This window comes from Stenotrophomonas maltophilia complex sp. Om-AH-Sm3 (assembly GCF_059337855.1).
In genome coordinates, this window is the sequence record NZ_JBYBLQ010000009.1 from 54,368 (window position 1) to 109,365 (window position 54,998).

57 protein-coding genes and 2 tRNA genes (2 of these 59 running past the window's edge) are annotated in these 54,998 nt (G+C 62.9%); 26 read left to right on the forward strand and 33 right to left on the reverse strand.

What is annotated here, in order from left to right; translation table 11 throughout:
- On the reverse strand, positions 1-1,167 hold the 5' portion of the coding sequence (locus tag AC10QF_RS12470) for a TonB-dependent receptor (protein ID WP_494542293.1). Its footprint begins 972 nt before the window's first position; 1,167 of the gene's 2,139 nt are visible here — the first part of the coding sequence; it begins with the start codon at positions 1,165-1,167; its stop codon lies off the left edge, out of view.
- 129 nt (positions 1,168-1,296) lie between these two features.
- Complete coding sequence (locus AC10QF_RS12475; protein ID WP_494542294.1) at positions 1,297-1,692, reverse strand: DUF2946 family protein; 396 nt, start codon at positions 1,690-1,692, stop codon at positions 1,297-1,299.
- A gap of 241 nt (positions 1,693-1,933) precedes the next feature.
- Here AC10QF_RS12475 and AC10QF_RS12480 point away from each other — a divergent pair, with 241 nt between their 5' ends.
- Positions 1,934-2,509 (forward strand): hypothetical protein, encoded by a 576-nt coding sequence (locus AC10QF_RS12480; RefSeq protein WP_111175638.1) that lies wholly within the window; start codon positions 1,934-1,936, stop codon positions 2,507-2,509.
- A gap of 46 nt (positions 2,510-2,555) precedes the next feature.
- On the opposite strand, the gene AC10QF_RS12485 is transcribed toward AC10QF_RS12480, so the two are convergent.
- Positions 2,556-2,936 (reverse strand): tautomerase family protein, encoded by a 381-nt coding sequence (locus AC10QF_RS12485; RefSeq protein WP_005415517.1) that lies wholly within the window; start codon positions 2,934-2,936, stop codon positions 2,556-2,558.
- 566 nt (positions 2,937-3,502) lie between these two features.
- On the opposite strand from AC10QF_RS12485, the gene AC10QF_RS12490 reads away from it, so the two are divergent.
- From AC10QF_RS12490 to AC10QF_RS12500, 3 genes are all read left to right on the forward strand, one after another.
- Positions 3,503-3,910, forward strand: a complete 408-nt coding sequence (locus AC10QF_RS12490; protein ID WP_494542295.1) for a hypothetical protein — start codon at positions 3,503-3,505, stop codon at positions 3,908-3,910.
- A 52-nt stretch (positions 3,911-3,962) separates the two neighbouring features.
- On the forward strand, positions 3,963-4,526 hold the full coding sequence (locus AC10QF_RS12495; protein ID WP_111175646.1) for a hypothetical protein: 564 nt from the start codon (positions 3,963-3,965) through the stop codon (positions 4,524-4,526).
- 252 nt (positions 4,527-4,778) lie between these two features.
- Positions 4,779-5,957, forward strand: a complete 1,179-nt coding sequence (locus AC10QF_RS12500; RefSeq protein ID WP_494542296.1) for a site-specific integrase — start codon at positions 4,779-4,781, stop codon at positions 5,955-5,957.
- On the opposite strand, the gene AC10QF_RS12505 is transcribed toward AC10QF_RS12500, so the two are convergent.
- The gene (locus AC10QF_RS12505; RefSeq protein ID WP_494542297.1) at positions 5,954-6,373 is read right to left on the reverse strand and encodes an Arc family DNA-binding protein; all 420 of its coding nucleotides are present in this window, start codon (positions 6,371-6,373) and stop codon (positions 5,954-5,956) included. The two genes, AC10QF_RS12500 and AC10QF_RS12505, sit on opposite strands and share 4 nt — an antisense overlap.
- Before the next feature lie 113 nt (positions 6,374-6,486).
- Here AC10QF_RS12505 and AC10QF_RS12510 point away from each other — a divergent pair, with 113 nt between their 5' ends.
- The 5 genes from AC10QF_RS12510 (at position 6,487) to AC10QF_RS12530 (ending at position 8,509) form a co-directional block, all read left to right on the forward strand.
- Complete coding sequence (locus AC10QF_RS12510) at positions 6,487-6,705, forward strand: helix-turn-helix domain-containing protein (protein WP_494542298.1); 219 nt, start codon at positions 6,487-6,489, stop codon at positions 6,703-6,705.
- Positions 6,706-6,810: 105 nt separating this feature from the next.
- Entirely contained in the window at positions 6,811-7,170 is a 360-nt protein-coding gene (locus AC10QF_RS12515) for a hypothetical protein (protein ID WP_494542299.1), read from the forward strand.
- The gene (locus tag AC10QF_RS12520; RefSeq protein ID WP_494542300.1) at positions 7,167-7,370 is read left to right on the forward strand and encodes a hypothetical protein; all 204 of its coding nucleotides are present in this window, start codon (positions 7,167-7,169) and stop codon (positions 7,368-7,370) included. Before AC10QF_RS12515 ends, AC10QF_RS12520 begins: the two co-directional genes overlap by 4 nt.
- Positions 7,367-7,759: a hypothetical protein gene (locus AC10QF_RS12525; protein ID WP_494542301.1), complete on the forward strand. Its 393-nt coding sequence runs from the start codon at positions 7,367-7,369 to the stop codon at positions 7,757-7,759. The genes AC10QF_RS12520 and AC10QF_RS12525 overlap by 4 nt, the downstream gene beginning before the upstream one ends.
- A 258-nt stretch (positions 7,760-8,017) precedes the next feature.
- Positions 8,018-8,509, forward strand: a complete 492-nt coding sequence (locus AC10QF_RS12530; protein ID WP_494542302.1) for a hypothetical protein — start codon at positions 8,018-8,020, stop codon at positions 8,507-8,509.
- 598 nt (positions 8,510-9,107) lie between these two features.
- Here AC10QF_RS12530 and AC10QF_RS12535 read toward each other — a convergent pair.
- Together AC10QF_RS12535 and AC10QF_RS12540 are read right to left on the reverse strand one after the other, a co-directional pair.
- The gene (locus tag AC10QF_RS12535; RefSeq protein WP_494542303.1) at positions 9,108-10,292 is read right to left on the reverse strand and encodes a hypothetical protein; all 1,185 of its coding nucleotides are present in this window, start codon (positions 10,290-10,292) and stop codon (positions 9,108-9,110) included.
- A gap of 219 nt (positions 10,293-10,511) precedes the next feature.
- Positions 10,512-11,195, reverse strand: a complete 684-nt coding sequence (locus AC10QF_RS12540; protein WP_494542304.1) for a DUF4145 domain-containing protein — start codon at positions 11,193-11,195, stop codon at positions 10,512-10,514.
- A gap of 553 nt (positions 11,196-11,748) precedes the next feature.
- Between AC10QF_RS12540 and AC10QF_RS12545 the strand changes: the two genes are divergently transcribed.
- From AC10QF_RS12545 to AC10QF_RS12555, 3 genes are read left to right on the forward strand one after another with little or no spacing between them, the layout of a single operon-like run.
- Positions 11,749-11,943, forward strand: coding sequence for a hypothetical protein (locus AC10QF_RS12545; protein WP_494542305.1), 195 nt, complete (start codon positions 11,749-11,751; stop codon positions 11,941-11,943).
- Complete coding sequence (locus AC10QF_RS12550) at positions 11,936-12,349, forward strand: hypothetical protein (RefSeq protein WP_494542306.1); 414 nt, start codon at positions 11,936-11,938, stop codon at positions 12,347-12,349. The genes AC10QF_RS12545 and AC10QF_RS12550 overlap by 8 nt, the downstream gene beginning before the upstream one ends.
- A gap of 10 nt (positions 12,350-12,359) precedes the next feature.
- On the forward strand, positions 12,360-12,812 hold the full coding sequence (locus AC10QF_RS12555; RefSeq protein ID WP_494542307.1) for a hypothetical protein: 453 nt from the start codon (positions 12,360-12,362) through the stop codon (positions 12,810-12,812).
- A 177-nt stretch (positions 12,813-12,989) separates the two neighbouring features.
- Here AC10QF_RS12555 and AC10QF_RS12560 read toward each other — a convergent pair whose 3' ends face one another.
- The 17 genes from AC10QF_RS12560 to AC10QF_RS12640 all read right to left on the reverse strand — a co-directional run bounded on the left by AC10QF_RS12560 (position 12,990) and on the right by AC10QF_RS12640 (position 27,009).
- On the reverse strand, positions 12,990-13,859 hold the full coding sequence (locus AC10QF_RS12560) for a hypothetical protein (protein WP_494542308.1): 870 nt from the start codon (positions 13,857-13,859) through the stop codon (positions 12,990-12,992).
- Positions 13,837-14,508 (reverse strand): hypothetical protein, encoded by a 672-nt coding sequence (locus tag AC10QF_RS12565; RefSeq protein ID WP_494542309.1) that lies wholly within the window; start codon positions 14,506-14,508, stop codon positions 13,837-13,839. Before AC10QF_RS12565 ends, AC10QF_RS12560 begins: the two co-directional genes overlap by 23 nt.
- Positions 14,471-15,352: a TIGR04255 family protein gene (locus AC10QF_RS12570; RefSeq protein WP_494542310.1), complete on the reverse strand. Its 882-nt coding sequence runs from the start codon at positions 15,350-15,352 to the stop codon at positions 14,471-14,473. Before AC10QF_RS12570 ends, AC10QF_RS12565 begins: the two co-directional genes overlap by 38 nt.
- A 246-nt stretch (positions 15,353-15,598) precedes the next feature.
- Positions 15,599-15,673: transfer RNA gene (locus AC10QF_RS12575), tRNA-Val, on the reverse strand.
- Between the two features lie 133 nt (positions 15,674-15,806).
- Entirely contained in the window at positions 15,807-16,160 is a 354-nt protein-coding gene (locus tag AC10QF_RS12580) for a PilZ domain-containing protein (RefSeq protein WP_005412452.1), read from the reverse strand.
- Positions 16,157-17,113, reverse strand: a complete 957-nt coding sequence (locus tag AC10QF_RS12585) for a DNA polymerase III subunit delta' (RefSeq protein ID WP_053501106.1) — start codon at positions 17,111-17,113, stop codon at positions 16,157-16,159. The genes AC10QF_RS12580 and AC10QF_RS12585 overlap by 4 nt, the downstream gene beginning before the upstream one ends.
- On the reverse strand, positions 17,110-17,775 hold the full coding sequence (gene tmk, locus AC10QF_RS12590) for a dTMP kinase (RefSeq protein ID WP_069138960.1): 666 nt from the start codon (positions 17,773-17,775) through the stop codon (positions 17,110-17,112). The genes AC10QF_RS12585 and tmk overlap by 4 nt, the downstream gene beginning before the upstream one ends.
- On the reverse strand, positions 17,772-18,833 hold the full coding sequence (mltG, locus tag AC10QF_RS12595) for an endolytic transglycosylase MltG (RefSeq protein WP_065177973.1): 1,062 nt from the start codon (positions 18,831-18,833) through the stop codon (positions 17,772-17,774). Before mltG ends, tmk begins: the two co-directional genes overlap by 4 nt.
- Positions 18,834-18,962: 129 nt before the next feature.
- Entirely contained in the window at positions 18,963-20,327 is a 1,365-nt protein-coding gene (locus tag AC10QF_RS12600; protein WP_069138958.1) for an aminodeoxychorismate synthase component I, read from the reverse strand.
- Between the two features lie 214 nt (positions 20,328-20,541).
- Complete coding sequence (gene fabF, locus AC10QF_RS12605; protein WP_005415510.1) at positions 20,542-21,804, reverse strand: beta-ketoacyl-ACP synthase II; 1,263 nt, start codon at positions 21,802-21,804, stop codon at positions 20,542-20,544.
- A 142-nt stretch (positions 21,805-21,946) separates the two neighbouring features.
- Positions 21,947-22,186, reverse strand: coding sequence for an acyl carrier protein (acpP, locus tag AC10QF_RS12610; RefSeq protein ID WP_005415509.1), 240 nt, complete (start codon positions 22,184-22,186; stop codon positions 21,947-21,949).
- A gap of 152 nt (positions 22,187-22,338) precedes the next feature.
- Entirely contained in the window at positions 22,339-23,082 is a 744-nt protein-coding gene (gene fabG, locus AC10QF_RS12615; protein ID WP_005408312.1) for a 3-oxoacyl-ACP reductase FabG, read from the reverse strand.
- Positions 23,083-23,164: 82 nt separating this feature from the next.
- Complete coding sequence (gene fabD, locus AC10QF_RS12620) at positions 23,165-24,109, reverse strand: ACP S-malonyltransferase (protein ID WP_005415507.1); 945 nt, start codon at positions 24,107-24,109, stop codon at positions 23,165-23,167.
- Between the two features lie 160 nt (positions 24,110-24,269).
- Positions 24,270-25,052: a BUD32 family EKC/KEOPS complex subunit gene (locus tag AC10QF_RS12625; protein ID WP_494542311.1), complete on the reverse strand. Its 783-nt coding sequence runs from the start codon at positions 25,050-25,052 to the stop codon at positions 24,270-24,272.
- A 76-nt stretch (positions 25,053-25,128) separates the two neighbouring features.
- On the reverse strand, positions 25,129-26,106 hold the full coding sequence (locus tag AC10QF_RS12630) for a beta-ketoacyl-ACP synthase III (protein WP_014036188.1): 978 nt from the start codon (positions 26,104-26,106) through the stop codon (positions 25,129-25,131).
- Between the two features lie 91 nt (positions 26,107-26,197).
- Positions 26,198-26,392 carry a 50S ribosomal protein L32 gene (gene rpmF / locus AC10QF_RS12635; protein WP_005408308.1) on the reverse strand — a complete coding sequence of 65 codons (195 nt, stop codon included), beginning with the start codon at positions 26,390-26,392 and terminating at the stop codon, positions 26,198-26,200.
- Positions 26,393-26,499: 107 nt separating this feature from the next.
- Positions 26,500-27,009: a YceD family protein gene (locus AC10QF_RS12640; RefSeq protein WP_494542312.1), complete on the reverse strand. Its 510-nt coding sequence runs from the start codon at positions 27,007-27,009 to the stop codon at positions 26,500-26,502.
- Positions 27,010-27,122: 113 nt separating this feature from the next.
- Here AC10QF_RS12640 and AC10QF_RS12645 point away from each other — a divergent pair, with 113 nt between their 5' ends.
- On the forward strand, positions 27,123-27,692 hold the full coding sequence (locus AC10QF_RS12645; RefSeq protein WP_494542313.1) for a Maf family protein: 570 nt from the start codon (positions 27,123-27,125) through the stop codon (positions 27,690-27,692).
- Positions 27,693-27,794: 102 nt separating this feature from the next.
- On the opposite strand, the gene AC10QF_RS12650 is transcribed toward AC10QF_RS12645, so the two are convergent.
- Positions 27,795-29,630 (reverse strand): glycosyltransferase family 39 protein, encoded by a 1,836-nt coding sequence (locus AC10QF_RS12650; protein WP_494542314.1) that lies wholly within the window; start codon positions 29,628-29,630, stop codon positions 27,795-27,797.
- 42 nt (positions 29,631-29,672) lie between these two features.
- Between AC10QF_RS12650 and AC10QF_RS12655 the strand changes: the two genes are divergently transcribed.
- Genes AC10QF_RS12655 through AC10QF_RS12670 form a run of 4 tightly spaced genes read left to right on the forward strand, consistent with a single transcriptional unit; the run spans position 29,673 to position 34,039 of the window.
- Positions 29,673-30,626, forward strand: a complete 954-nt coding sequence (locus tag AC10QF_RS12655; RefSeq protein ID WP_005415501.1) for an AAA family ATPase — start codon at positions 29,673-29,675, stop codon at positions 30,624-30,626.
- Positions 30,627-30,649: 23 nt separating this feature from the next.
- Positions 30,650-31,573 carry a DUF58 domain-containing protein gene (locus tag AC10QF_RS12660; RefSeq protein WP_164260920.1) on the forward strand — a complete coding sequence of 308 codons (924 nt, stop codon included), beginning with the start codon at positions 30,650-30,652 and terminating at the stop codon, positions 31,571-31,573.
- Positions 31,566-33,515: a transglutaminase TgpA family protein gene (locus tag AC10QF_RS12665; RefSeq protein WP_494542315.1), complete on the forward strand. Its 1,950-nt coding sequence runs from the start codon at positions 31,566-31,568 to the stop codon at positions 33,513-33,515. Before AC10QF_RS12660 ends, AC10QF_RS12665 begins: the two co-directional genes overlap by 8 nt.
- Positions 33,512-34,039: a Slp family lipoprotein gene (locus tag AC10QF_RS12670; RefSeq protein ID WP_049417063.1), complete on the forward strand. Its 528-nt coding sequence runs from the start codon at positions 33,512-33,514 to the stop codon at positions 34,037-34,039. Before AC10QF_RS12665 ends, AC10QF_RS12670 begins: the two co-directional genes overlap by 4 nt.
- Positions 34,040-34,115: 76 nt before the next feature.
- Here the strand turns inward: AC10QF_RS12670 and AC10QF_RS12675 are convergent, their stop codons facing one another.
- From AC10QF_RS12675 to dnaX, 4 genes are all read right to left on the reverse strand, one after another.
- Positions 34,116-34,475 carry a histidine triad nucleotide-binding protein gene (locus tag AC10QF_RS12675; RefSeq protein ID WP_005415497.1) on the reverse strand — a complete coding sequence of 120 codons (360 nt, stop codon included), beginning with the start codon at positions 34,473-34,475 and terminating at the stop codon, positions 34,116-34,118.
- A 67-nt stretch (positions 34,476-34,542) separates the two neighbouring features.
- Complete coding sequence (gene recR, locus AC10QF_RS12680; RefSeq protein WP_005415496.1) at positions 34,543-35,142, reverse strand: recombination mediator RecR; 600 nt, start codon at positions 35,140-35,142, stop codon at positions 34,543-34,545.
- A 111-nt stretch (positions 35,143-35,253) separates the two neighbouring features.
- The gene (locus AC10QF_RS12685; protein ID WP_494542316.1) at positions 35,254-35,574 is read right to left on the reverse strand and encodes a YbaB/EbfC family nucleoid-associated protein; all 321 of its coding nucleotides are present in this window, start codon (positions 35,572-35,574) and stop codon (positions 35,254-35,256) included.
- 6 nt (positions 35,575-35,580) lie between these two features.
- On the reverse strand, positions 35,581-37,629 hold the full coding sequence (dnaX, locus tag AC10QF_RS12690) for a DNA polymerase III subunit gamma/tau (protein ID WP_069138953.1): 2,049 nt from the start codon (positions 37,627-37,629) through the stop codon (positions 35,581-35,583).
- Between the two features lie 144 nt (positions 37,630-37,773).
- Between dnaX and AC10QF_RS12695 the strand changes: the two genes are divergently transcribed.
- The 7 genes from AC10QF_RS12695 (at position 37,774) to AC10QF_RS12725 (ending at position 45,436) form a co-directional block, all read left to right on the forward strand.
- A tRNA-Ser gene (locus AC10QF_RS12695) sits at positions 37,774-37,866 on the forward strand.
- Between the two features lie 84 nt (positions 37,867-37,950).
- Positions 37,951-39,453, forward strand: a complete 1,503-nt coding sequence (locus tag AC10QF_RS12700; RefSeq protein ID WP_494542317.1) for a DUF6538 domain-containing protein — start codon at positions 37,951-37,953, stop codon at positions 39,451-39,453.
- A gap of 29 nt (positions 39,454-39,482) precedes the next feature.
- A complete protein-coding gene (locus tag AC10QF_RS12705) occupies positions 39,483-41,111 on the forward strand; it encodes a restriction endonuclease (protein ID WP_494542318.1) in 1,629 nt (542 codons plus the stop codon).
- A gap of 10 nt (positions 41,112-41,121) precedes the next feature.
- On the forward strand, positions 41,122-41,910 hold the full coding sequence (locus AC10QF_RS12710) for an NYN domain-containing protein (RefSeq protein WP_494542319.1): 789 nt from the start codon (positions 41,122-41,124) through the stop codon (positions 41,908-41,910).
- 165 nt (positions 41,911-42,075) lie between these two features.
- A complete protein-coding gene (locus AC10QF_RS12715) occupies positions 42,076-43,644 on the forward strand; it encodes a recombinase family protein (RefSeq protein ID WP_494542320.1) in 1,569 nt (522 codons plus the stop codon).
- Positions 43,641-44,537 carry a plasmid partitioning protein RepB C-terminal domain-containing protein gene (locus AC10QF_RS12720; protein WP_494542321.1) on the forward strand — a complete coding sequence of 299 codons (897 nt, stop codon included), beginning with the start codon at positions 43,641-43,643 and terminating at the stop codon, positions 44,535-44,537. The genes AC10QF_RS12715 and AC10QF_RS12720 overlap by 4 nt, the downstream gene beginning before the upstream one ends.
- Positions 44,534-45,436 (forward strand): plasmid partitioning protein RepB C-terminal domain-containing protein, encoded by a 903-nt coding sequence (locus AC10QF_RS12725; RefSeq protein ID WP_494542322.1) that lies wholly within the window; start codon positions 44,534-44,536, stop codon positions 45,434-45,436. The genes AC10QF_RS12720 and AC10QF_RS12725 overlap by 4 nt, the downstream gene beginning before the upstream one ends.
- 174 nt (positions 45,437-45,610) lie before the next feature.
- Here AC10QF_RS12725 and AC10QF_RS12730 read toward each other — a convergent pair whose 3' ends face one another.
- The 3 genes from AC10QF_RS12730 to AC10QF_RS12740 form a co-directional block, all read right to left on the reverse strand.
- Positions 45,611-47,113: a pre-peptidase C-terminal domain-containing protein gene (locus AC10QF_RS12730; protein ID WP_494542323.1), complete on the reverse strand. Its 1,503-nt coding sequence runs from the start codon at positions 47,111-47,113 to the stop codon at positions 45,611-45,613.
- Between the two features lie 35 nt (positions 47,114-47,148).
- Positions 47,149-47,664, reverse strand: coding sequence for a hypothetical protein (locus tag AC10QF_RS12735; RefSeq protein ID WP_494542324.1), 516 nt, complete (start codon positions 47,662-47,664; stop codon positions 47,149-47,151).
- Between the two features lie 679 nt (positions 47,665-48,343).
- Entirely contained in the window at positions 48,344-49,924 is a 1,581-nt protein-coding gene (locus AC10QF_RS12740; protein WP_494542325.1) for a MobA/MobL family protein, read from the reverse strand.
- 262 nt (positions 49,925-50,186) lie between these two features.
- Between AC10QF_RS12740 and traD the strand changes: the two genes are divergently transcribed.
- Complete coding sequence (gene traD / locus AC10QF_RS12745; protein ID WP_099560358.1) at positions 50,187-50,519, forward strand: conjugal transfer protein TraD; 333 nt, start codon at positions 50,187-50,189, stop codon at positions 50,517-50,519.
- Between the two features lie 63 nt (positions 50,520-50,582).
- Here traD and AC10QF_RS12750 read toward each other — a convergent pair whose 3' ends face one another.
- A complete protein-coding gene (locus AC10QF_RS12750; protein ID WP_494542326.1) occupies positions 50,583-51,872 on the reverse strand; it encodes a hypothetical protein in 1,290 nt (429 codons plus the stop codon).
- A 4-nt stretch (positions 51,873-51,876) separates the two neighbouring features.
- Positions 51,877-54,120 (reverse strand): AAA family ATPase, encoded by a 2,244-nt coding sequence (locus AC10QF_RS12755; RefSeq protein ID WP_099842935.1) that lies wholly within the window; start codon positions 54,118-54,120, stop codon positions 51,877-51,879.
- Between the two features lie 468 nt (positions 54,121-54,588).
- On the opposite strand from AC10QF_RS12755, the gene AC10QF_RS12760 reads away from it, so the two are divergent.
- On the forward strand, positions 54,589-54,998 hold the start of the coding sequence (locus AC10QF_RS12760; RefSeq protein ID WP_494542327.1) for a site-specific integrase. 991 nt of this gene lie beyond the right edge of the window; 410 of the gene's 1,401 nt are visible here — the first part of the coding sequence; it begins with the start codon at positions 54,589-54,591; its stop codon lies beyond the right edge, outside the window.

Below are 54,998 nucleotides of genomic sequence, written 5' to 3' on the forward strand. Positions count from 1 at the left end.
GGTGTTGTTGGTGTGCTTGAAGTGCGCGCGGTTGGCGTCCAGGCCCACCGCGAAGCTGTTCGCCCTACCGCCCACATTGCCCTGCACGCGCAGCGTCGAGGTCAGCCCGGTCTGGTCCTGGTTGTGGGTGATCTGGGTGTTGCCCGAGCGATCGATCAGGCCGGTGCGCGGGTTGTAGACATAGGCCTCGGCGTTGCGCCAATCGCGCTGGCTGTCGATCTGGTAGAGGCGCGTGCGCCATTCGACGCTTGCGTTTGGCGTCCACAGCGCATCGAGCTGGGTCCAGCGGTCGCGGTAGCGGATCTCGCTGTCGTCCACGTTGTAGTTGCGGTGGCGCAGCGCCTCAAGCTGGCGGCCCTCGACCAGCGGCGTGCCGAAGTAGCGCATGGGTTGCTGGTAGCCCTGCGCATGGGTGAGCGTCAGCTGCAGGTCCGCACGTGGCTGCCACAGCAACGCACCGGAGAATGTCGCGTCGCTGTTGCGCCCACGATCAACCCAGCCACCGCTGTAGTTGCCGCTCACATCAACCCGATAGGCCAGCTCAGGCGTCAGCGCGCCACCACTGCCGAAGCCCAGCCGCGCGGTGTCCTCGCTGCCCACGGTTACGCTGATCTCGTTCTCGATGGCGCCGCGCGTGGGCTTCTTCGGCACGATGTTGATCACGCCGCCGATCGCCCCGTCGCCATGGATCACCGAGGCCGGGCCGCGCAGCACTTCGATGCGCTCGATCGACCAGGTATCGAACGGGAACGTGATGCCCACGCCGCCGTACTGGCGCAGCCCATCGTACAGCCGCATTACCGAGGCACCGTCGGTGAAGCCGCGGCTGGACAGCGCACTCAGGCCATTGCCCGGATGCGGCATCGCACTGATCGCACCCGCTCGGCTGATCGCATCGTTGAGGTTGCTGTCGCCGCGCTGCTCCAGTTGCTCGCGCGAAATCACCGTCAGGCTGGCCGGCGTCTGCAGCACGCTCAGGCCCAATGCAGAGCCTGCGCTGGCAGTGGAGGACAGCTCGCCGCTGCGGGTATCGACCACGCGCACGGTCTCCAGTGTGGTCGGGGGCGCCGCGTCGGCGGCAAGCAGGGGCGCAGCATGCAGGAGCAGCGCGCACAGGACAGGCAGCGTCGCCCGGCGCAGGCACGCGGGGTTGGGGTTCGTTTTCATTTTTTCACGGCATGCAAGGCCACCCCGCAATGGCAGGGCAGCAATCAGAAAGGGACAGACACGCGCGTGCGGGCACCGGCCGTGGCCGGCAACCTCATGGAAGAACGTTCAATGCAGCGCGCGTGCGGCTCAGGCAGCCATCAGTGCCGGCGGCCCACGCGCGCCCAATGTGCCGCTGATCCGTTGTGGCAACGCCCGCACCGCACTGCGCAGCGCGCGGCACACCGGTGCCATCGGCGCCAACAGCAGCACTGCCGCCACCAACAGGGTGATCAACCGCGCTGCAATCAGGCAGTAATCACAATCCACGCCCATCTCATGATCGGCATGCGGATCGGCGGGCGGCTTCTTTGCGGTCTCGCCGTGCGGCATCGCCATCGCGTGATGGTCGTGGTGTCCTTCCATCGCGTGCTGCACATGCTCTGCGTGTATTGCGTGGTCCATGGCTGCCACCGGCGCAGCGGCAGCCACGTGACCATGCGCCAGCCAGCGGCTCACCAGCGGGGCGAGCAGCACCAGCAGCATGGCAAGCCAAGCCAGGGCCTGGAACCGGCGGTGGAGGACAGAATGACGCACCCGGCCATTCTACGGGCCTGTACCCAACCTTGGACCCCGTTCAGGGTTTACCCCCTGCGACACGGTGACGCAGGAGCTCGCCTCGCGCGGCGACATGTGAATGCACCACACCGCGGTCCCTGCGCTTGCGGGCTCTGCCTCGCCAACGTTAGGGTTCAATTGGCCACGGCAAGGAGCCAGAGGAATCTGCATGACCGCCCGCATCACACACCGGCATCGCATCAGCCTGCTCGGCCTGACCGCGCTGCTTGCTGCCTGCGCCGACAAGGGGCCGCCCCCACCGCCAGAGCCGCTGGAACTCTCACAGCCCATCGCCGTGGACGCGCCCGGCCAGCAGGTGCAGTTCGAGTTCGAAACCACGGCGCGCAATTTTGCCAGCTACCGCACTTATGCGGTGGAACTGGATCTGCAGCACGTCTCCCCATCGCCAGATGCTGCTTCTCCGCGCGACCTGCACATTCCTTTACGCGTTGGACTTCAGCAATGGTCCGGCGGCACTTGGCAGCCGCTGGCAAGCCCCGACGCGTATCAGATCGCACAGTCGCAATCTGGCCAGCCACTGCCAGACTGGCACCGCGGTAAGGGTCTGAACTACGCCCAGATCCAACGGGGCAGCGATGGCGCATACCGATTGCATGTCGCGTTGCTGCCGTTGCAGGCGCATGGCCGGTATCGGGTCCAGGTCAGCACGGTTGAAGACATCGCACCACTTCGTGGCGCAAGCGCCAGGATGCTGATTCACGAATCGCGTCCGCTCGCCAAGTAGCGCAGCGCCTTGGCACTCCCTAAAGAAACAGCGCAGCGCACCTGCATCAACTTACGTACTGCGCCTGACCGTTCCCGAACGACCAGTTCTCCTTCTTCACCTCCACCAGATTGATGAACACATCCTCGCGGCGGATGCCCACCGCCGCATGCAGTCCATCGGCGATGCCGGCGTACAACGCCTTTTTCTGCTCGAGCGTGCGCCCTTCGTTCCAGGTGATCTGGATGCAGATGAAGTCGTCGGTGCGATCCACGCCCAGGTAGCCGGGATCGTAGATCAGCGTGCCGGGCGCGTGTTCCTGGAAGATCTGGAAGCGATCGTTTTCCGGCACCCCCACCGCGCGCATGGCCTGGTAGATGGTTTCGCCGACGCGTTGCAGGTAGTCGGCGGATTTGCCTTTGCGAAGATCGATGCGGGCGAGCGGCATGGTGGCACTCCAGAGTGGATGGGTACGACGACAGGCTGAGACTACGCCTGCCCGGGGCGGCGGGACAGCGCAGGGATGGAACCCTCTGGTTCCATGCGTGGCATGGTCCCGCCTCCGCCGCGCGGGGTGACGCGATTGCCGTGGCGGCATCCCTCCGGAGTCGTCATGTGCACGGTCGGCAGGGGCGGCGATGTGCGCCATCAGTGATGGGCCGCACTACTCGCAGGTGTCGGACGACACACATCGGGAAACGTCTGGCCTGCCTAGGGACAGTTGAGAATTTTCCTTACAGACCGATGTGATTGCCCGGCTTGAAGATCGCCGCGCCGAGGCAAGACGCCTTGGCCGGGATTGGCGTCTCGAATAAACGAATGAACACCCATCGCTGCGGTTTAGGTCGCAGCAGAGAGAATGCACCGATTGCCTTCAATGGCGGCCGGTGCGTGGGGATCGACAGATCCGCCAGGCCTTCTTCTCGATGGGAGTTCGTTTGCCTTGGTACGCCAACCCGCACCGTCCGCCACCTTCACTCCGGAAGGTGGCCTTACGCCACTGAGGGTTTCGCCATGACCAACCGCACCGCCGTCCATCCCCGCCTGCACGCGCTTATCGGCGACGTCGCAGCCGACGTGCCCGGGGACCTCGCACGCGAGATCGAGTGCGCACTGAACGCGCAGAATTTGCCCGCGCAGCTGCCCACTTTCTTCGCCCGTCTCAATGCAATCAACCATGCTGACGGCGATGACGGACAGCCGTGCATCAGCCTCACCCTCGGCGCCAGCAATCACGCTTCATTGCGCCGCTCACTATCTGGGCTCGGCGCATTGCTCGATCTGCTGCAGGCCGCCGACCATGCGCGCAACGAAGGCGGCCCGGACGAACAGCTGGGCGCCTTCCATATCGACGGACTGATCGTGGCCGCCCGACAACTGGTGCGCGAGGCACATCATTGCCTCTCCGGCGGCGACGCCTGACCGGCCCGGATACGCTCCCGCTACAATCGCGCAGGGAGCGCAGGAGACCGCAATGGACGCCGAACACCTGGAATACTTCAAGGCCGCACTGGAAGGCCGCGCAACCGTGGGCTGGAACGTCTGGTTCGCCGCCAACCAGCACGCGCTGGCACAACAGCTGAGCCGCCCTGCACTGCTGCGCTTGAAGTTCAGCACACTGGATGAAGCCGAACGCCTGCTGGCCGAGGCCGGCATCGTGCCCCGCAGCACAGCGGGCAAGCGCTACGAAATGTACTGCGCGCAGTTCTCGCCGGACGTGGTGGACGCGAACGGTCGCCCGCTACCGGCCCTCTGGCGCGCGGCGCACGGCGGTGCCATCGGCCTGCTGGCCGACGGTGAGCAGGAGGCCGGCCAGGCGAAGCTGCTCGCGGAGTTCCGCCGCGTCCGCAAGCGCGGGCTGCAGCAGGCCCATGAATGGTTGGCCGATCTGTGCTTTGAGGGCGAGTTGGAACTGACCAGCGGCAATGCCGAGGTGGGCCGTAGCCTGTTGGCGGTGGTGGTGCAGGCGGGTAGCGGCCATGACCTGCTGGATGCCACGGCGATGATCGCGCGCGAGCTGCTGGAGCGGCACGGCTGAAAGGGCGTGTGCTTACAGCTGATCCTGCTGGATCGCTGGTAACAAAAAAGCCCCCATTTCTGGAGGCTTCTTTCGTTCTGCAACATGGTGGGCGGTACAGGGATCGAACCTGTGACCCTTGCCGTGTGAAGGATGGCGAAGGCCATTGCGGCGCAACGCGTCCGACAGAAACCCTTTGTTTTGTAGTGTCATTGAGTCCCGCTGGATTTGGCCGCACACTCGGTTTTGCTGTTACCGTGCAGTTACGAGCCCATGAAGCAATCCAAACGCCTCAATCCCAGCGTCGTTGAATCGGCCAAGCCCGAGGATGCGCCCTATCGCCTGTGGGACACGGTGGTTCCGCAGCTGCACGTTCGGGTGCAGCCATCGGGCGTGAAAAGCTGGAACGTCCAATGGAGCCGGACTAGCACCCGCGCGCTGGGCAAGTGGCCTGCCGTTACTGTGGAAGCCGCCCGCACCCGCGCGCGCGCTGTGCTTGCCGAGACAGACCAGCACGGCGCCCCCCTGGCGGTCATCGCCCCCAAGAGCCAACTCACCGTGGCCGACGCCTGCCGCGACTATGTGAACGCCCTGGAGAAGGACGGACGCAAAACTGCATCGGTTGACGCAAAGCGCCGGTTTGAGCGCTGCCTCTACGGCGACAAGCTGGGCAAGGTGCGCCTCAAGGATCTCCACCAAGATCACATCGAAGCCTGGCGCGATCGCGTGGAGAAAGGCGACCTTCCGCCGCTGCCAGTGAAGCGCGGCCGGCCACCGGTGGCGAAGCCCTTGGCACGCTCCAGCATCAACCGCATCCGTACAACGCTGGTGGCCGCACTGAACCACGCCGTGGCCCGCCGCAAGGTAGCCCCTGATCTCGCCTTCGAGTGGAACGCGGTGAAGCCGCTCAAGGACGCCGGGCAGCGCCGGGGGCTGTACCTGGAACGGGAGCAGCGCCGCGCGCTGCTGGAGGCCGCTGAGGGGCCCGTGCGCGACCTGATCGAGTGCGTGGCGCTGACGGGCTGCAGGCCGGGCGATCCGTCGCTATGCCGTCGCTCGGACTATGACGGCCGCACCGCCAGCGTGAGGTTCCACAGCAAGGACCACGACCGCAAGATTCCACTCTCCCCCGCTGCCACTGCGCTGTTCGACCGCCTAGCTAAGGGGAAGCTGCCCAAGGCGCACCTGTTCACGCAGGACGGGAAGAAGGTATGGACGCCCACGGACTGGAGCGAGCTTGTTAGGCATGCCGCAGCGCGCGCTGGGCTACCTGCCGGCGTGACGCTCTACACGCTGCGCCACTGCTGGATCACCGACGCAATCGTGGGCGGCATGGACCTGCTCACAGTGGCGAAGCTCGCCGGCACGTCGCTGGCGATGATCGAGAAGCACTACGGCCACCTGGTGCAGGGCGCGGCGCGCGAAAAGCTCGCGCAAGTTCAGTTCCTCTAATCCTTCGAATCGCCTTTATCGAGGATGGCAGCCATCTTCGCCTGCACCCCCTCCAGAATGCTCGGCAGTTCCTCCACAGCCGTTCGCCGCGCCTTAAGAGCAATCTCGTCGCCGGCATCAGCCAGTGCGAATATGCGCTCCCTGACCAAGTCATCGTCAAAGAGGCCGGACAGCAGGTGGCTCACCGCGTGGACCATCCGCGGGTTGTGTTTGAGCAACTCGGCCGAAAGCTGAAAGTTGAGCAACTGGCTGCGTAGTAAGCCGTCAGTCATCGCTGCGGCCTGAAAGCTGCCCTCCAAACGATGGAGGATCTCAGCGTTCATGGAGCGCCCGGTCTTGTCAGTTGCTTCTACCAAACGCTGGTGCAGCGCAGCCGGGATACGGAGCTGGCTTTTGATTAGGTCAGTCTGGCTCATGCCGAAATTATGCCACTGAAACAGAGTCAAAGGGGTTGACACTGAAATAGTGGCACTGGCAGCATGCACCTACCGTAGTGGCATCCCGCTACTGCATGTAGGGAAACCCCGCAATGAATCAGACGATCCAGCCCGCTCCGGAGCGCCTCAGCTATACGGTGGACGAGGCATGTGCAGTCACTGGCCTCAACCGGAATGCCATGTACCGCGCCATTACCTTGGGTCAGATCAGCACATTCAAGGTGGGACGCAGGCGCATGGTCTCAACCCGCGCACTGCGGGAGTTCATTGAGGCCAGGGAGAAAGAGGGAACCAGCGGCGCAGCCGCCTGAGGCCTGTCCATGAACAGGCACCTAGAAATAGAAACGGCCCACACCGGCGGCAACCGGGTGAGCCGTGAAAGCCACGTCCGAACCCTTGCGAGGAACGACTTGACCATGACGAACATCGTACACCAACCGCTGCCGGCGGCAATCGGGCATACCCCCTCTCCCCTACCGGACTTTTCTGACACCGCGCGCTGGGGCTTGGTAGAGGTTAAGGACAGCCTCAACGCCCCGCGCTATGAGCCGGGTGATCTGCTGCATGTGGACCTGCGCCGCAACTACTTCGCCGGCGACGCCTGTTATGCGGTGGAGATTGCCGGGCAGCAGTCGATTCGATTCATCCAAGCCCGCCCAGGCGGCTTGCACGTCTATACACGCAGCAATCCCGGCGCTGCCTACCCCATCCCCCCCGACCTGCTGGTAATCCTCGGGATGGTCACCTACGCCACCACCACGCGGAGGGTCGGATGAAGCGCCACGCCTTCTACGAGCGCCAGGCAGGCGCCGCCAGCCCAACCGAGTTCGCATTCCAGCTCGTGGCATGGATGCAGTCACGCCGCACGCCGGCCACACCCAGCGATCTGCTAGACCGCTACGGGATGTGCCGTGCGACGGCCTATCGATACCTGAGGAAGTACCAGGACGCCTTTGGCACTGAGGCGATCCGATGAGCCCTCAGCTAATGGCTATTGGCGACAGCGGCCGCCCCGAGCCGGCCACACCGGACGATGCCCACGTCCCGCGCGCGCTGCCAGTGGGGCCACGCAATGCGGTCACGCCGGCCAGCATCCGTTTCATCTACTGGGGGCGACCAGGGAACGAGTGCCGGGCGGTGCGGGTCAAGCGCATCCACCGGCCGTACACCCGCTGCAACCGTGGTTCGTTCGTCAAGGTGGTGTTCGAGTGCACGCCATTCACCCGCGCCACGCTACCAGATGGCCCGCTAATGGCCGATGAGAAGCACGTTGCACTGACCCGGCCAGCCGATGCCGCCGACCTGTTGTGGACAACTCTGCCTGCGCGCGACCAGCAGCGCCTGCAAAAAGCGTTAGGGGTGTAGCCGTGAACATACGCATACCTAAGGTAGACCCTATTGCCTGCGACTGCTGCGGCAAACCGCTGCTACCGGTGTTCGGCACCTTTCATCGTGTAGAGCGGGAATTCGGCTGGGCCTCCCTGCCCTACGTACTGTGCGGTGACTGCGCCCTGCAGCATAGAGGCAACCCCTCTGATGCTCGTGTGCGCGAGTGGATCATGACGCGGGCGGCGCGCGCTGGGGCGGAATGGTTGCGCGCGGTCACCGACGTGGTCACGCCTCATGGCAACTGAGAGGAATCGCCGCAAGATCACGGGCCGGCAGTCGAGCGACACGTTCGTTCGGTTGCCTCACTCGATGATGCGGCATCCGGCCTTCTTCGATCTCAGCGGGGCGGCAATGAAGATGCTCCTGTTCTTGGCCGCGCAGTACAACGGGCGCAACAACGGCGACCTCAGCGCCACAAAGGCGATGGTAGAAGGCGCCGGGGTGTGTGCTGCGAGTAAGGCCAAGGAGCTACTGGCCCAGCTGGAGGAGGCGGGGTTCATCGTGCAGACGCGACACGGCATCAAGAAGCAATGCCATCTGTACGCGCTCACCTGGGTAGGTATTGATCGCTGCCCCGGCAAGAACCTGGAGATCGCTGCGGGCCCACCACGCAACGACTGGCGCAAAACGCATCTTCAACACCCCTCAGGGGTGCAAACAGAATCGCGATCTCAACACCCCTCAGGGGACCACGTAACACCCCTGAGGGGTGCAAAAGCAGCATGAGCCAGTCGATAAACACCCCTAAGGGGTGCAAATACAGGCAAATCGCCCGTTTTTTACACCCCTCAGGGCCCCCCCTTATAGATATCTACCAAGCGGGAGCGCAGCGGACGCTTGGCGCTGTTGCTCCTGCGCTGTTGATTCGCCCGCTCTCCGCCTCACTGCACCACCGATGGGAAGGGAACGGGGCGCACCCCATGCACGCCATGCACCCCATGCACCCCATGCACCACGTTCACCAGTGCACCAGGTTCACCACAACCTTACGCAGCTTGACTCGGACTGCACTGACCAAGACGGACGCGACGGGCGACGTAGTGAAGCAGCTTTGCGGCATGCGGTTAGAAGCAGCCTATGCACTAGCTGCTCTGGGCGCGCGCTGCCGTCAAAACCATCGAGTGGGAGCAAGCAGCCACCACAACCTGCTGCTGGCTACAGCGGAACGGAGGGCCAAGTGAGCGGTTGGCAACCAGGCTCTGCCCACGGCAGCACTCTTCCGACGTCGATCACAGAAGTGCGCCACCGCTTGGAGGCGGAAGGCCACTACGTAACAATCGATGGTCGTGTAACGGAACGGACTGCGGAGTGCTGGTGTGAGCTGTCAGAACGGTAGATTCTCAGTGAAAACGAACTCTCCCTCGTAACGAGCCTGATCTCTAAGGATCTTGCTAACCTGATCAGCCAAGCTGTCGTCATCGTTAAGAATCCTGAGAATTTCATCATCGAGTGTATCGATCTCTAGCTCGAGACGACCCTTCCGATAGTCAAGTGACAACTCAGAGATCCCACCCTTCTTCCCGGTGTACTCTTCGATCGATGCATTGACGCGCCAAATGAGCCGACCTTTGATTCGGGCCGCAATGATCTGCCGAACCTTCGAGTTCTCCTTAATGGCTTGGTAGGACGTACTGACCAACCCCGAGAAAAACTCAGCACTTTTTGCCGAGGCACCAGTTATGCACTCAAGGTAAGCAGGAAGAGAGCTAGCACTTATGAAGTGGACGAGAGCGGACAGTTCGCGTTTCTTGACCATATATCGAGCGAGGTGGGTGATTCCGTCTACCTCAGCCACTTTCGTCGACCTACCGTCGTAGGCAACCTCCACGAGTGGGGCGTCCACCACCGAAAGGAGGCTGAAATGATACAAACGCCTTCGGTTGCGCATTCTCGTACCAAGCAGGTCAATCTCGTAATCGAGCGCTTTCATGACGCTCACAATCGAGGAAAAGATCTGGTCGTCGTTCCTTGGCGTCACTGTTCCGATTTTCAAAGTTGCTTCGTCGCCTTTTCCGACCCTTTTGTTGCTGCCTTGGGTGGGAGTGAGACCCAACTGCTGGAACGCGAAGATTGCGGAACGAGGCGAGAACAAGTCTCTGTACTCCTTGCCCAGAGCTTCCGTATGACGATTCTTCCAGCTCTCAGTTTTGAGATACGTCGATAGAGGCTCAACGTCGGTCCACACGTGGACAGGATTCCAGTCAAAATTTGGGTCATTCTTTGGCTTTTGCTTCGTAAGGAACGCCCATGTCAATGCCTCGTCCTTCTTGCAGCTCACAAGGACTGCTGCGACAACCTCGACGTCGTCAAACTTCTCTGCCCGGTATGCCACAAGATCGAGCTCTCTCGCCCGACCATCTACATCGTCGGCGTAGTAGCGCCCACCAATCGTCGACCAACCATTTTTCTTGAAGACATCGTCGACCATGTGTTCAAGGATGAACCCAGTCTTTTCCAAGGCCGCCGGGATCTGTTCCAGCGGGACGGGGCGACGTTTAGGAATGGTCATAGAAATGCCGTCCTCAACAAAGATCGTTGACCAAGGCCCCGGCGAGGAGGCCGCACGATTGAGCGCCGTTCTGCATTCAAGCTAAGAGCTCAGCACACAGCCGAAAGAGAACCTTGAAACTATCTCCATCGCCGCGCGCTGAACCTTAAACACCCATGGCGCTCGGCGCGCACTGGCGAAGCCGTAATCGCAGTAGTGCTGCCACTCCACCTCCCGGCATTACGGACCAAACTCCGTGTCGGCCTTCTTCGGAAGGATATACACCTCAAGAAGAAGATGGTCCACGATGCTGAGCGCGACGGCCAACTGTGTGGGCGTGTGAGGTTTAGCTTCGTGCGCAGCATCGTTGCCAAGAGTCCGGATCTTGTGGAGGACCGCCGCGCCCGCGGGCGTCAGTACCCGTGCATCAACTAGACCATCGATTCTGTGGAACAGATCCTTGCCCGGAGCAGCACGCTCCTTGCAAACCATTTCTACGAGACTCCTCAGTCCAATCCCTGCGAGAACCGGGGAGTTGGACGCTAGGGCTTGAAGTGTCTCCGCATAGATAAGGCTTACAGTGCCAGGCAACCACATCGTGTCCTCACCAAGCCCCCTAATCCCCTCCCTGCGAAATGGGTAAAGGGATTCCGAAACAGCCGCACACATCTCATCGTCATCGTTGAGGTCCCATTCCTCAGAGTTGCTACTAGCCTCTCTAAACGAGACCGTGGAGCAACCTTGGCACTGGACCACTTGGTAATCCCAATGGAAGACAGCATACCCGTGCCTGCTCTCGTACTCACTGCGCTTCTCGTAAGACGCCTTCACCTGGTGTGCCGTCTTTCCATTGCATCGGGAACAGGCAATTTGATGAACCTCATCGCAGGTTCCATTAACCGAGTACTTTGTCGTCGTAGCCATCAATATCCTTTTCAGTAGCTTGCCAGATGCATTGCGGCTCGCCGCCGCTGCTACAGCCGACCCCTTGGCATATCACCGCTGTCATCGGCGACGCCGACGAATATAGCGGAGTCTATGACTGCCCGAGCATATCGGGGGCGTCCCCATACCGTCACTCTCACCGTGGCGCTTCGCCAATGACGGCGCGGGCGCAACCGCTAAGCATCCAAGGCTCGGAGCTACGCAAAGCGTGCTGAAGCGGGGGCTGAAACTGAATGGGCGGGGTCCCTAGGCTTATCCACAGCCACCGGGGGGAATTCGGACCCCGGTAAAAGACAGTATTTCGGCCTCTAGGATGCTCCACCACAGGTCCGCAGAAAACGGCGTTTCCCCGAAGGAAAGGGACGATTCCTGCCTGCGCGCCTTGTGCATTCCCAGCCCTAAGCCGGCTGAGGCGATGCACAGGTGCTGCTTGCTAAATTCGCCGCCAGCAAGTGCGCGTTCCTACGCATTCCGACCCGGCCCAGCAGCGGTGTCCAGCGTCCAATAGACGCTCCCTCTGAGCCATATCGCCATGCCCAAGATCGAGCTCGCTCTACCCCAGGTGGTCTGCGACGCAATGAATGACGCTGCCTACGCCGCGGGCATTCCTCCTGCCGAGCTCTTGGCCGATGCGTTGCGCACCCTTCCCGCGTTCCAGCGCGCCTTGGCGGCCAGGCCCGAGCGTCTCCCCGCCTTTGCCCTCAACCCCGGAGCACCCCATGAGTGATAAATCTCCGCCCGTCCCTTCTTCCCTACTGAAGCTGGAGCGCCTGCGAATTCGCAACGACCTCTACTTCGCGGCGAGGCGCGCGCTGAGCGAGCGCCGCAAAGAGCTCAACGACCAGCGAAAGTTCATTCGACAAGAGATAGACACCGCCTCAAAGAGCTTCAGCGGCAGAGAGCTCGAGGTGGGTGTCGGCAGGCCGACAAACCTTGGCGGCAAAACCCTGGACGAACACAGGCGAGAGACGTTGGCCAAGTTGCAACGGTGGATGGCTGCGATCGATGCAGTGGACGCCATAGTAGCCGCCGCATACGACGAGCTCAGCGCTTCATCCGGCGACGTAGGGGCTTACCAGGCCGCCTCACAACATCTCCAGCAGACCGTGGCCGATTGGGGCCTAAGCCAGTAAGGGAACGACCATGACCGACCATTTGCCAAAGGTAGCGCGCGTCCGCGCCCAAATCGAAAAGCTGGCCGACGACATCCGCGACATTCGCGGCGGCATGCCGCCGAAAGAAGAAGCTCTTGCAGGCATCGACGCTCACATCGAACGCGAAGCCGCGAACGTCATTATTCGCCCAAGCGCCTTTATTGGCGGCGGCAGCGAAGTCGTATCGGCCTACCCCGAGAGTACCCATGCCTACGCATGCAAGTTCTTCCCGGACGTCATCCGTGATCGCCTCCGCAACGAAGTCGAAGCCCTCTACCAAGGCGATGTGACGATCACCGATGACCGGAAGCAGGAGCGCCTGGAGCAACAGCTGCTGGAACTGGAGCGGCAGGAAGAGTCACTGATCCGGGACGCCGCTGCGGCCGGCAAGAACATCCCGCGCCGCTCCGATGCCAACCCCGCGATCACGCTGGCCGACTGATTCGCGAGTAGGGACCAGCAGGCGGTGTCCCTAACAACACCTGCAGCCCGGGCCGGCATTCTGCGGATTCGCGCACCTCACGCCGGTGACCGGGCAAACGGCTTCGTTGCGAGGTCGTGTGACCGAAAGGTTCGCTAGAAATCAGCGCCGCCTCGACGCGACTTGAGGCATGCGTCGCTACGCTTGCGAGGGAGCAGAGAGGTAGTCCCAATTCGTAAAGCGAATACATGACCCCAGATCGGCAACAGTCCAATCCGTTGTCAGCACAACGTCGAAATCACATGACAGGCCGGCGTTCTTGGCAGCTTCCAACCGGCTAATCTTGGGGCGATCGGCCACCGGCACGGTCTTTTCGCTCAATGCTTCTATAGCATTCGCCACCCGAATTGCGGCAGCATTGTCGTAGCAAACGACGACTATCTCTACGAAATATGGCGCAGCAAGAGTGGGCACCGCCGCAGGCTCAATATCCGCGCCGCTCGCCGTCGCGAAACGCAAGTAGATTCCCTGGAGACCCACATCTGCGTCCCGGACCAGCCGCTTGCTGATGAACTCGCGAAGCTTTGTACGCTCGAAGAGCGCATTTAGCTCATCTGGCAGTTCCATACGCGTGTAGCTGCGAGCCAGCCAAGCGGCGAAGTCCTCTCTGTGCTGGGCTTCCGGCTTCCCCTCGACGTTGAGAATTCGCCCACGCTTGATGGTGGAGTCAAGGAGAGTTTCGCGGGGAATCCACTTGCGTTCCTCGATCCGAAGTTGCAGATGCACCGCCTGCCCGTCCATTTCACAGGGAACATGAAAGCGCCGAGGATCATCGCCCTTGGCACACTGAACGTTCACCTCACCGGCCGGGATCACTTCGGCGCGAATAATTTCGATGAGCGGGACGCGCTCCAGAGAACAGTTCACAAGGTTGCACGTCTGCGAGGAAATCACCCACAGCTCTTCTCCCCCTGCAACTGGCAATGCGACAACACTACCTTGCCACCAATCCATGGTGGCAAGAATAGAAACATCCAACGGCACATCAGCAAGAGGGGTAGTCTGCATTGACTCGACCGGAACGAACGGCTCGCTGCGCTCTTCGGACGGACCCAGAAATTTCCTTATCAAGTCGGGCAATCGCATTCGTCATTCGTTCTGCAAGGTCAGTGTGAGCTACAGCAGAGTCAAAGATGTCCTTTATCGACTCTCCATTCACCTGCCGGTCGAAAAGCCGCACAATTGCAGATCTAACTTCGACCGAATGTATTGATTGAAGAAGTTCGTACAATGCCTCGATCTTAACAACGCGCTCAACTCGGGGCTCTGCCTCACCAGCAAGCCACGAATAAAAAGCTTTACGAGTTACGCCAAACAGATTTGCCAGTGCCGACACACTAGCGCCAGTCTCTGACTTGATCCAGTTCAGCTGAACCGCCCAAGGAGGCAAGGCGCCCTCGATATCCAATTCCTTAACTGCTTTAAAGCCCGCTTTAACCGGTCCAGCACCCAATTGAAAGACTTTGACTTCGAAAGGCTGGCTAGGTGTACGAACCGAAACCTGTGTAGGACCTGCCGCAACCGCAGCACCAATTACAAATGCACATCCAAGCGCCATCGTAATGGAGGCCGTACCAACGGTTGGCGAGACGCCTTCAAGTTCGTAAGCCTTTCGGAATTTAAACTCCTGCCCAGAGCTGTTCTCTATCACTCTCATCGGCGTCCCCTCCAGTCCAGTGTTCGAATGCTACGTCCGTGCAGACCCGCCTGAAATAGTCGTTGGCAATGACATGAAGGTCATTCAATCGACTGCATACATCATGTGCATCTTTTATTGCCACACTAAGCACTTCGAAAGCATCGATGTCTAATGCTCCATCCTCCATGCCGAGCCGGGGAACCGGATCTCCCGATGCATCGCCATCAGATGAACTAATGTAAGCGGGAATCAGATCATCATTGATAACGTAAGAATTTGCGCCCGAGGTGAACCTTACTTGCAAGAATTTCTCGTCGACCAAATATCGCTGACGAGTCGTACCGCCGCGGAGAACACCATTCCAACCATCCCATCTTTGCTTTGCAGGTAGAAATGGAAGCAAGTGGTAGTCAACGTAATCGGAAATAGTTGCGCCTTCTTTAGGCCGGATCCAATCGATATACCTAATACCTACCGCTTCAAGGTCTAAACTCTGTGCATTGGAGAGCAGAGCCACCAACACCTCGCTGAAGACAGCGCTAAAATCATCGAAGTGAACGTACTTACGCGTACTGACAGACAACCCATCCTTCGATAGCTGAACGCTCATGTGCCTGTCATCCGTAGTAAAGATGAAGACAGAGCCAGGTTCGTCAGCATTGAAGTCGGACGGATCGATGGCGATTTCCACGCCCTTAGAACCCACCTTGTACGCCGCGCGAATCAGTACCGGGAACCGCGCGTAGAGCCGCTCTTGGATGTCCGAGGCCCACTTAGGGACCGATTCACGCTGCCGAAAACGTATTCCGGCGTACACGTACAGCAATGGCGGGTACTTCAGCACTCCGGCCCTGTCTACCATTTCTCATGCCCGACTAAACAGTTCGAGCAAAAGTATACAGTCATCACATTCTTTTTGCGTGAAGCCAAATTTAGGCCGAGGGGGGGCTCCCCTAAAGACTGTCGAACGCTTGCGCCCTTGAGATCGACAGACATCTCAGTCTAAGGGGACTCTCGAGGGGAAAGCAGCTTAGCCATTCCGCTGTTACCCTGCAGTTACGAAAAAACCGGCATAAGCCGGCTTCTTCTGCAACACACTGATTTTAAATGGTGGGCGGTACAGGGATCGAACCTGTGACCCTTGCCGTGTGAAGGCAATGCTCTACCGCTGAGCTAACCGCCCGGTGTGTTGCTGAGCCGCTCATTATAGGGGCTTTTCAGAGGCCGTCAACAGTTTTTCACATTCGTGTTCACGGGCGTTTCGGGGCATGCAGCCGGGCATGGCCCGGCGCTACAGAAAGGCCCCGCGCGCAGCCTCACATCGTATGGGTCGGCTTGTCCGAGCCGGTAAGCCCGGCCAGCAGGGTCTCGATCTTGTGGCGTACGCCCTCGCCTTCGGCACCATCGGCCAGCTGCACGCCGATGCCGGCGGTGCGGTTGCCCTGCGCGCCGGCCGGGGTCACCCAGATCACCTTGCCGGCCACCGGCAGGCGCTCGCTGGAATCGGGCAGGGTCAGCAGCAGGAACACCTCGTCGCCCAGGAAGTAGCGCTTGGGCGTGGGCACGAAGATGCCGCCATTCTTCACGAACGGCATGTACGCGCTGTACAGCGCGGCTTTGTCCTTCACGGCCAGGGACAGGATGCCCTGGCGGGCGTTGCTGGCACTCATCGATTTCCCCTTGCGGCAGGCCGCTCGTTCACCTTGTTCCAGGCCAGCAGCAACTCGACCACCGCAAGGTCTGCACGCACCGTGGTGCGCAGCAGGTCGCGGGTGCGGTTGGCCGCATCGAACCAGGCTGCAAGCTTGTGCAATCGCTCCGGCGTGGTCAAGGCATCGGTGCTGGCCTGGGCCAGCGCCAAATCGGCGGCAAAGCGCAGGCGCAGCGCCGCGTTGTCGTCACCGCACCACTTCTGCGCCAGCTCCACCGCGCCGGTCTTGCCGGCCGCCAGCTGTTCCAGATCTCGACCGACTTCGCGGCGCAGGCTCAGGCCGTCTTCGCGCAGCCAGTTGTCGGCCTGGCCGGGGTGGCCGCGCGCCGCGTCCAGCGCTTCGCGCGCCGATGCCTCGCTATGGCCCTGCTGCTGCAGCCAGGCCAGTGCTTCGTGCTGCGGCGGCAACTTGAATTCCAGGCGCTGGCAGCGGCTGCGGATGGTCTGCGGCAAGCGTGCCGGGTCGCTGCTGATCAACCACAGGTAGCGGCCGGGCTGCGGCTCTTCCAGGGTTTTCAGCAGCGCGTTGGCCGCCGAGCGGTTGATCGCATCGGCCGGGTCGACGATCACCACCTGCGCCACGCCGTACTGCGGGGTCAGCGCCAGCTTGTCGGTGATCTCGCGCATCTGCTCGATGACGATCTCGGTACGCAGCTTGTCGCCGCTCTTGTTCGGAATGAAGCTGACCAGCTGCAGGTCCGGGTGCGTGCCCGCCGCGATCAGCTGGCGCGTGCGCGTGGCGTGGGCTGCATCGCCCTGCGCCAGCACGTGGTCGGCCAGCGCCAGCGCCACCTCATGCTTGCCCAGCCCGGCCGGACCGCAGATCAGCAGGCCATGACCGAGGCGACCGGCGTCGAGCGCGGCCACCGTCTGTTCGAACGCGCGCTGCTGCCAGGGCGAAAACGTGCTCATGCGCCCTCCCCGTCCCGCAGCCAGCGCTCGACACGCGCGACCACATCGGCGGCCACGCGCACCTGCTCCTGGCCCGCATCAATCAATGCGAAGCGCTGCGGATCCTGCTGTGCGCGGCTGCGGAACACTTCGCGCACGCGCTGGAAGAAATCGTCCTGCTCGCTCTCGATGCGGTCCGGCCACAGGTCGCGGCCGTTGGCGCGCGCGCGACCGACGGCCACGTCCACATCCAGCAGCAGGGTCAGGCCCGGCAGCAGGCCGACCGCGCGGCGCTCCAGGTCGGCAATCCACTGCGGGTCGAGGCCACGGCCACCGCCCTGATAGGCGTAGCTGGAATCGGTGAAGCGATCGCTCAGCACATAGGCGCCGCGCTGCAGCGCCGGCCGGATCACCTGGCGCACATGCTGCGCGCGTGCGGCGAACACCAGCAGCAGCTCGGCTTCGGCGCTGAGCGGTTCGGCGGCGATCTCGGCATCGGGTTTCAGCACCAGGCCGCGGATGCGCTCGGCCAGTGGCGTGCCGCCCGGTTCACGGGTCAGCACCACCTCGTGGCCGTGGCTGCGCAGGCACTCACGGATGGCATTGATGGCGGTGGTCTTGCCCGCGCCCTCGCCGCCTTCCAGGCTGACGAAACGCGGGTGGCGAAGCAGCGCGGGACTCATTGCGCCGGGGTCTCCTGGGTACGTTGCTGGCGCAGCTGCTGCAGGTAGCGGGCTACGGCCGCGTTGTGCTGGTCCAGGCTGGGCGAGAACACGTGCGCGCCACTGCCATCGCCCACGGCGACGAAATACAGCGCGTCGCCCGCTGCGGGTTGCGCGGCGGCCATCAGTGCATCGCGGCTGGGCATGGCGATCGGGGTCGGGGTCAGGCCCGCACGGGTATAGGTGTTGTAGGGCGTATCGGTGGTCAGGTCGCGGCGGCGGATGTTGCCGTCATACGCGGCACCGAGGCCATAGATCACGGTCGGGTCGGTCTGCAGGCGCATGCCGATCTTCAGGCGACGCATGAACACGCCGGCAATCTGCGGGCGCTCGCTGGCCAATGCGGTTTCCTTCTCGATGATCGAGGCCATCGTCAGCAGTTCGTAGGGCGTGTTGATCGGCAGGTCCGGCGCGCGGCTTTCCCAGGCTTCATCCAGCGCCTTTTCCATCGCGGCGTGCGCGCGCTTGAGCACGTCCAGATCACTGTCGCCGCGCTGGTAGACGTAGGTCTCCGGCAGGAAGCGGCCTTCCGGATGCTGGCCACCGAAGCCGAGGCGCTGCATCAGCGCGGCGTCATCAAGATTGTCGGTGGTGTGCAGCAGCGGCTCGGCGCGCTTGAGCGCGGCACGCAGCTGGCGGATGTTCCAGCCCTCGACAATCGTGACCCGGTGCTGCAGCACCTTGCCGGCGCGCATGCGCAGCAGCAGCTCGCGCGGGGTCAGCTCGCCACTGAGCGCGTACTCGCCCACCTTCAGTTTGCCGGCCGCATCGAGCTGGCGCGCCAGCAACTGCCACTGGGTGTCCTGGCCCTCGTCCACGCCGGCATCGCGCAGCTTGCGCAGCACGCTGTTCATGCCATCGCCGCTGGCGATGACCACGCTCTCGGCGGTCGGGGTGATCGGGGCATCGGCGAAGCGGGTCTGCTGGTAGAAGAACCACGCGCCCGCGCCGGCCACGACAGCGGCCAGCACCACCACCAGCGTTACCACGAACAGACACCCGCGCTTGGCTCCCGCCATGGACTACCTCTGAACTCGATTCCGTCGTGCAGGATACCGTGCCGGTGGATTGGGGTCATGACCGGGGTGGCGTCGCCGTGCCGACCAACGGTCGGCGCCCACCACAACACTGGCACTACCGGTGCACGCCTAGCCCTGCTGGCCCAGCGCGCGCAGCAGGCCGCGGGCCTTGGCGCGGGTCTCGTCCAGTTCCTTGTCCGGGTCCGAATCGACCACGATGCCGGCGCCGGTGCGGAAGCTCACCTCGTGGCCATCCACTTCGGCGGTACGGATCAGGATGTTCAGGTCCAGGTCGCCATCGCGGTTCAGCCAGCCGAACGCGCCGGTGTAGGCACCGCGCGGCACCTGCTCCAGTTCGCTGATGATCTGCATGCATCGCACCTTGGGGCAGCCGGTGATGGTGCCACCCGGGAACGTGGCGGCGATCACCTCGCCGGGCGTGACCTCCGGGCGCAGGTGGCCGCTGACATTGCTGACGATGTGGTGCACATGGGCGTAGCTCTCCACCGTCATCAGCTCATCGACCACCACGGTGCCGGGCAGGCAGATGCGGCCCAGGTCGTTGCGTTCCAGGTCGATCAGCATCACGTGCTCAGCACGCTCCTTGGGGTGGCCGACCAGCTCCCGGATGCGCGCGGCATCATCGTCCCCCTCGAAGCGCGGACGCGTGCCGGCAATCGGACGCGTCTGCGCGTGGCCGGCATGCACCGACACCAGCCGCTCCGGCGAGGAACTGACCACATGGCGACCGTGCGCGCTGAACAGGCCGGCGAACGGTGCCGGGTTGGCACGACGCAGCTGCGCGTACAGCGCCTGCGGCTGGACCGGCGCAGCGAACTGCGCGCTCCAGCGCCGCGACAGGTTCACCTGGAACACATCGCCGGCACGCAGGTAGTCGATCACCCGGCGCACGCCGTCGGTGAAGCGCTGTGGCGCATCCTCGCCCACCGACTGCGGCGGCTGCCAGCCCTGCCCGGCCTCCGGCAGTGCCTGCGACGCCATGGTCACCAGCGCCTCCAGCAGGGCCTGCTCACCGGCTTCGGCGATGACGAAGCTGGCGTCGTTCTGGTGGTCGTGCAGCACCGCAGCCGGGCAGCGCAGCGCCAGCGCGGTCGGGCGGCCGTCCTCGCGCGCGCGCGCCAGCAGCACCGGTTCAATCTGGCTGGCCACTTCGTAATCGAGCATCAACGCCCAGCCGCCACGGAACGGCAGGCTGTGGCTGCCGTCGTGCGGCAGGCGTTCGTGCTGCCAGGCACGGTCCAGCACCTGCAGGAAGCTGCCGGCGTGTACCGCGTCGTGCTGGTCGCGCACCTGGCCATCGGCATCCAGCCGCAGGCAGTCGCCCTGCGCGGCCAGCAGCAGGCTCCAGCGGCCCTGGGCGGTGCCCGAGGCGGTGGATTCCATCAGCAGCGGGAAGCGCGCCGGGTCATGATGCTGCAGGGCCAGCAGATCGATCGGGTGCGGCAGCGGTTGGATCAGCGGTGCGTGGGTCATGATGGCCAGTTCAGGGATTCAGATGCACGGAAGCCGCCTTGCGGCGGCTCCGTGGTGCACGGCGTTGATCCGTTTGTCGGATTGCCGATAGGTAGAGTCGACTGTCAGTCGACTGCTTTCCCATCAACGATCACCGCGGCGAATCGAAAGGCAGTCGACTGACAGTCGACTCTACCAATGCGACGCCGAGCATGGCGCGACGTCGCAATGCCGGTCAGACGCGCTTGAAGATCAGCGTGCCGTTGGTGCCGCCGAAGCCGAAGCCATTGGACATCACCACGTCGACCTTGGCCTGGCGTGCTTCGTTGGGCACGTAGTCCAGGTCGCAGCCTTCGCCCGGCTGCTGCAGGTTGATGGTCGGCGGAATGACGTTGTCCTGCAGCGCCATCACCGAGAAGATCGCTTCCACGCCGCCGGCCGCGCCCAGCAGGTGGCCGGTCATCGACTTGGTGGAGCTGACCATCATCTTGTAGGCGTGGTCGCCGAAGGCGGTCTTCATCGCCATGGTCTCGCCCAGGTCGCCCAGCGGCGTGGAGGTGCCGTGCGCGTTGAGGTAGCCGACCTGTTCCGGGGTCACACCAGCGTCCTTCATCGCCATGACCATGCAGCGGGCGGCGCCTTCGCCGTTCTCGCTCGGGGCGGTCATGTGGTACGCGTCGGAGCTGGCACCGAAACCGGCCAGTTCGCAGTAGATCTTCGCGCCGCGTGCCTTGGCGTGCTCGTACTCTTCCAGGATCAGGATGCCGGCGCCGTCGCCCAGCACGAAGCCGTCACGGTCCTTGTCCCACGGGCGCGAGGCCTGTTCCGGAGCGTCGTTGCGGGTGCTCATGGCCTTCATCGCGCAGAAGCCACCCAGGGCGGTCGGCGACGAGCCACGCTCGGCACCACCGACCACCATCACGTCGGCGTCGCCGTACTGGATCATGCGCATCGCGGTGCCGATCGAGTGGTTCGAGGTCGCGCACGCCGACACCGCCGAGAACGACGGGCCCTTCAGACCGGTGATGATGCTCAGCTGGCCCGGCAGCATGTTGATGATGGTCTTGGGCACGTAGAAGGGCGAGATCTTCTTGCCCTCGTGGAACTCGATGGTCTGCTCTTCGATACCGAGCAGGCCGCCGATGCCGGCGCCGACAATGGCGCCGATGCGCTCGGCATTGGCGTCGGTGATCTCCAGGCCCGAGTCATGCAGGGCCATGAACGAGGCACCGAGGCCGTAATGGATGAACGGGTCCATCTTCTTGGCATCCTTGCCGCTGACCCGGTACTTGCCGAACAGTTCGTTGTCGGCGGTGATGTCAAAGCCCTTGACCTCACCTGCAATCTTGGTGGTGAACCGGTCCAGGTAGGCATCGGCAACGTTGGTCAGCGGACCGATGCCCGAACGACCGTGGGTGATGCCTTCCCAGCTGCTGGCCAGATCATTGCCCAACGGCGAGACGATACCCAGGCCGGTTACGACGACGCGACGCTTCATTGCTGATTCTCCTGACCCGAAGGTTCAATCGGGTAACACGGTTTGCTTCGGTGTGATGCTCAAACACACGGGGCCGCAACTGCGGCCCCATGGGGTGCGGTGCGCGGCGAGCGGAGACCCGCGCGCGCACTGCCGTCTGACATCAGGCCTTGACGTGGGCCTTGATGTAGTCGATGGCGGCCTGCACGGTGCTGATCTTCTCGGCTTCTTCGTCCGGGATCTCGCACTCGAATTCTTCTTCCAGGGCCATCACCAGCTCGACGGTGTCCAGCGAGTCAGCGCCCAGGTCATCGACGAACGATGCGCTGTTGGTGACTTCTTCTTCCTTGACGCCAAGCTGTTCGACGACGATTTTCTTGACGCGTTCTTCGATGGTGCTCATGGGATCTCGCTCCAGATGGAGTTGTGGTTCAAAAGTGGTCGCCATCAAGGGCGATGGCCGTGGGATAGTGTAGTGGAAACCGGCGCGGCCTTGCATTGCAGCAAAAACCTCCGCAGATCAACCACTTGCGGCGCAATCCCTGCGCCCCTTGCTTACGGCATGTACATGCCGCCGTTCACATGGAGGGTTTCGCCGGTGATGTAACCGGCAGCCGGGCTGGCCAGGAACGCCACCGCATGGGCGATGTCCTCCGGCGAACCCAGGCGTTCGAGGGCGATGTCGTTGATCAGCGCGGTACGCGCTTCTTCCGGCAACGCCTTGGTCATGTCGGTGTCGATGAAGCCGGGTGCGACAACATTGACGGTGACGCCGCGCGAGCCGATTTCCTTGGCCAGCGACTTGCTGAAGCCGATGATGCCGGCCTTGGCGGCCGCGTAGTTGGCCTGCCCGGCATTGCCGGTCACGCCCACCACCGATGCGATGTTGATGATGCGGCCCTTGCGCGCCTTCATCATGCCGCGCATCACCGCCTTGCTGGTGCGGAACACGCTGGTCAGGTTGGTGTCGATGATCGACGCCCAGTCCTCGTCCTTCATGCGCATCAGCAGGTTGTCGCGGGTGATGCCGGCATTGTTGACCAGGATCGAGATCGGGCCGAATTCCTTGGCGATGCCATCGAGCACGCTGTCCAGCGCAGCGGCGTCGGTGACGTTCAGCGCGCGGCCGTGACCGCCGTGGGCGGCCAGGCGCTCACCGATCGCGGCGGCGCCGGATTCGGTGGTGGCGGTGCCGATGACGGTGGCGCCCTGGGCGGCCAGCAGATCGGCGATGGCGGCACCAATGCCACGGCTGGCACCGGTGACCAGTGCGATTTCACCCTGCAGGGGCTTGCTCATGTTGTTTTCCTCAGACGGGAGCGGCCGCCGCACCGTGCCGCTTGCAGCGGCCACCGGTACGGTCGGCAGGAAACAGGGAAGGTCAGGCCGACCATGCCTCGCGGGCGGCTTCAAAGTCGCCCGGCGTGGCCAGAGGACGGCCGTCGATGGCCTTGTCGATGCGCTTGACCAGGCCGGTCAGCACCTTGCCTGGGCCGCACTCGGCGATCTGGGTGATGCCACGGGCGGCCAGCGCCTGCACGCAACCGGTCCACTGCACCGGCTGGTACAGCTGCTGGACCAGCGCGGTGCGGATGGCGTCCACGCCGTCGTGCACCTGGGCATCGACGTTCTGCACCACCGGCAGCTGCGGCGCCTGCCAGGACAGGCCGGCCATCACTTCGGCCAGCCGGTTGGCGGCTTCGCGCATCAACGGGGTGTGCGAGGGTACGCTGACGGCCAGCTTGACCGCCTTGCGCACGCCCTTCTCGGCCAGCAGCGCCAGCGCACGGTCGACCGCGTCAGCGTCGCCACCGATCACGATCTGGCCCGGCGAATTGAAGTTGGCCGGCACCACCACCTGGCTGCCTGCGGCTTCGGCGCAGACATCCAGCACCAGCTGGTCTTCGGCACCGAGCACGGCGGCCATGGCACCGACACCGGCCGGTGCCGCTTCCTGCATCAGCTGGCCACGCAGGCGCACCAGGTGCGCGCCGTCATGCAGGCTCAGCGCGCCGGCGGCAACCAGGGCGGTGTACTCGCCCAGACTGTGGCCGGACAGCACCGACGGGCGCGGACCGCCCACGGCGTTCCAGGCGCGCCACACACCAATGCTTGCGGCCAACAGGGCCGGCTGGGTGTATTCGGTACGGTTGAGCATTTCCTCCGGGCCACCCTGGGACAGCGCCCACAGGTCGACGCCGGCACCATCGGATGCCTCGGTGAAGGCTTCACGCACCTGCGGGTGCAGTTCGGCCAGCTCGGCCACCATGCCCACAGACTGCGAGCCCTGGCCGGGGAAGACAAAAGCGAGGGTGGATACGGTCACGCGGTCATCCGCTTGCTGCAATCGAAGCGGGCCATGATAAGGGGGAATCCGCTGTGTCGTCTGTACGTGCGCGTATGCAGGCGTATGGAGGGCGGCCGGGCAAGCGCAATGGGGTCAGATCCCTTTTCCGCAGGAAAAGGAATCTGACCCCGATCAGCCATCAGCAGAACAGCTGCAGCACGTCCAGATCGCCGTCGGCGAGGAAATCCACGCACAGGCCCACCAGCATCAGCACGCCAGCAGTGCTGGCACCGTGGGTGATGAAGATCGAATGGGCCAGCGCGCGCGCTGAGCGGCCCAGCTTCATGCAGACCCTGGCCAGGCTGCGCAGGCGGCCACTGACCGCATGCACGTTCTCGCGCACCGGCGCCTGGACCTCGCCCATCGCCTCGGCCATCATCGCCTGCAGATGTTCGGGGCGATCAGCGTAGTACTTGGCCACGCCATAACCGAACATCAGCCAGTCGCGGGCCTGCGCTTCGGACAGGTCCATCACTTCCAGCGGATCTTCCTCGAAATCGATGAAGCCGACCTGCTGCCCATCCCAGGTGAGATTGCGCGGCAACGGCTGGCCGAAATAGGCGCCGCGCGCATGCGCTTGGGCAATGGCCTGCATCGCCGCCATCACCAGCCGATCACGACCGGCCTCATCCGCTTCACGCAGGCAGGTATTGAACGAGCTGCCGTTGTCGCCGATCACCAGCGCGGCATGGCCGGTGCCCAGCACGTCCGGCACGTTCACGCCTTGCGCCTGCAGCTCTGCAAGGCGGCGGGCCTCGGTTTCGCGCGCGGCGTCACCCCCACGGTGCGGCGGCGGGCGCAGGGCATCGAGATGGAAACGGCGCGCAACAAAATTGAGCAGGCCCAGGGCCAGTGCTCGGCTTCCCTTGCCGTACTGCTTCAGCCAGGCACGTTGCCCTTCGATGACGATGGGCTCAACCATGACAGGTCCTCCTTAAACGCGTTACGGCCCCGGAGGGCCGTAACGACAAGACTTCACATTGTCGTAACTTGCACTATCAATAGCGCAGCAGGGCCGAACCCCACGTGAAGCCACCGCCGAAGGCTTCCAGCAGCAGCAGCTGGCCGCGCTCGACCCTGCCCGACCGCACGGCGGCATCGAGCGCCAGCGGCACTGAACCGGACGAGGTGTTGCCGTGCTTGTCGACGGTCACCACGACCTGGTCCATCGACATGTCCAGGCGCTTGGCGGTGGCTTCGATGATGCGCAGGTTGGCCTGGTGCGGAATCAGCCAATCCAGGTCGGACTTGTCCAGGCCGTTGGCGGCCAGGGTCTCGTCCACGACCGAGTCCAGCGCCTTGACGGCGTACTTGAACACGTCGTTGCCCTTCATGTTGATGGTGCCACCACCGTTGGCGCCGTCCTTGAAACCGCTCGAGACGCCAACCGGGTTCCACAGGAGTTCCTTCTTGCTGCCATCGGCATGCAGGTGGGTGCTGAGGATGCCGGTCTCTTCGTCGGCCTTGAGCACGACGGCGCCGGCGCCATCACCGAACAGCACGCAGGTGGTGCGATCGTTCCAGTCGACCATGCGGGTCAACGTTTCGGTGCCGATCACCAGCACGTGCTTGCAGTCGCCGGAGCGGATGAATTTGTCGGCCACGCCCAGCGCGAACACGAAGCCGGAACAGGCTGCGTTGACGTCGAAGGCGGGGCACCCGGCCACACCGAGCTTGGCCTGGATCAGGCACGCGGTGGACGGGAAAATAAGGTCAGGGGTGGTCGTGCCGACCACGATCATGTCGAGCTGCGAGGCATCGATGCCTGCGGCTTCAAGCGCGCGCAGGGCGGCGTTGTAGCCAAGGTCGCTGGTGGTTTCGCCTTCGGCCGCGATGTGCCGTTCACGAATTCCGGTGCGCGACTGGATCCACTCATCCGAGGTTTCGACCATTTTTTCCAGGTCGGCATTGGTCAGGACTTTCTCCGGCAAATAGCTACCGGTGCCCGCGATCCTCGAATAGATCCGCTTGCTCATCATGTTTCCTGTTGCGCGGGCCGCCGATCACCGGCACGCCCGGGAAAGAAGGCAAAGGCCGCTGCCCGGAGGCAGCGGCCTTCCCGGCACATCAATCTTCTTCGACGGCCGAGGTCTTGGTCTGGATGACCTTCTTGCCGCGGTAGAAACCATCGGCAGTGATGTGGTGACGCAGATGCACTTCGCCGGTGGTCGGGTCGGTCGACAGCTGCTTGGCGCTCAGGGCGTCATGCGAACGGCGCTGGCCGCGGCGGGACGGGGTAACACGGGATTTCTGGACAGCCATGGGATTGCTCCAAACTCGGTTCGTTTTGCTTCGTCGTTTCGTCGCACAGGACGCCAGCGCCCAGCACACTTTTCGCTTTCGCCGCAGCCGCCGACGACAACCGGCTGCTATTGTTTCTTCAATGCCGCCAACGCCGCAAACGGGTTGGCCTTCTTTGTTTCTTCTTCGCTCGGTGCCCAGTCCTGATCGACTGCCTCACCGTCGGGCGACAGCGGCACCACAGGCACCGCCAGCACCAACTCGTCCTCGACCAGGTCCAGCGGACGCAGCTGGCCGTCTTCCGGCACCAGCAACGCCTCGTACTCCTCCGGCAGGGACGATTCCTCGTCCTCGTCGCGGATCAGGCCAAGCCTCTGGGTCACCTTCACCGGCAACAGGAATCGCTGCATGCTGCGCTGACACCTCAGCGGCAACGCGGTGTCGATGGTCAGTTCCACATAGGATACCCGCAAGACGTCGTCGCGACCGAATTCAAGCGAGTAGACACACTCGCCGTCGGTATCTGCGACCAACCCCTGCAGGCGGGTCAATTCAGCCAGGGAGACCTGACCGTCGAAGCGCCTTCGCGCTACAACCATCCGCCAGGCATCCAGCGTTTCGGGCACGTTCGCGGACATAAGCCGCTGAATACTAAGGATCGCACCGCCCGCTGTCAAATGCCCGCCATACAGGACTTGCTGCTGGCGTTGCCGGCGGGCCAGACTGCCGCGCCCTGCCCCGGTATTCTCGCATGTCACTGGTCCTGGCCTCCACCTCCCGCTACCGTCGCGAACTGCTGCAACGGCTGGGCCTGCCCTTCGACTGCGCACGCCCGGAGGTGGATGAAACCCCGTTGAACGGCGAGGGCCCGATGGCCCTGGCCACGCGCCTGGCCGCCGCCAAGGCGGCCGATGTCGCCGCGCGCCATCCGGGTGCCTGGGTGATCGGCTCGGACCAGGTGGCCGACCTGAACGGCCAGCCGCTGGGCAAGCCTGGCACGGTCGAGGCGGCCTGTGCGCAGCTGGTGGCGATGTCCGGGCAGACGGTACGCTTTCACACGGCAATCAGTCTCAGACGGGATGGAGAATCCCTCGCCGCCCTGGATATGACCGAAGTGCACTTCCGCGCGCTGGACTCGCAGGAGATCGCCCGTTACGTCGCCACCGAGCAGCCACTGGACTGCGCCGGCAGCTTCAAGTGCGAGGGCCTGGGCATCGGCCTGTTCGAGGCGATCGACAACCGCGACCCGACCGCGCTGGTCGGCCTGCCACTGATCGCGCTGTGCGGCCTGCTGCGCAGGGCCGGATTCGCGGTGCCGTGAACGGTAGAGCCGAGCCCATGCTCGGCTGCTTTTTTCGAGGATGCCTGCCATCTGAATCGGACGCAGCCGGGCATCGGCTCGGCTCTACAGGACCAGAGGACCTCAACGAACCTCGAACGGTTGCTCCTGCCACGCCTCCACGCTGCCATCGCGCCCGTGCAGGCGCAGGCCGAGCCAGTGCCGGCCCGGCGCCAGCGTGGTGGTGTCCAGCGACGCGTCGAAGCCCACCGCCGGATGCTGCGGATCGGTACTGTCCGGCCAGGCGGGGCGAATGTCGAACACGCGCCCGTAACGCGCGTCTCCGATCGAGCGGCCATCAACCAGCACTTCAACCCGCGCCAGCCCGACCCCATCCTTGAATGCCCAGCCCTTGATGGCGAGCGTTCCGGAGACCTTTTCACTGTTGGACGGCGCATCCAGCCAAGCCATTGAGGGCGTTACGCAGGCCCCCTGTGCACGCTTGGCCGGCAGCCGGAACAGCAGGAACCGCTGGAAGCCATGATCGCTGCTGACCACGCGTGGCGCCGGCAACGGCCCCACCTGCTCGCAGATGGTGTGATAGCGCGCCAGCAGGTCGCGGTAGCGCTGGTCACTGGGTGACAGCACCAGCAGCATCGGCACACTGCGCGGGCCTTCGTGCAGCAGGTCCCACTGCGCCAGCTGTGCGGTGCGCCCATGCTTGTCGTTGAGCGGATGTGGCAACACCTCGATATCGCCATTGCCCAGCTGGAAGCCCAGTTCGGCACCGACCTTGAAGTTGCCCGCCAGGACACGCGTACCCGGTGGCATCTGCCGCAGTTCGTCACGCACCGCCACGGCCAGTGGCTGCCAGCCGGCAAAGTTGCGCGGGTAGTACTTGCTGCCGGCCATCTGCTCGCGAAGTGCCGGCGTGGACGCCATCAGGTAGTAGCCGAACGCCAGCACGGTACCTGCAGCGGCCAGCCACCAGCCGGTACGGCGCAGCCAGCGCGGCCAACCGTTGAGGACCACCGGCACGGCCACCAGCAGCGCCAGGTAGCCTGGCAGCGGCCAGTGGAAACTGATCCGCTCGACATCGGTGAAGAAGCCCAGCAGGAAGATGCCCAGCGTCGACACCCCGCCCACCAGGCCGAAATAGCGCCACTGCACCCGCGCCCCACCGCCACTGCGGGTACCCGCGAGGGCGACCTTCCACATCGCGATGCACAGGATCGGCGTCACCAGCATCGGCTGGATCACCAGGAACCACAGCCCCTCCCACTCGAACGTCCACGGGTGGCGCTCGACCACTTGGAACTTCAGGCCGGCGTCGTGGTTGTCGGCATTCCACGCCAGCAACGGCAGCCAGGCCAGCACGCCCACCGCCAGCGCCACCCATACGCGCGGGTCGGCCAGCATGCGACGGCCCTGCGGCAACGCCAGCAACGCAATGAAGCCGACACCGATGACACCAATGAAACGGTAGTGGCTGAGCGCACCGATCAGCAGGCCCAGCGCCAGCTTCATCGCCGAGGACGCGTCCACGCTGTGCAGCAGGCGTGCACCTGCGTGCAGGCAGATCACCGCCGCCAGCGCCATCGGTACGTCCGGCACGGCCAGCAGGCCCAGCGTGGCCGACAACGGCATCAGCAGCGTCAGGCTGCCCGCCTGCCAACCGGCCACGTTGCCGAACCAGCGCGTAGCGATGCGCACCACCAGCAACGGCAGCAGCGCACCGATGGCCAGGAACGGCAGGCGCAGTGCGAGTACGTGATGGCCACCGATCTCCACGCCCAGGCGTGCAAGCCAGGCGGTCAGCCCCGGCAGGTCGGAATAGGCAGCGGCCAGGTGCTGGCCTTCCTGCCAATAGAACGCCTCATCGACGAACAGCGGCAGGCGCGCAGCCACCACCAGCTTGGCCGCTGTGATCAGCGTCCATAACCAGAGAAATATTGTCCGCGCGCGCTGTTCGCCTTGCATTGCTCTATGGATAATCGAGTGGATTCCAGACCTGAGACGATCATGCCAGCCTCGTCCCCCAATCCCAGCATGCTAACCGATCAACTGCGCCAGGCCCTGCGGGAGGCACAGGATCAGGTGAACGCACTGGTGCTGGGCAAGGTGCCGGAAGTCAGGCTGGCCTTTGTCGCCCTGCTTTCTGGCGGCCACCTGCTCATCGAGGATCTGCCCGGGCTGGGCAAGACTACGTTGGCGCACGCATTGGCCAGCAGCCTCGGTCTCAGCTTCCAGCGCGTGCAGTTCACCTCTGACCTGCTGCCGGCCGATGTACTTGGCGTTTCGGTGTACGAGGCCGGCAGCCGCCAGTTCCAGTTCCATCCCGGCCCGGTGTTCACCCACGTGCTGCTGGCCGATGAGATCAATCGTGCACCGCCGCGGACACAGAGTGCGCTGCTGGAAGCGATGGCCGAGCAACAGGTCACACTGGATGGACAGACACATCCACTGCCCGACCCGTTCTTCGTGATCGCCACGCAGAACCCGGTCGACCTGTCCGGTACCTTCCCGTTGCCGGATTCGCAGCTGGATCGTTTCCTGCTGCGCCTGGCGATGGGCTACCCCAGCGCGCAGGCCGAGCGCGAGCTGCTGCGCGGCACTGATCGCCGCGACCTGATCGCACGCGCGCTGCCAAAGCTGGACGACACCCAGGTGCGTGCATTGCGTGAAGCGGTTGACCAAGTGCATGCCAGCGACGCGTTGATCGACTATGTGCAGGCGCTGCTGACCCGCAGCCGACACCATGCCGGCGTGCGCGTAGGCCTGTCACCGCGCGCGGGACTGGCCCTGCTGCGTGCCGCCAGGGCACATGCGCTGCTGCTCGGCCGCGGGCATGTGGTGCCCGAAGACGTGCAGACCCTGTTCGTGGCGGTGGCCGGCCATCGCCTGGTGGCCGAAGCCGAATCCAGCTCCGGGCCGGCGCTGGCGCGGGCGATCCTGCAGACCGTCGCGGTGGACTGAAGGTGGCCACACGCTGGGCACGCATGCAGCTGCTGGCACGCCCCCGCAGGCCCGAAGCCCTGCCGCAGCGACTGGACCGCCATCGCATCTATGTACTACCAACCCGCTTTGGCCTGTTCGTCGCCACCCTGCTGTCGGCGATGCTGCTGGGCGCATTGAACTACAACAACAACCCGGCCCTGCTGCTGGCGCTGCTGCTGGCCGCGGCAGCGATCGCCAGCGCCATCGCCGCGCACCTGCAGCTGTCCGGCATACAGATCGATGCAATCTCCGCCGAACCGGTACCGGCCGGGCATCCCCTGCGCCTGCGCGTGGACCTTTCGTTGCGTGACCCGCGCGCGCGCCACGGGCTGCACCTGCAGCTGGGCGCAGGCGAGGCCTGGGTTGCACTGCCTGCACACGGTCGCGGCGAAGTGGAGCTGGATGTTCCCAGCGAGCGGCGCGGCTGGCTGGAACTGCCCCGCATCCGCCTGTCGAGCACGCAGCCGCTGGGACTGGTGCGGGCATGGTCGTGGGTGTGGCCGGAGCAGCCGCTGCTGGTCTATCCACTTGCCGAGGCACTGGCACCGCCGCTTCCGGAACGTGGCAACGACCCACTGCACACCCGCGCCCATGCCAGTGGCGATGAGCTGCACCAGTTGCGCCCCTATCGTGCCGGCGATGCCCCGCGCAGCATTGCCTGGAAACACTCGGCGCGCCGCGACAGCCTGCTGGTACGCGAATACGAGAAGCCGATCGGCATCGAAGTGGTGCTGGACTGGCGCACGCTGGCGGCGCTGGGCCATGAAGCGCGCATCGCGCGGCTGGCACGCTGGGTCGACATGGCCGAGCGCGAAGGCCGTCGCTATACGCTGCTGCTTCCGGCCCATCCGCCGTTGGGGCCCGGCCAGGGCGCCAGCCACCACCACCTGTGCCTGCGCGCACTGGCATTGATGCCCCATGACTGAGCCTGCCGTCCTGCTCGACCGCAACGCCCGCAGCTGGACCCTGGCCAGCGCAGCGCTGGCGCTGCTGCCACTGCTGCTGCAGCTGCCGCCGGTGCTTGCCAGCGTGATCGCGATCGCCGCGGTGCTGACCGCTGCGCTTTCGTGGCGGCGGGTGCTGCCGATGCCGGTTCGCCTGGTGCTGGTGCTGGCCATGCTTGCCACCATCGTCTGGCAGATGGGCATGGTGCGGCCGGGCCGCGATACCGGCTGCGCATTGCTGGCGGCGATGCTGGCGATCAAGTCCAGCGAACTGCGCAACCTGCGCGATGCGCGCAGCCTGCTGGGCTTCGCGTTGTTCTCGCCGTTCGCGGCCTTCCTGCTCGACCAGGGGCCGCTGACCACCGGGCTGGCAGCGCTGGCCGCAGTTGCCGCACTGCTGGCCCTGCAACGCCTGGCCCTGGACGAGGGCCACAGCCCTCGCCTGCCGCTGCGCGGACAACTGCGTGGTGTCGGCCGCCTGCTGGGGATCGGCCTGCCACTCGCGCTGGCCTGCTTCTGGCTGTTCCCGCGCTTGTCCACGCCGCTGTGGGGCGTACCCGAGCGAGCGGTGGGCACACCGGGCCTGGCTGACAGCATGGCGCCGGACCAGTGGCTGGACCTGATGGCCGACGACACCCCGGCGTTGCGCGTGCAGTTTTTCGGCGCGGTGCCCGAACCTGCGCAGCGCTATTGGCGCGGCCCGGTGCTGACGTCGTTCGACGGCCACCGCTGGAGCCGCGATCGCGCGACGGCCGGACGCCCCGCACCGGTGGTCGAAACCGCCGCACAGGGTTGGGACTACCAGATCGACTACGAGCCCACCGACCGTCGCCTGCTGGTGGCACTGGACCTGCCCAGCCGCGCACCGGAGGGCAGCAGCTTCGATGCCGACATGAGCCTGCGCAGCGACCGCACGCTGTCCGCGCTCAGCCGCTGGCGGTTGCATTCGGCGCCGCCGCAACGGTTCGACACCGATCTGTCGCCCTACCTGCGCCGCGCGGCGCTGCAGCTTCCGCCCGGCTTCAATCCGCGCACCGCCCAGCTCGCGCGGCAATGGCGGCAGGAGGCAGGCAGCGATGACGAGGCCATCGTCCGCCGTGCGCTGCAATGGATCACCCGCGACTTCTCCTACACGCTGGATACACCGGTGGCGGGGCGCGATCCGGTCGACGATTTCCTGTTCAACTACAAGGCCGGCTTCTGCCAGCACTTCAGCTCGGCCTTCGTAGTGCTGATGCGCAACGCCGGCATTCCGGCCCGGGTGGTGACCGGCTTCGCAGGCGGTACCCGCAACCGCATCGGCGACTACTGGGTGGTGCGTCGCATGGATGCCCACGCCTGGGCCGAAGTCTGGCTGCCGCAACGCGGCTGGGTGCGGGTCGACCCGACTGCCGCCGTGGCACCCGAACGCATCCTGGACACCCTGGACGACCGCCTGCAGGCCGGCACCGATACCCCGCTGCAACAGCGCTGGTTGCAACTGGGGCAGATGGGTGACTGGCTGCGCCGCGGCTGGAACGACCTGGTGCTGTCCTTCGATGCACGCCGCCAGCAGCAACTGCTCAAGCCGTTCGGGCTGGATGACCTCGGGCCGGCGCAGCTGGTGACCGGATTCGTGGTCGCCGCCCTGCTGGCACTGGCGTGGATGGCCTGGCTGCTGGCCCGCGGCGAGCGCGAGCGCGACCCGCTGCTGCGCGCTTGGCACCGGCTCGGGCGGCGGTATGCGCGCCTCGGCCTGGCCCGCGAACCGCACGAAACCGCACAGGAATGGGCACAGCGGGTTCACCGGCAGCGCCCCGACCCGACCCTGCTCGCGCTCAGCCAGCGTTTCGCCGACGCGCGCTACGCTGGAACTTGCACCGACCTCGCTTCATTATTGCGGGACCTGCGCAGGCATCGCCCGACTTCCGGAGCCTCCCCATGAACACCAAGTTCCTCCTCACCGCTGTGGCCACGCTGGCCCTGTCGGCCTGCGCCACGGCCCCCAAGCCGCTGCAGGGACAGTTCAGCCTGGTTTCCCCGCGCGACTCGGTCGCCACCCAGCAGGTCGGCACGCCGGTCCGATGGGGCGGCCGCATCATCGAGACCAAGCCCGGCCAGGGCGAGACCTGCTTCCAGATGATCTCGCGCCCGCTCAACGCCAGTGGCCGCCCGAACACCACCTCGTCCGACGCCAGCGACGGCCGCTTCATTGCCTGCCGCGCCGGTTTCTACGACCCGGCCGTGTTTGAACCCGGCCGTGACGTGACCTTCATCGGCAAGATCGACGGCTACCAGAACACGCGCATCGGGGACTACGACTACCGCCTGCCGAAGCTGTCGGCCGATGTGATCTACCTGTGGCCGGAACAGCGCCAGGTCGATGTGGTGCCCTACCCCTATGGCCCGTGGGGCCCGGGTCCGTGGGGCCCGTATTGGGGTGGCTACGGCCGTTGGGGCTGGTGGTGATCGCCACCCAGCCTGCATGATCGGAAAAGGCCGCCTTCGGGCGGCCTTTTTCATCCACGCATGCGTGGACAGGGCCTCAACGCCCCGGCGTACCGAAATGCCCCAGCGGCGCGCCGGCCAGCAGGTGCATGTGGATGTGGAACACGGTCTGCCCAGCGTGCTCGCGGCAGTTCATCACGATGCGGTAGCCGTCCTGCGCGAAACCCTCGCGGCGCGCGTATTCGGCAGCGGCCAGGGCCAGCTTGCCGACCAGGTGCGCCTGCGACGGCTGCAGGTCGTCCAGGGTCGGGATGATCTCGTTCTTCGGAATGAACAGTACGTGCACCGGCGCCTGCGGTGCGATGTCCTTGAAGCCCAGCACCTCGTCGTCCTCATAGACGATGGTGGCCGGGATCTCGCGACGGATGATCTTGCTGAAGAGGGTTTCGTTGCTCATGGTCGGCCTCGGCGGGAGTGTCTTCCGCATTGTAGGCCGGCCGCGCCGGGCGATGCCCGGGCGGTGCTCAATCGCGGAATTCGCTGCGCGTCCCGAACGCGTGCGACAGCGTGCCGCGGTCAACGTATTCAAGCTCGCCGCCAAGCGGCAGGCCCTGTGCCAGCCGGCTGGGCTGCACCTTGCGCGCGCGCGCCAGCTGCGCAAGGTAATGCGCAGTGGCTTCGCCTTCGACGGTGGCACTGGTGGCGATGATCAGCTCCTGTACCTCACCTTCGGCCAGCCGCTGCTCCAGCTGCTCCAGGCCCAGCTCGCGCGGGCCGACGCCATCGAGCGGCGACAGCCGGCCCTGCAGCACGAAGTAGACACCGCGAAAACCCGTCGCGTTCTCGATCGCGAGACGATCGGCCGGCGATTCGACCACGCACAGCTGGCTGCGCTCGCGGCTGCTGTTGGCGCAGGTCGGGCACAGCTCGGTCTCGCTGAAGTCGCGGCACTGCGCGCAGTGGCCGATACGCTCCACCGCCAAGGCCAGCGTTTCGGCCAGGCGCTGGCCGCCTTCGCGCTCGCGCTCGAGCAGGTGGTAGGCCATGCGCTGCGCCGTCTTCTGGCCTACACCAGGCAGCACCCGCAGTGCGTCGATCAGTTGTTCAAGCAGGGGTGCGGACACGGCGGCATGCTTTCATTGCGTCGAGCAAGCTCGACAGCTACGTGTAGAGTCGAGCCCTGCTCGACTGAGGGTTGCAGCGGGCGCCTGCAGCGAGAGGCGCCCCGCCAAAAATCAGAACGGCAGCTTCATGCCCGGCGGCAGCTGCATGCCGGCGGTGGCCGAACCCATCTTCAACTTCGACTCGGCATCGATCTTGTTCGAGGCATCGTTGAAGGCGGCGGCGATCAGGTCTTCCAGCATCTCCGGGTCGCTGGTCAGCGACGGGTCGATGCGCACCTTGCGGCATTCCTTGGCGCCGGTCAGGGTCACGCTGACCATGCCGCCGCCGGCACTGCCGGTCACTTCGATCCTGGCGATTTCTTCCTGGGCCTTCTGCAGGTTCTCCTGCATCTTCTGGGCCTGCTGCATCAGTTGGGCGATGTTGCCGCGCATAGTCTCTTACTCGTCAAAAGAACGGATGGAATCGGAAACAACCCGGGCACCGTGCTGTTGGATCAGCACCTGCACTTCCGGGTCATCCATGAAAACGGCCTCTGCCACCTGCTGCCGCTCGCCACGCTGGCGGTCGGCACGCTGATGCAGGGTCTCGGCCGGAACGTGTTCGGTTTCCACGGTCTCGACCACGATCTTCGGCGCCTGGCCCAGGGCCTTCTGCAGCATCTCGCCCAGGGCAGCCAGCGCGCGCTCCGAGCGCAGGTACTCAAATCCGGGCGAAAGGCCCAGTTTCAAGGTCCCGTGCTGGCAGCTGATGAAGGCGGCGTTGGCAGCCAGCTGCCGCGAGGGGCCGCTGAGGCCGCTGTTGGCGACCAGGTCCAGCCAGTCTTCGGCAGTGGCCAGCTCGCTGACACCTTCCTGCGGCGCGGCGTCACGCGTCGGAGCCGGTTCGGCCGGCGCAATGGCAATACCTTCGGCGCGGAACGAACGCTCCGGCGGCGCAGGCTCGCCTGGAACCGCGGCGGGAGCCGGCGGTTCATGCCAGGGCGCGACCATGGCGGCATCCGGGCCGGCCATCTCGGCCGCCAGGGCCCCATCCCGCGCCTCGGCTTCGTCGGTGGCCCACGGCGGCAGGTCATCGCTTGCCTCTGCAGCGATGGCAGACGCCGGCGCCTCGGCCTTCACCGGCGGCGGTGACACGGGCTCTTCCACCGGAACCGGCTCGGGTTCAGGCGTCGGATCCGGCTCCGGTTGCGGTGCCGGCTCGGGTTCGGGTTCAGGTTCGCGCGGTGCAGCCGCCGGAGCGGCCGCCTGCGCCGCCGCGGCCGGACTGGCCGAAGCGACGGCAGCAGCCGGCGTCGCTTCATGGCTTCCGGCATCGGCGCCACCACCGGCAGCGTTGCCACCCGGCGCGCCACCCACCGCACCGTCGACGGCCTTCGGCACCGGCGGTACCGCTGCGGCCGGACGGAACGCCAGCATGCGCAACACCGCCATTTCAAAGCCCGCGCGCGGGCTCGGTGCCAGTGGCAGGTCGCGACGGCCATTCAAGGCCATCTGGTACCAGAGCTGCACCACTTCCGGGCGCAGGCGCTCGGCGAATGCCGCCACATCCAGGCCTTCCGCGACGGCGGCGCCCGGCACCAGCTGCTGCACCTGGATGCGATGCAGGCCTTCGGCCAGCGCTTCCAGCACGCCACTCCAGTCCGGCGAGAATTCGGCCAGCGCGGCCACCACCTGCAGCAGGCGCGGGCCATCGCCCTCGGCCAGCGCGTCGAGCATCGCCGCCACCTGGGTGCGATCCACAGTACCCAGCATGGTGCGCACCACATCCTCGCGCAGCGCGCCGCCGGCATAGGCGATCGCCTGGTCCAGCAGTGACAGGCCGTCACGCAGGCTGCCATCAGCGGCCTTGGCCAGCTGCACGATGGCGCTGCCGTCGGCCTCGATCTCTTCCGCCGCCAGGATGCGGGTCATCTGGCCCTGGATCTGGTCTTCGTCCAGGCGCTTGAGATTGAACTGCAGGCAGCGGCTGAGCACGGTGACCGGTAGCTTCTGCGGGTCGGTGGTGGCCAGCAGGAACTTCACGTGCTCCGGCGGCTCTTCCAGCGTCTTCAGCAGTGCGTTGAACGCCGCCTTGGACAGCATGTGCACTTCGTCGATCAGGTAGACCTTGTACTTGCCGCGCGAGGGCATGTACTGCGCGTTCTCGATCACCTCGCGCACGTCGTCCACGCCGGTGTTGGACGCGGCGTCGATTTCCAGCAGGTCGATGTAGCGACCGGCGTCGATGTCCAGGCAGGCGGCACACTGGCCGCACGGATCGGCGCTGGTGCCCTGCTCGCAGTTCAGCGACTTGGCGAAGATGCGCGCGATGGTGGTCTTGCCCACGCCACGGGTACCGGTGAACAGGAACGCGTGGTGGACCCGGCCGCTGTCCAGCGCATTGCTGAGCGCACGGACCACATGCTCCTGGCCCACCAGCTCGGCAAAACGCTTCGGACGCCACTTGCGGGCAAGGACGAGATAGGACATCAGGCCACCGTTTTCCATCGGATGTTCCATTGTGCCATGCCTGTCCAGCCCCCTCGCCAACAATGCCCCTGGATGCGCCTCTGATCAGAGGTGCTTGTGTCCGGCCGCGCCGCCCGCTAGAATCTGCGCCCCTGCTGAGGCGTTTGCCGATGGCAGGGATCCGGAGAGGTGTCCGAGTGGTTGAAGGAGCACGCCTGGAAAGTGTGTAAGCGTCTAAACCGCGCTTCGGGGGTTCGAATCCCCCTCTCTCCGCCAGATTACGCAAACCCCTGTTTACGCAGGGGTTTTTGCTTTTCTGGGGTGACCTTCGGCGGGACACAAATCGGGACACATCTCTCGATGCGCATCCCACACCACCTCACCCGCTCTCCCACCGGCCTTTGGGCTTTCCGACAACGCGTCCCTACCGACCTTCAAGGCGTGGTTGGCCGACGCGTCCTCAAGCGCACATTGCGCACCCGCGACCTGCCCACGGCCAGGCTGCGCGCACTGGCCCTAGCTGCGGGCTATGCTCAGGCCTTCGATGTGTTGAGGGACCAACGCGTGGACAAGCTGAGCAAGCGCGAGGCCGATGAACTGATCGCCCGTCTGACCCAATCCGACAACCTGAAAGAATTGATCCTCCACCGGTCCCGCGCCGCCGATGGCACGGTCACCGAGCGCTGGCAGATCGACAACGAGGAAGACCTACGGCTTTTCCAGAAGATGCAACGCCAGGGCGCAGACCCGTTGCTGGACGCCGTCAACGGCACCCCCTCTCCCGCTCCGGCGCCAGTCCCGAAGTCCAAACTGACCCCCATCACCCTCGAAGACGCCTGCGACGCTTGGCTGGCCACGCTCAAGGGCAACACGCTGCCCAAGACCTGGACGATCAAGCGCACGGCTATCGTTTCCCTGGTCGGCTTCCTCGGGAGCAAGACCAAGCTCCACACGCTGACGCGCACAGACTTGGCCCGCTGGTATCAGCACATGCGCGAAGAGGGCGCCTCAACCCCCACCCTGACCAACAAGCAGTCTTACATTGGCGGCAAGGGCGGCTTCTTCGAGTGGGCCATGGCCTCGGGCTACTACCCCAGGGGCGACAATGTTGCCGCTGGGCATGTCAGCTACTCCATCCGAGAGAAGCGAGCTCGGCGAAAGTTCGGCTTCAAGCCTTACGACACCCACCAAGTCCGAGCCCTCTTTGCGCCAGCCGCCTTCGAGCAACTGGCGCTTTCAGCCCGCTGGGCCGCGGTCATTGGTCTTTACACCGGCGCTCGCGCCGCCGAGGTGGGCCAACTGCTTCCCAGCGATGTCACCGAAGAGGCGGGATTGCTCTGCATTCACATGTCCGATGAAGGGGAGCATCAGAAGCTCAAATCCGATGCCAGCATCCGAACCGTCCCTGTTCACCCTGATCTGCTGACCCTCGGGTTCAAGGAATGGGTTGAGGGGTTAAGGGCGGCAGAGGCAAAGCGGCTGTTCCCGGCCGCCAAACCGGATGCCAAGAACGGCGCCGGTAATTGGATCACCAAGGCGTTCGGCCGCCACCTGGAAGCCGTAGGCAAGAACTGGACGCCCGGCAAGCGCGGCTTCCATTCGCTCCGGAAAACCGTCATTCAGTCGCTCCAAGGGGCGGGCGTACCGTCCGAGCTGCGGGCCCAGGTGGTGGGCCACGAGTTGGACGACGAGCACCACGCCACGTATAGCCGCGAATTCACCGCCCACGAGAAGCTGCATGGGCCTGGAAAGAACACTCCGGGATTGGCGGTGCTGGATTTTGGCTTGAACCTGCCTGCGCTGCGCGCCCTTTTGAACGACCAAACGCCCAAAAAGCGCGTTAGAAGGACGTCGACAGGTTAGTCTTTAGATATTCGACATCAGGGGGATGTATGGGACGACGGAGCGGCCTAGAAGGGTTTCTGCGGGCAGCCGGCCGGGCAGCGGCGGCAGCGCAGCGCGAAAACAAGCGCCAGCAGCGAATGCAAGCGACGCAACTGAGGCAGTTGGAGCGCCATGAGCGTATGGCTGCTGCGCAACAGATGCGGGAGCTGCGCGCCCTGGAGAAACAGGAGAAGGAAGCTGCGCGCTTGGCCAAAGCCGAATACCTCCAAGACCGCCAAGCTGAGGCAGACGACCTCAACGCCGAGCTCAAAGACCGGCTGGAGGAACTGGAGGGCCTGCTCCTTCACACCCTGTCGGTGAACGACACCATCAGCTTCGACAGCCTGCGTCACACCGATCCCTATCCCGGCTTCAAAGTGCCCAAGGACTTGGTTCCGGGGTTGGCGCCGGTCGAGGTCGAGGTTCCGGGCCCCACCGGCTTCTCACGCTTTTGGCCCGGCGCCGCAAAGCGGCACTTGGCAGCCCAGGCGGCGGCCCATCATGCCCACCAGCAGGCTCTCGAACAGTTCCATCGCGCAGAAGCGCAAAAGAAGCAACGGCTGGCCGATCTACGGGCCCAACACGAGACCGAACGCGCGCTCTATGAGGCTGACGTCGGTCGCCGAAACGCTGAAGTGGATGAGTTTCAGAGCGCCTACCTGGCTCACGAGCCTGATGCCGTTGTGGCCTACAACGACATGGTGCTCACGCGCTCCGAATACCCCTCTGAGGGTTTCCCTCAGGCGTTCAAGCTGGCCTATGCCGAGGCATCCAAGGAATTGGTCATTGAGTATGACCTGCCCGAGGTGGGTGTCGTCCCCACCGAAGCCGATTATCGCTATGTCAAAACACGCGATGCGATCGACTCCAAGGCGCGCAAGGCCAGCGACATCAAATCGCTCTACCAAGACATCATTGCCTCAATCGCGCTGAGGACCTTGCACGAAGCCTTTGAGGCCGATCAAGCAGACGCATTGGCGCTGGTCACCTTCAATGGCGTGGTGGACACCCACGATCCCACCACCGGCCAAGAGGTCCGGGTACCGGTGGTGTCCGTCCGGGCAACAAAGGCCGCCTTTTTTCAGCTGCGCCTTGAACGCGTGGAAAAGGTTGCATGCCTGCGCAGCCTGGGTGCTCAGGTCTCAAACAGGCCCGATGAATTGCAGGCCATCAAACCGATCGTCGAATTCAACATGGTCGACAAGCGCTTCATCGCGCAATCAGACGTGCTCTCAGGCCTTGAATCGCGCCCCAACCTTCTGGATTTGACCCCCAGCGAGTTCGAAGCACTCGTCTCCAACCTGTTCAGTCGGATGGGGCTGGACACGAAACTGACCCGGAGCTCCCGCGATGGCGGAGTCGATGCGGTGGCCTTTGACACCCGGCCCGTCTTGGGCGGGAAGGTCGTCATACAGGCCAAGCGCTATCGGGACACCGTAGGGGTCAGCGCGGTTCGCGATCTTTACGGGACCATGCTCAACGAAGGTGCCAGCAAGGGCATCTTGGTTTGCACCAGCGGCTACGGCACCGAAGCCTTCAACTTTGCCAAAGACAAGCCCATTGAGCTGATCGACGGGGGTGGTCTGCTCTATTTGCTGAGGGAACACGCCGGCTTGGATGCACGCATCGCAGCTTAAGGACAAGAACATGGCTAACGGATCAGTCCCTCACGACAGCAAAGTGGCCGTTTTGGTCGATTGCGACAACGTCAGTCCCGAGATCGTGGAGCACGCCCTGCTGATGGTGGCTCAGTTCGGGCGCGTGGTGCTGCGGCGCGGGTATGGAAACCACGCCACGTTGGCCAACCGCTGGCAGGAAGTGCTCGTCCAACAGGCGTTTACCCCTTGCCTCCAATACCAATACGCCTCTGGAAAAAACACTTCCGACATTGCCCTGGCTCTCGATGCTCAAGAGGCGTTGTTTGATCACCGCGCCGACACCTTCTGCCTGGTGACCAGTGACTCCGACTTCGCTTACCTGTGTCGAAAGCTGCGGGAGCGCGGAGCGACTGTCTGTATCGTCGGCGAGCCCAAGACGCCAGCGGCCCTGCGAAACGCTTGCGATCAGTTCTTCGAATGGGAGCGCAAAGCCATCACCGAGCCGTGCGAGGACCGGCCCAATGCATCACCGGCCAAAGCCGAGGGCAACAAAGCTGAGCCCACCGCGGCGGACACCAAGCCGCTTCCCAAGCGCCGTCCCAAGTTCATGGTGGAAGCGGTCACGCTGCTGGCTGGAGACACCTCAGAGGGCGAGGTAGGACTGGGGCCGTTGGGCCAATACCTCAAACGAACAGACCCGTCCTTCTCTCCCAATGCATATGGGCATTCGGGCCTACTCAGCATGCTGAAGACCTACGATCTGCTGACCCTACGCCAGCAGGAAGGAGGCCAGTGGACCGTCAGTCTGGCGCGGCCTGAAACGAATGAGCACGCTTAGGGGTATCACCCGCGCTCCCAGAGCGCCCTGACCACCTCTATCTGGTATCGACACCTGTGCGTCACGAACTTGATTGGTTCAGCCACAAACTCGAAGAGTAACGAGACCGTCAAACTGTCCGCCTACGGTCGCTGAATACATAGTCTTAGATGGGAAGCACTGGCCGTGTCCTCGCACCACGCAGTGACCGATGCTATTCAGTCTTCCGACGGGCTCATTCCAGTTGCCCAGTATGTGCGCATGTCGACCGAGCATCAGCGCTACTCCACGGAGAACCAGGCTGCGGCAATTGCCGAATATGCCAAGGCGCACGGTATGGAGATCGTCCAGACCTACGAAGACTCCGGCAAGAGTGGACTAAACCTCAAAGGTCGAAGCGCTCTTCAAGCCCTTCTCCGGGATGTGAAGCTCCCCTCCCCTGGCTTCAACGCTATTTTGGTCTACGACGTCAGCCGTTGGGGGCGCTTCCCCGACCCCGACGAGGCCGCCGCCTACGTTCATGCCTGTAAGAGCAATGGTGTGCCGGTCATCTATTGCGCGGAAGCGTTCAAGAACGATGGCTCGTTGCCATCCACCATCATGATTGGCCTCAAGCGCAGCATGGCCGCCGAATACAGCCGCGAGTTATCTGACAAGGTATTCAAAGGGGCCTGCAACATCGTGCGACACGGGTTCCGACAAGGAGGCACGCCGGGATACGGCTTGCGCCGCCAACTCGTGGACGAGCACCTCCAGCCCAAGGCAGTGCTCGCTCGAGGAGAGCAAAAGAGCATCCAGACCGATCGTGTGATCCTGGTGCCCGGGCCTGCGCAAGAAGTCGCCACCGTCTTGCGGATCTATCGGCTGTTTCTAGAGGATGCTATGCCCGAACGGGTCATCGCATCCGTTCTGAACCGAGAAGGCATCCCCAACGAAGTGGGTGGCCCCTGGAGCAGAGGGACGATCCATCAAATACTGACGAATGAGAAATACGTCGGCCACAACGTCTACAACCGCACCTCGTTCAAGCTGAAGCTGCAACACGTTCAGAACCCACCGGAGGCGTGGGTGCGAAAGGAACATGCCTTTGAAGCCATTGTTCCGTTTGATCTGTTCGAGCGCGTTCAAGCAGTCATCGCGGCACGTTCGGTCCACTTGGACGACCGCCAGATGCTGGAAGCCCTGCGCTCGCTGCTCGAGCGGCATGGCGCGCTGTCAGGGGTGCTGATCGATGAAGAAGAAGGCGTTCCCTCCAGCAGCGCCTTCCGCCATCGGTTTGGAAGTTTGCTCCGAGCCTACAGCCTGGTTGGTTACTCCCCCAAACGCGACTACGCCTATCTGGAGATCAACCGTGCCCTTCGGCAGCGGCATCCCGAGATGGTCCGACTGGTGGTGGATGGCATCGCCCAACACGGCGGGTGGGTTGAGCCATGCCGGGATACCGGTCTGCTGCGGGTGAACGGTGAGCTCCTCACATCCGTCGTCATCGCACGATGCAAGCCCACACCCGCCGGCTCCAACCGCTGGCGCATCCGACTGGATGCAAGCCTGACGCCGCATTTGACCGTAGTGATCCGAATGGATCCCGGTAACCGTCATGCCCATGACTTCTACGTGCTTCCTTCCATCGACTTCACCCCCGATGGCAGGCCCTCCATGGAGGACAACGGCTTCTCCTTGGACGCCTACCGGGTGGACACACTGGAGGAGTTCTTTGCCTTGGCCGGTCGGGCCGCATTGCTGGAGGCCGCATGACGAACAAAAGCACAAGCGTTCAGATGATCCCCATTGCCGACATCCACGTCGCCAATCCGCGTGTCAGAAACCAACGAATCCACCGTGGCATCACCCGAAGCATCGAAACGGTGGGACTTAAACGCCCGGTTAGCGTTCGCAAGGCTTCTCCTGATGAAACGTCCCTCTCCTATGCACTGATCTGCGGCCAAGGCCGCCTTGAGGCCTGCAAGCTGTTGGGCCACCGCGAGATCCCCGCCCTGATCTTGGACGTGGATGAGCATACCGGCCACGTCATGAGCATCGTGGAGAACGTCGCCCGCCGCACGCCCAGGGCGGCCGAGACCATGGAACAGGTCCAGGTGCTCAGAGAGCGCGGCTACTCGGACTCGGAGATAGCCACCAAGCTGGGCTGCACTCCGTCCTGGGTAAACAGCGTTGCCAACCTCATGGAGCGCGGAGAGCGACGTCTACTTGCTGCCGCAGAGGCCGGCCACATTTCCTTGGCCCTTGCCGTCAACATCTCCCGGGCAAATGATCGCGATGCGCAACAGTTGCTGATGGACGCCTACGAGGCCGGTGAGCTCAAGGGAAAGAAGGTGACCGTCGTCCGAAACATCTTGGCTCATCGATCTAGAAGCGGAAAGAAGGGAACAAACTCCTATGCTCATGGCACACCGCGAAAGAAGCTGACTCCCGAGGACCTTGCAAAGCTCTACAAACGAGACGTGGAGATGCACCAACGCATCCAGAAGAAGGCCGAGTTCACGCAGCAATCGCTCCTCCTGGCCCGGCAGATCTTCAAAGAGCTGTTTGCCTCCAAAGAGTTCTGCGGACTTCTCCAATCGGAGGGGCTGACCAGCGTCCCGCAACCACTGGCTGACCTGCTGCCGCGCAGAGGGTTGGCCCGATGAGCAAGAAGCAACCTTCGGGCGTACGCCTGGGCTTTGAAAAGGATTGCGTGGATATCCAGCTGGCGCAGCTGCACTACAGCGTAGCCATGCCCGCAGGTACGAAGGCCTCCGTCAAATATCAGCAGATCGTGAGCTCGGTCAGGACGGTGGGATTGGTCGAACCCATCGTGGTTACCCTGGACCGGGGTACCGCCGGGCGGTTCCTAGTACTGGATGGGCGAATGCGCTTGGAGGCTCTGAAGGAACTGGGAGCAACTGTGGCCCCCTGCCTCATCTCAACAGATGACGAAGGCTACACCTACAACAAGCAGGTGAACCGCCTTTCGGTCGTCCAAGAGCACCGAATGATCCTCAGGGCAGCAGAGCGCGGGGTTTCCGTGGAACAGTTGTCGCAGGTGCTTAACATCTCGGCCAGCTCCATCCGGGACAAATTCCGGCTTCTGGATGGCGTTTGCGACGAAGCGACCGCCATCCTGGCCGACAAACCCGCCGCCGCAGGCGTCTTTCGGTTGCTGCGGAAGATGAAGCCCTTCCGACAGATCGATGCTGCCCAGACCATGGTGAATTTGGGAGATTACTCGATCAAGCTTGCAACCGCGCTTCTCCAAAACACGCCGGTCGAACAGTTGATAGAGCCGTTGGCAGCAAAGACGGTCAACGGTGCCCCTATCGAGGCGCTCCAACGCTTGGAACGGGAGCTGGCAGCGCTGCAAGCCGATACGAAGCTGCTGGAGGAGAATTATGGCCCAGCCAGCCTCCAGCTCGAAATCGTCAAAACCCACATTGGGTCGACCCTCTTGGACAATGCAGCGGTTGTGCGATGGCTTGCCAAGAACAAGCCGGATCATCTTCAACAGCTTCAGCGCATTGCTGACATCAAGCTTCTCAAGGCAGGGTAACCGCCTTCCGCTCTCCGTCATCTACGGCTGCGGATGCGGTGGCCTACAGCCCTCGGAAGGCACCGAATCGCCGCCTCAATCAGGTGACTTAAGGTTGGCGGGACTTGGTGATGGAAGGCGTCAACAAAAAAAGCCCCGCCGGCATATCGTCGGCGGGGCATCGCAGCTCAAGGCCTAGTTAAGGGCTGCCTCGATAGAGACACCACTAAACTCAACCACACCCTGCACGCGGATATACCAATAGCCGGATTGCGGCTGGGAGACGTTGACCAGTTCGGTGTTTCCTGCACGAACGGAAGCAGCGTCGTTCAGCTCACTGGTTGGGCTAGTGCCGAAACGAGCGTAGAGACTGACGTCGCCTTGACCACCCGAGGTGAACACCCTCAACAGATGGGCGCCCTCAGGCACCTTGACCTTAAAGGTCCGCCAATCGTTCGATTGGCCAGATATCCCAGTGATCGGCACGCCAGGCGCAAGCTCCTCTGCCTCATCTGTTACCGTCTCAAAGATATCCACAAACGCATCTGCATACTCTTGGGCCGTCGCGCCCGGCATGTAGAAATACATCCCTCCCGTTTCACTGGCAATCTTGGAGAACACGGTTCGAGCGGATGGCGTATTTTGCGGCGTGACCTGCTGCGCCGCTGGCCCCGATGCCGCCCCTACGCAATCGCCCGACAACAAGACATTGACCTTCACGCCTCTCGCCGTCGCTGCGGCAATCAGGGCGTCCACTCCACCCACACTGCTTTCGTGTGGAGATGCATCAGTGGCCAAAATGATCTGGGCGTCGTCGTCTTCATACGCCTGGATGCGATTGAGCGCCAACTGCAATGCGCCGACGGAGTCTTCCGGGCAGTCATCCCCCCCGACCGCGGTGAGGCCATTCACTGCGGCCAGTGCGATGCTCCTGTCGAAGGTGGACTCTTGGAGAACTTCCGAACTGTCCTTGAACCCAATGAGTTCGTATGCCGTCGGCTTGCCGTTCGGCCGCTCCTCTGAAGTGCTGATAAAGGCAGAAAGACCCGCCTTCAGACCACCAATCTGAGGACCCATCGAGCCAGTCGTGTCCGCCACGATTTCAACGCGCTGCGGCGGCCAAGTCGTCACCAACCGTGTGACTACCTCGGTGGCATTGCATTGACTAACGTGGGTCGTCTCCATGGAAGACCGGTTTAACGGATTTCGGGCGCCGGGAATCTTCAGGACTGAGAATTCCACGCGTGCCACTGCGTAACCCAACCCTGAGCCAATGAGGACGCCTTCTCGATTCAGAGCGATAGGATCCCGGGATACATTGGATGCCAAATGGCCATAAACGCGAGCATTGAGTTCCCCCGACGCACAAAGGGTCTTGGTCTCCGCCCAGCCAATAATACTGGCGCCGCTCGAGTAAAGATTGACGGTTGGCGCCTGCAAGGTATCGGCTGCGGTGACCTCGCGAACCGTGCCCGTCTCTCTGTTTACTACGTAGCCCTTTGACCAATCCACCTCATCCAGGGTCGTCGCACCATACTTCTGCAGGATCCGAGCCACGGCGGGCTCTTTGTTCGCTAACGCCTGCGCCTCAGCAACGGCGCCACTGGGAGATGAAGGTGGAGCAGCAGCTTGAGCCGCAATACTCGTCGCACCAAGCGAACCACACAGAGACATCAACACCAATGCTAGCTTCTTCATCGACAGTTCCTTGTTCGATGGATCGGAAAAGAACGCTATCCGGTCACTGCTTTGAGCACCGCGCTTCCAGACCGGAATTCGAAGCCGTTCTTGTGAAGGTTGATCGCAGTTTTGCTTCTGCTCGAATAGAACATCAGATTGGCGCTGGCCTGGAGCGCGTCTCTAGAAGCCGCTTCCAGTGCCCTTTTTGTCGCCTGGGCTGTCACCTCCACTGGATTGGGTTGAAGGGCTTTGCGTAACAAGGACTCGTCTGCCAGAAGACGTTCCAGCTCTGCAGCGGAGCGGGAAAGCGATTGAACATCGCGCCGGGTCGCGGCCAGACTGGGCCGAGCCCTATCCTTTGTCTCGAGCGGCTTGGGGAGTTGCAGATCGGGATGCTGAAGCTTCGCAACTGCCCAATTGTTTGCGCGCAGGCGGTCCATAACCTCTGCGATCTCGGCAACCATTTGTTCTAGGGTTTCCCAGCCTTCCGCGCCCTGGGCGGCCGAAACCAAGATCTGCCGTGCGCTGCAAATCAGCTCGCGCTCTTCGTTCGTGAGGGGAGAAGGCATAGATCGTCCCTGATGAAGTGGTGACCCACCATAAGCCACACTCTGTGCGGCCCGATACTGTCGGGGTTCTTAGCTGGAGTCGCAGACGCCCGTCACACATTTACGACAATGTGGCGTAAGGCTTCTGCCAGCATGATGCTTGGCAGGGACCAATTCGTGCTGGTAGCGCAGGTAGTGATATCTCGCTTATACGCCTATGATTTTCTTGGAGACTAAAATTTACTTTTGTGAATAGATGCCCCTGTCTGCACCTTGCCATCCTGCGACAACACGGTTTCATACGAGCACCCCTCCGTTTAAAGGAATTTGTCGTGTTATCCAACCCACAGTTGCAGATCGCTAGCCAGTTGCTCATCGGCCTAATGTCCCAAGCCCGCTCTCGTCAGCTCGATGACCGTGTTGAAGATGTGAGGCACGCGTTGGACGTGTCTGCTGAACTGATCCGGCAATGGGAGGAGGACCAACCACGGGGTGCCAAGTTCACTCCACCTACCCCGGTCCCCCAAACGCGCACGCGCGAAGCCGTGGTGGACCGCACGTTCATCCCGACGGACGAATGGCGGCGTAGCCGCGCCAAGAAGAGCACGTCACCTTCAGTGTCGCGGAACTCGGGGCCTTCTGTTCACTGAAGGATGCCACCTGAGGCAAGAGGAGCCCCGCTAGGCGGGGCTCGTTGCGTTTAGTGCAACCGGGGGCGTCTTGGAGGCCGGCCCGGCTGGGGCGCGTGCACCGCGACCGTCGTCTCCTGGAAGGCCTGCGACGCCTCCGGTGCTGGCTCGGCGGGCCGAGAGCAACTCTCCAAGACCGTCAGGCTCGCAGCTTCCAGGCACTCAGCGCGCAGCCGTAGGTCTTCGGCCAAGATCACCTCTTGCTCCGAGGTCGCTGCAGCTTGGGCTGCGGCCAACTCAGCAGACCGCTGCTCCAGCGCCGCCAACCGGCGGCCGCGACGCCTGGCCCACTCACGAGCCGTCCAAGACACCCCGGGTTCCGGGTGGTTCGCCACAAAGTCGTCCCACGCCTGTTCAGCCATGTGCCGCAATCGGATCGCACGGCGCACAGCTTTAAGACGCTTGGGGAAACGGACCAATGCTGCTGCAAATCGCTTCAAGCCCAGCAGCAGCCCGTTGAGCGTCGAACGATGCTCCTTGCACTCTTCGGGAACGACTTCTCCGCTCGCCAGTGCACTGACCGTTTTCAGCGTGGAATGGAGCGCATGGGCAGCCAATTCATCCCTAAGCGTGTTGCCTTGGCGGACCACCTCAATCCGGATGGCCTCCACCGAGGGGGCCTCCCTGGGAACACCCTCGGTGCTGCCGTCGGAGCGCCTCTCGCCGATGGCTTTGCCCAACCCGTGCGATACAACGATCTGACCATCGGAGAAGGCAAGCGTCTGATCGATTGTCGAGCGCTTTGCCTCGCGGTGGGCCTGCGCTTCACTGTGCCCCTCAGGCGCCGCGGCCCGGCTTTCCTGTTCAAACCGGGCTAGCACTTCATCGAAGGCGTGTTGGTTCGCCTCCTGAATGGACCTGTTCCTCTCCCCTAGCTCTGAGTACTCCCCTCGGCGCTCGATGGCTGACGCGTCTTTTCCCAGGTGACGCGTGGGGGCGCGTGACAGGACTGCGGCAGCCACGAGATCCCCGCGCGCGAGCGCCTCGTCGGCCTGGGCCTTCAAACTGCGGTGATCCACGCGAACGTCCAGATTCGCAGCTTGCAGATGCGCATTCGTCGTCGCGGCCACCAACTCCCGTATCCACTCGACCTCGGCCCGACCCGCAGGGCCTCCGTCGAGCTCTCGGGTTTTGTCCTGGAAGCCGTCAGGGCCAAGCCGGCGGGTGGTTGCCAGAATGTGGACATGCCAATTCATGCCTCCTTTGCTGCCAGGACTGTGGATGCTGGCTTGTGCAGCAAAGCCGTAGCGGTCCACCAATGCCCGCGCCACTGCGAGGGCAAGAGACGATCGCTGGTCATCGTCCAACTCGTGGGGCAGCGCAAACTCGAACTCCCGTGCGATGGTGGAATCCTTGCGGCGTTCCGCGGCCTCGGCCTCCGTCCAAAGCGAGGCAGGCACCAGGGCCCAACCTGGTGCGTCGGCGGGAATGATGCAGCGTGATTCAATCACGCCGTCTCGCCGACGGTAGTCGTGGCGCTGCCCGGTGCGCGTATCTTCGAGAAGAAGTCCGGCACGGTAGGCGGCTGCCGCGACGGACGAGTGCCCCTTGGCTCGGCTGAAGGTTTTGACGTTGGCGTGGTAGATGGCCATGCGGCTCCAAAGCAGTGGATGTGGCTTTGTTTATGCCGTGGCTTTGGATTTTCGCAAGCGCTGGAAGCGATTGGGGTTCAAGGGGCGAAGCCCTTTGCGCACGCGTCACGCAGTGACGCCTAGGTGCGCTCTTGCTCCTTTCTTTCAAGCTCTGATTTTCAGACCGTGTCGATCTTGAAGAAGCAGATCATTTACAAGTGCTCAAGAACTTGACGCGAGCCATTTCTTTGTTTGACTCGTAAACACGCCCAGGAGAAATGCAATGACCGAGCCAACGCACTATCATCTTAGAATCCAAAGAGCCACAGAGCGGTTGGCGCAGCTGCAAGCCAGGGAGCTTCTGTCGAGTCAGCGACAAGCTGCAAGGGCAAAAGCAACTCAGCGACGGGAAGAGGCCAAGCGACGATTGCGACTGGCAGACCTCGTGTTCATGGCCGGCGCAGAAACGCTGGACGATAGGGAACTTCTTGGTGCCCTATTGAGTTATGTGGAAAACCGCAGCAACCAGGATCTATGCAACCAAGCATGTTCGCGCGGCACCGCGCGACTCGCGATGCTCTCGGCCGCGATGGAGGGACGCGCAACCAAGCATTGACCAGAGCCACCCAAATGAATGTGACGGGCTCGAACGCTGGGGCCTGACGAAGGCAACCCTGCTTTAGATGCTTTCCTGACTGACGGGAGCCTCACTGCTCTCATCATCAAAATTCTCTATGGCGCCCGGCATGCTGGCATAGCCGTTGAGGTATCTTTCGTAGGGACCGGTGTAACCAATCTCCCTAAAGACCACCTGCGACAACAGCTCACGGACAAACAATATTCTGGGCCAAGCATCTTGTCCTTTGCCACCCCCACTGTGGACAAGAGCATTTCGGAGCCTGCATAGATCCACGAACGCTTCGTCTGTGAATACGGTTGGTGGAAGCTGATAATGATCGCGCAGGGAAGACAGCTTATAGGAAAGAGGCCGTCCATTTGCCAATTCAATCCGCTGTGTCAAAACGGCTTTCTCTGCTGGATCGAAACCAGCCTCATCAATGATCGAGACAAGCCTTTTACGAACAGGGCGATATTTCTCCTTCTCCATCAGCGTTGTTTTTGCTTTAGGGACTACACGCTCACAGAGCGTCTCTACCGCGGTCATCGACATCAAGAATCGAGCCTCATGAAAAGGCGTGTCGACGTGAAGCCAGCCCACCACGGTCCACAATGCGTCCTTGAAGGCCGCCCCCTGTTCAAACCTCTTCACTAGGGCTTCCACGAATGGGCCACGATTCATGAAGTGAATTGGCGAGAGACTTCCACCGAAGCCCTCCCCTTCAAAGTAGGTGCACTCCCAGCGATCTCCACGGTAAACCTCCAACAGAGGCGTTTGAAGCCGCTTTCCACTAGCAAAAGCTAACCCTTGGTGTAAGAAGGTCAACATTTCGTCGGCTCGCTGAGACCAATCGGCAAGGTTGGTTGCTTGGTCCGCGTATATCGCCGCGAATCCAGATGCGTCATCCCGACCTACGCCTTTTACACCTCCACGCACCTCGATCTTACCCAAACTGCTTTCGACGGGCCGAACTGGCATTGACTTGAAACCGCGAAACCATAGTCTTGTGGCGGGAAAATTTGAAGGTCTTTTCGCTTTGCGAGAGAGCTTGGCGGAACGGGCAGAGATTGATACTTGGCAGCCACCTGAACCGGTGTGAATCCCACTCACGTCTACCGAATCTGAAAAGAACACATCTCCCGAATGACCATTTCCCTCAAGCGTCAAGCTTTCGCCAGCCGATCCAGGCTCCCCCATAGCCGAATGAAGATCCAGTGCCAACTCGAGTGGAGGCGACAGAAGCTCAATTTTCAGCCGAAGGTCCAGGCCGAGGACCGCCTGGAACGTTACATCAAACGTCCTGCCACTAAGTGCAAGACGGCCTTGAAACACTAGGACCTCGTCTTCCATATGCTTAGGCCTCCTGTGCAAGCCCTTGGACCGCATCAGCTCCCATGTTGGCAGCGTAGTGTTCTGGGAAGCCCGCAGCACCAAAGACGGCCTTGAACTTATCGAAGTAGTAGTTCAAGTCGTAGTGATTGAAATCCATCACGGTGATGTTGATGCCATCCCTGTGAGAACCCCTGTCCAGGAAGCGCGCCAACGGCGTAAAGGACCCATCGGCGGCAGCAACCTTCTTCAGAGCTTCTTTGAACTTCCCTTCTTGGTGGGTGAACCAGAAAAAGTGCTCGAGGATGCATCGCATGGCATTGGGAACCATGATCGCCGGCGTATTGGAATCGCGTGCATCTCGAAGAACCTGCCACAATGCCTGGTAGTCGTTCATCATCTCCGACGCCCTCATTGGGACCACCTTCGTATGTTCTGACTTCACCACACGGAGCAGTTGGCAGCGCTTATCCTGGTTCGCCAACTCTGGACCCACTGTCTGCCGGAGCATTTCATGTAGGAAGAAGAGGTTGTGGGTCAGCACCATCACCTGACGCAATCGCGGCACGCCCTCGGGCGGCTTGATGAGTTCTTCTTGGATGATGGAAGCAATGTCGAACACGAAGTTGTGCGACAGACTGGAAATCGGGTCATCGATGACGGCAATCGTTCTACCTAGGTCCACCGGACCTGAACCTGCCTCGTCAGAGCCCTTCAGGCGCTCGAGGAAGTAGAGGAACGAGATGAGTGTCTTCTCGCCCTCACTGAGCGAAGTCATGTCGCCCTCTGCCTGCCCAGGACGGCTCAAGCAATATAGGTGCCCCTCTCCTTTACTTGAGATGGAGTAGGAGGTGACACCCATGCCCGCAAGACGCGCATTGATCTTTTCGACTGCTGCCCCCACACCTGTTTGGAGCTGACCCAGCTCCTTAAGGCGCTCGGTGATGTCGCCCAAGCTCTTTTCAATGGCGGTCTTCTCGGCACGTTCTGCCGTCAGGGCCTCCACCAATGGGGCCTTGCTCGCTTTATACGCTTCGTAGACAGGAGCTCGCTCGCGACGCATCACCTGCCAAAACATCGTTCGGACACGCCCTTTTTCAGCTGCGCGATCAGCGATTCTCGCGTTGAATTCGGTGATTCGCTTGTTGATGGCGCCAATGGCGCCCGTCATCGGCTCAATGTCGCTTGTCGCAACGTCATAAGGCTCTGCTGGCTTGTCGACCTTGGATTTCATCAAAGCACTGTTCGCCTTGAGCCGTGCCAGCAACAGTTCCCAGGCCTGAGACATGGCCGCATCTTTCTGGGCAAAAGGGTGCTTAAAGGCCTGGGCCACAGACACCTCTATCTGTCCGACAGTCGCTTCATAGCGTTCAGCAAGCAACTTTACCTGGTCGACGCGGGCTTGCCTGTCCCCATCAAGAAGCTTGGCCAGATCCTCCGCGAAATTCTCCGGCAACTTCTGCTGGCAGAAGGGGCAGTCCTCTCCGTGTGGAATGTCGCGCCCCTGCCCGACCCAGTCGCTGTTCCCCCACTTCTCGATCAAAGGGGCCAGCCTACTAGCGGAAGAGACCACAATCCTCTCGGCCCAGATCGAATGCGACTCGATTACCGCCAGACCTGAAAGGTCAACCGAAACCCTTGCCTGAGCAGTTTCGATGCTGGTTGCGTCGGCCAGGCGCTCTTGTAGACGATCCAAGCCATCGAGCTCGACATCGTCGGCCACAGCGTACTTGTCGAGTTCTTCGAAGAACTTCTTCCGGTCGCTGTGCCACCCGTTCAACAGGTCGCGAAACGGGGGCTTATTGTAGTCACTGTGGGCCTTCCACGCCCCTGTTATGGCTGCTTCCTGGACTTTCTTGCCGGCCTCAATCGACTGCTCGATCTTCTTCTTGACCGCTTCAAGCTGAGACTCAAGGGCTTCAGCCTCGACCTTCCTTCCTTCGATCTCAGCCTGGGCTTCAGCGTCCAAGGCACCTATGGTAAAGATGCCAGGAACCCCTTCTGCCGTCCGGATCACCTTGTCTACGAACCGCTGGTTGTAGACAAGCACTCGATATGCAGCGTCGTTGGAGGTGTGCATCTGGCAGTGAGAGAACTTCTCATCGCCGCCGCTCACCCCCTGAATGACCTCGCCGATGGCACTCTTTCCTGCCCCGTTAGTTCCATACAGGAACACTGGCTTTGGAGGCGTTCCAGGCTCAAAACTGATGGGTAGAGCAACAGTAGGATGGAAGCTCTTGTATCGATGAATCGACAGACCGGTAATCAAGGTGCCCCCTTGGCAGCTCGCTCACAGACGAAGCCCACACTGATTCTAATGATGGGACCAAAGGTCAGGCATCCCTAACCGAGCCCTTAGGTTTGGCCAGGGTCTACTGGCAACAAGAAGCTGTCCTCAAGAACAAACCTGTTGACAGGCCACCCATTCAAACTAACATGTCCGCATGCCATTTACCATTCGTTCAGCATGGCATAACAGCTTTGAAGCACCGATTGTTAGGCAATTAACTGCAAACAGTACGGAATTGACTGCGATGAATCGAAGAGAATTTAGAGGGAAACCCTTATTTTAAAGGGTTTGGCACGGATAACGGATCCAATCATTTCCCTGAGCCAACCTCGTCAGCAACGCAACGCCTAGGGTGGTTTCGCGGCGTGCAAATTTTTGTATCAACCCGGTTGACGAATTTGCGGCCTGTTTTATCCGTACTTCCATCCCCCAGATGGAAGTGAACCAATGACCGCTCTACCCTCCGCAGCACTCACCGACTACATCGCATCGCCCTTCGGCACCCTTCATTTGGAAGGCATTCACATCGGTCGCTTCCGCATCGACAGAGCCACCATCCAAGGGCGCGAGGCGGCTATCAATCTCCAGGAATGCATCTTGGCTGCCTTGGACGAGACCGGCCGCAAGAACACCCTAAAAAGCGGCACCCGCTATCCCCAGCAACTGCCGATGGGGACACCAGCGCGCCCCTTGGCCAAGGAGATCGATGATCACTTGGCGGACATGCGCCGCCGGCAGCTGGATCCCAAGACCGTGCTCGCCACCGAGCGCACCCTGAAGCTCCTCCTACTCACCTGCGGGAACATTTCGGCTTGCCGCGTGGACTACAAGCACATCCAAGCGTTGTGGCAGCTGCT

Bases quoted from the DNA above. Each gene is read 5' to 3' on its own strand.
- AC10QF_RS12750 (WP_494542326.1), bottom strand. From the start codon at position 51,872: ATGGAAGACGAGGTCCTAGTGTTTCAAGGCCGTCTTGCACTTAGTGGC.
- AC10QF_RS12495 (WP_111175646.1), top strand. From the start codon at position 3,963: ATGGACGCCGAACACCTGGAATACTTCAAGGCCGCACTGGAAGGCCGC.
- AC10QF_RS12490 (WP_494542295.1), top strand. From the start codon at position 3,503: ATGACCAACCGCACCGCCGTCCATCCCCGCCTGCACGCGCTTATCGGC.
- AC10QF_RS12740 (WP_494542325.1), bottom strand. From the start codon at position 49,924: ATGGCCATCTACCACGCCAACGTCAAAACCTTCAGCCGAGCCAAGGGG.
- traD (WP_099560358.1), top strand. From the start codon at position 50,187: ATGACCGAGCCAACGCACTATCATCTTAGAATCCAAAGAGCCACAGAG.
- AC10QF_RS12710 (WP_494542319.1), top strand. From the start codon at position 41,122: ATGGCTAACGGATCAGTCCCTCACGACAGCAAAGTGGCCGTTTTGGTC.
- AC10QF_RS12500 (WP_494542296.1), top strand. From the start codon at position 4,779: ATGAAGCAATCCAAACGCCTCAATCCCAGCGTCGTTGAATCGGCCAAG.
- AC10QF_RS12555 (WP_494542307.1), top strand. From the start codon at position 12,360: ATGACCGACCATTTGCCAAAGGTAGCGCGCGTCCGCGCCCAAATCGAA.
- AC10QF_RS12560 (WP_494542308.1), bottom strand. From the start codon at position 13,859: ATGCAGACTACCCCTCTTGCTGATGTGCCGTTGGATGTTTCTATTCTT.
- dnaX (WP_069138953.1), bottom strand. From the start codon at position 37,629: ATGGAAAACGGTGGCCTGATGTCCTATCTCGTCCTTGCCCGCAAGTGG.
- AC10QF_RS12730 (WP_494542323.1), bottom strand. From the start codon at position 47,113: ATGAAGAAGCTAGCATTGGTGTTGATGTCTCTGTGTGGTTCGCTTGGT.
- AC10QF_RS12565 (WP_494542309.1), bottom strand. From the start codon at position 14,508: ATGAGAGTGATAGAGAACAGCTCTGGGCAGGAGTTTAAATTCCGAAAG.
- AC10QF_RS12540 (WP_494542304.1), bottom strand. From the start codon at position 11,195: ATGGCTACGACGACAAAGTACTCGGTTAATGGAACCTGCGATGAGGTT.
- AC10QF_RS12650 (WP_494542314.1), bottom strand. From the start codon at position 29,630: ATGCAAGGCGAACAGCGCGCGCGGACAATATTTCTCTGGTTATGGACG.
- AC10QF_RS12570 (WP_494542310.1), bottom strand. From the start codon at position 15,352: ATGGTAGACAGGGCCGGAGTGCTGAAGTACCCGCCATTGCTGTACGTG.
- AC10QF_RS12660 (WP_164260920.1), top strand. From the start codon at position 30,650: ATGCAGCTGCTGGCACGCCCCCGCAGGCCCGAAGCCCTGCCGCAGCGA.
- mltG (WP_065177973.1), bottom strand. From the start codon at position 18,833: ATGGCGGGAGCCAAGCGCGGGTGTCTGTTCGTGGTAACGCTGGTGGTG.
- fabF (WP_005415510.1), bottom strand. From the start codon at position 21,804: ATGAAGCGTCGCGTCGTCGTAACCGGCCTGGGTATCGTCTCGCCGTTG.
- tmk (WP_069138960.1), bottom strand. From the start codon at position 17,775: ATGAGTCCCGCGCTGCTTCGCCACCCGCGTTTCGTCAGCCTGGAAGGC.
- AC10QF_RS12520 (WP_494542300.1), top strand. From the start codon at position 7,167: ATGAAGCGCCACGCCTTCTACGAGCGCCAGGCAGGCGCCGCCAGCCCA.
- AC10QF_RS12545 (WP_494542305.1), top strand. From the start codon at position 11,749: ATGCCCAAGATCGAGCTCGCTCTACCCCAGGTGGTCTGCGACGCAATG.
- AC10QF_RS12735 (WP_494542324.1), bottom strand. From the start codon at position 47,664: ATGCCTTCTCCCCTCACGAACGAAGAGCGCGAGCTGATTTGCAGCGCA.
- AC10QF_RS12535 (WP_494542303.1), bottom strand. From the start codon at position 10,292: ATGACCATTCCTAAACGTCGCCCCGTCCCGCTGGAACAGATCCCGGCG.
- AC10QF_RS12685 (WP_494542316.1), bottom strand. From the start codon at position 35,574: ATGCGCGGCAACATCGCCCAACTGATGCAGCAGGCCCAGAAGATGCAG.
- AC10QF_RS12480 (WP_111175638.1), top strand. From the start codon at position 1,934: ATGACCGCCCGCATCACACACCGGCATCGCATCAGCCTGCTCGGCCTG.
- AC10QF_RS12675 (WP_005415497.1), bottom strand. From the start codon at position 34,475: ATGAGCAACGAAACCCTCTTCAGCAAGATCATCCGTCGCGAGATCCCG.
- AC10QF_RS12515 (WP_494542299.1), top strand. From the start codon at position 6,811: ATGACGAACATCGTACACCAACCGCTGCCGGCGGCAATCGGGCATACC.
- AC10QF_RS12525 (WP_494542301.1), top strand. From the start codon at position 7,367: ATGAGCCCTCAGCTAATGGCTATTGGCGACAGCGGCCGCCCCGAGCCG.
- AC10QF_RS12630 (WP_014036188.1), bottom strand. From the start codon at position 26,106: ATGAGCAAGCGGATCTATTCGAGGATCGCGGGCACCGGTAGCTATTTG.
- acpP (WP_005415509.1), bottom strand. From the start codon at position 22,186: ATGAGCACCATCGAAGAACGCGTCAAGAAAATCGTCGTCGAACAGCTT.
- AC10QF_RS12700 (WP_494542317.1), top strand. From the start codon at position 37,951: ATGCGCATCCCACACCACCTCACCCGCTCTCCCACCGGCCTTTGGGCT.
- AC10QF_RS12600 (WP_069138958.1), bottom strand. From the start codon at position 20,327: ATGACCCACGCACCGCTGATCCAACCGCTGCCGCACCCGATCGATCTG.
- AC10QF_RS12670 (WP_049417063.1), top strand. From the start codon at position 33,512: ATGAACACCAAGTTCCTCCTCACCGCTGTGGCCACGCTGGCCCTGTCG.
- rpmF (WP_005408308.1), bottom strand. From the start codon at position 26,392: ATGGCTGTCCAGAAATCCCGTGTTACCCCGTCCCGCCGCGGCCAGCGC.
- AC10QF_RS12645 (WP_494542313.1), top strand. From the start codon at position 27,123: ATGTCACTGGTCCTGGCCTCCACCTCCCGCTACCGTCGCGAACTGCTG.
- AC10QF_RS12475 (WP_494542294.1), bottom strand. From the start codon at position 1,692: ATGCTGCTGGTGCTGCTCGCCCCGCTGGTGAGCCGCTGGCTGGCGCAT.
- AC10QF_RS12725 (WP_494542322.1), top strand. From the start codon at position 44,534: ATGAGCAAGAAGCAACCTTCGGGCGTACGCCTGGGCTTTGAAAAGGAT.
- AC10QF_RS12550 (WP_494542306.1), top strand. From the start codon at position 11,936: ATGAGTGATAAATCTCCGCCCGTCCCTTCTTCCCTACTGAAGCTGGAG.
- AC10QF_RS12505 (WP_494542297.1), bottom strand. From the start codon at position 6,373: ATGAGCCAGACTGACCTAATCAAAAGCCAGCTCCGTATCCCGGCTGCG.
- fabG (WP_005408312.1), bottom strand. From the start codon at position 23,082: ATGAGCAAGCCCCTGCAGGGTGAAATCGCACTGGTCACCGGTGCCAGC.
- AC10QF_RS12665 (WP_494542315.1), top strand. From the start codon at position 31,566: ATGACTGAGCCTGCCGTCCTGCTCGACCGCAACGCCCGCAGCTGGACC.
- AC10QF_RS12705 (WP_494542318.1), top strand. From the start codon at position 39,483: ATGGGACGACGGAGCGGCCTAGAAGGGTTTCTGCGGGCAGCCGGCCGG.
- AC10QF_RS12720 (WP_494542321.1), top strand. From the start codon at position 43,641: ATGACGAACAAAAGCACAAGCGTTCAGATGATCCCCATTGCCGACATC.
- AC10QF_RS12625 (WP_494542311.1), bottom strand. From the start codon at position 25,052: ATGGTTGAGCCCATCGTCATCGAAGGGCAACGTGCCTGGCTGAAGCAG.
- AC10QF_RS12655 (WP_005415501.1), top strand. From the start codon at position 29,673: ATGCCAGCCTCGTCCCCCAATCCCAGCATGCTAACCGATCAACTGCGC.
- AC10QF_RS12510 (WP_494542298.1), top strand. From the start codon at position 6,487: ATGAATCAGACGATCCAGCCCGCTCCGGAGCGCCTCAGCTATACGGTG.
- AC10QF_RS12585 (WP_053501106.1), bottom strand. From the start codon at position 17,113: ATGAGCACGTTTTCGCCCTGGCAGCAGCGCGCGTTCGAACAGACGGTG.
- AC10QF_RS12640 (WP_494542312.1), bottom strand. From the start codon at position 27,009: ATGTCCGCGAACGTGCCCGAAACGCTGGATGCCTGGCGGATGGTTGTA.
- AC10QF_RS12530 (WP_494542302.1), top strand. From the start codon at position 8,018: ATGGCAACTGAGAGGAATCGCCGCAAGATCACGGGCCGGCAGTCGAGC.
- AC10QF_RS12580 (WP_005412452.1), bottom strand. From the start codon at position 16,160: ATGAGTGCCAGCAACGCCCGCCAGGGCATCCTGTCCCTGGCCGTGAAG.
- AC10QF_RS12485 (WP_005415517.1), bottom strand. From the start codon at position 2,936: ATGCCGCTCGCCCGCATCGATCTTCGCAAAGGCAAATCCGCCGACTAC.